Annotated in this window: 60 protein-coding genes and 3 pseudogenes (1 of these 63 running past the window's edge); 14 read left to right on the forward strand and 49 right to left on the reverse strand. The window is 51.6% G+C overall.

Annotated features, from left to right (window positions below):
* The 3 genes in view from HV314_RS14835 to yoaJ are tightly spaced (at most 47 nt apart) and all read left to right on the forward strand, a layout consistent with a single transcriptional unit that may run on beyond the window.
* Positions 1-99 carry the final stretch of a sensor domain-containing diguanylate cyclase gene (locus tag HV314_RS14835; RefSeq protein ID WP_181545992.1) on the forward strand. 927 nt of this gene lie to the left of the window's left edge, so 99 of the gene's 1026 nt are visible here — the last part of the coding sequence; the start codon falls outside the window, past its left edge; it ends in the stop codon at positions 97-99.
* 47 nt (positions 100-146) lie between these two features.
* Entirely contained in the window at positions 147-245 is a 99-nt protein-coding gene (locus tag HV314_RS14840; protein WP_032941789.1) for a YoaK family small membrane protein, read from the forward strand.
* 2 nt (positions 246-247) lie between these two features.
* Positions 248-322: a protein YoaJ gene (yoaJ, locus tag HV314_RS14845; protein WP_101700011.1), complete on the forward strand. Its 75-nt coding sequence runs from the start codon at positions 248-250 to the stop codon at positions 320-322.
* A 49-nt stretch (positions 323-371) separates the two neighbouring features.
* On the opposite strand, the gene HV314_RS14850 is transcribed toward yoaJ, so the two are convergent.
* Positions 372-620, reverse strand: a complete 249-nt coding sequence (locus tag HV314_RS14850; RefSeq protein WP_016152796.1) for a GlsB/YeaQ/YmgE family stress response membrane protein — start codon at positions 618-620, stop codon at positions 372-374.
* A 359-nt stretch (positions 621-979) separates the two neighbouring features.
* On the opposite strand from HV314_RS14850, the gene fdhF reads away from it, so the two are divergent.
* A complete protein-coding gene (gene fdhF, locus HV314_RS14855) occupies positions 980-3127 on the forward strand; it encodes a formate dehydrogenase subunit alpha (RefSeq protein WP_019076601.1) in 2148 nt (715 codons plus the stop codon).
* A gap of 49 nt (positions 3128-3176) precedes the next feature.
* Here the strand turns inward: fdhF and HV314_RS14860 are convergent, their stop codons facing one another.
* The 10 genes from HV314_RS14860 to HV314_RS14905 form a co-directional block, all read right to left on the reverse strand.
* Complete coding sequence (locus HV314_RS14860) at positions 3177-3824, reverse strand: hypothetical protein (protein WP_115190671.1); 648 nt, start codon at positions 3822-3824, stop codon at positions 3177-3179.
* 215 nt (positions 3825-4039) lie between these two features.
* Positions 4040-4222 carry a DUF1869 domain-containing protein gene (locus tag HV314_RS14865; protein ID WP_003832433.1) on the reverse strand — a complete coding sequence of 61 codons (183 nt, stop codon included), beginning with the start codon at positions 4220-4222 and terminating at the stop codon, positions 4040-4042.
* Between the two features lie 3 nt (positions 4223-4225).
* Entirely contained in the window at positions 4226-4588 is a 363-nt protein-coding gene (gene yeaR, locus HV314_RS14870) for a DUF1971 domain-containing protein YeaR (protein WP_181545994.1), read from the reverse strand.
* Between the two features lie 173 nt (positions 4589-4761).
* Entirely contained in the window at positions 4762-5400 is a 639-nt protein-coding gene (gene leuE / locus HV314_RS14875; protein ID WP_016152793.1) for a leucine efflux protein LeuE, read from the reverse strand.
* Positions 5401-5540: 140 nt separating this feature from the next.
* Positions 5541-6152 carry a metal-binding protein ZinT gene (zinT, locus tag HV314_RS14880; protein WP_230330239.1) on the reverse strand — a complete coding sequence of 204 codons (612 nt, stop codon included), beginning with the start codon at positions 6150-6152 and terminating at the stop codon, positions 5541-5543.
* Between the two features lie 124 nt (positions 6153-6276).
* The gene (locus HV314_RS14885) at positions 6277-6867 is read right to left on the reverse strand and encodes an ATP-binding cassette domain-containing protein (protein WP_181545996.1); all 591 of its coding nucleotides are present in this window, start codon (positions 6865-6867) and stop codon (positions 6277-6279) included.
* A complete protein-coding gene (locus HV314_RS14890; RefSeq protein ID WP_016152790.1) occupies positions 6851-7645 on the reverse strand; it encodes an ATP-binding cassette domain-containing protein in 795 nt (264 codons plus the stop codon). Before HV314_RS14890 ends, HV314_RS14885 begins: the two co-directional genes overlap by 17 nt.
* Positions 7639-8451 carry an ABC transporter permease gene (locus HV314_RS14895; protein ID WP_019076597.1) on the reverse strand — a complete coding sequence of 271 codons (813 nt, stop codon included), beginning with the start codon at positions 8449-8451 and terminating at the stop codon, positions 7639-7641. Before HV314_RS14895 ends, HV314_RS14890 begins: the two co-directional genes overlap by 7 nt.
* Complete coding sequence (locus tag HV314_RS14900) at positions 8441-9415, reverse strand: ABC transporter permease (RefSeq protein WP_016156289.1); 975 nt, start codon at positions 9413-9415, stop codon at positions 8441-8443. Before HV314_RS14900 ends, HV314_RS14895 begins: the two co-directional genes overlap by 11 nt.
* Positions 9415-11001, reverse strand: a complete 1587-nt coding sequence (locus tag HV314_RS14905; protein ID WP_181545998.1) for an ABC transporter substrate-binding protein — start codon at positions 10999-11001, stop codon at positions 9415-9417. Before HV314_RS14905 ends, HV314_RS14900 begins: the two co-directional genes overlap by 1 nt.
* Positions 11002-11433: 432 nt before the next feature.
* On the opposite strand from HV314_RS14905, the gene HV314_RS14910 reads away from it, so the two are divergent.
* Positions 11434-13521, forward strand: a complete 2088-nt coding sequence (locus HV314_RS14910; RefSeq protein ID WP_181546000.1) for a TonB-dependent receptor — start codon at positions 11434-11436, stop codon at positions 13519-13521.
* Between the two features lie 284 nt (positions 13522-13805).
* Here the strand turns inward: HV314_RS14910 and htpX are convergent, their stop codons facing one another.
* The 4 genes from htpX to HV314_RS14930 all read right to left on the reverse strand — a co-directional run bounded on the left by htpX (position 13806) and on the right by HV314_RS14930 (position 18228).
* On the reverse strand, positions 13806-14687 hold the full coding sequence (htpX, locus tag HV314_RS14915) for a protease HtpX (protein ID WP_003034964.1): 882 nt from the start codon (positions 14685-14687) through the stop codon (positions 13806-13808).
* A 192-nt stretch (positions 14688-14879) separates the two neighbouring features.
* Positions 14880-16928, reverse strand: a complete 2049-nt coding sequence (gene prc, locus HV314_RS14920; RefSeq protein ID WP_046276431.1) for a carboxy terminal-processing peptidase — start codon at positions 16926-16928, stop codon at positions 14880-14882.
* A 19-nt stretch (positions 16929-16947) separates the two neighbouring features.
* Positions 16948-17634, reverse strand: coding sequence for an RNA chaperone ProQ (gene proQ, locus HV314_RS14925; RefSeq protein WP_003833781.1), 687 nt, complete (start codon positions 17632-17634; stop codon positions 16948-16950).
* A 96-nt stretch (positions 17635-17730) separates the two neighbouring features.
* Positions 17731-18228, reverse strand: a complete 498-nt coding sequence (locus HV314_RS14930; RefSeq protein ID WP_016152783.1) for a GAF domain-containing protein — start codon at positions 18226-18228, stop codon at positions 17731-17733.
* A 128-nt stretch (positions 18229-18356) separates the two neighbouring features.
* Between HV314_RS14930 and yebS the strand changes: the two genes are divergently transcribed.
* The 5 genes from yebS to HV314_RS14955 all read left to right on the forward strand — a co-directional run bounded on the left by yebS (position 18357) and on the right by HV314_RS14955 (position 24378).
* Complete coding sequence (gene yebS, locus HV314_RS14935; RefSeq protein WP_016152782.1) at positions 18357-19640, forward strand: membrane integrity lipid transport subunit YebS; 1284 nt, start codon at positions 18357-18359, stop codon at positions 19638-19640.
* Entirely contained in the window at positions 19609-22242 is a 2634-nt protein-coding gene (locus HV314_RS14940) for a PqiB family protein (protein WP_181546002.1), read from the forward strand. Before yebS ends, HV314_RS14940 begins: the two co-directional genes overlap by 32 nt.
* 83 nt (positions 22243-22325) lie before the next feature.
* On the forward strand, positions 22326-23747 hold the full coding sequence (gene rsmF / locus HV314_RS14945; protein ID WP_284201946.1) for a 16S rRNA (cytosine(1407)-C(5))-methyltransferase RsmF: 1422 nt from the start codon (positions 22326-22328) through the stop codon (positions 23745-23747).
* A 100-nt stretch (positions 23748-23847) separates the two neighbouring features.
* Entirely contained in the window at positions 23848-24084 is a 237-nt protein-coding gene (locus HV314_RS14950; RefSeq protein WP_029139506.1) for a YebV family protein, read from the forward strand.
* A 102-nt stretch (positions 24085-24186) separates the two neighbouring features.
* Positions 24187-24378, forward strand: a complete 192-nt coding sequence (locus tag HV314_RS14955; RefSeq protein ID WP_016152779.1) for a YebW family protein — start codon at positions 24187-24189, stop codon at positions 24376-24378.
* Here the strand turns inward: HV314_RS14955 and pphA are convergent, their stop codons facing one another.
* The 3 genes from pphA to HV314_RS14970 all read right to left on the reverse strand — a co-directional run bounded on the left by pphA (position 24379) and on the right by HV314_RS14970 (position 27164).
* A complete protein-coding gene (pphA, locus tag HV314_RS14960) occupies positions 24379-25020 on the reverse strand; it encodes a protein-serine/threonine phosphatase (protein WP_181546004.1) in 642 nt (213 codons plus the stop codon).
* Positions 25021-25089: 69 nt separating this feature from the next.
* Positions 25090-26241 (reverse strand): IS30-like element IS30 family transposase, encoded by a 1152-nt coding sequence (locus HV314_RS14965; protein ID WP_001254932.1) that lies wholly within the window; start codon positions 26239-26241, stop codon positions 25090-25092.
* Between the two features lie 92 nt (positions 26242-26333).
* Positions 26334-27164 (reverse strand): GIY-YIG nuclease family protein, encoded by an 831-nt coding sequence (locus tag HV314_RS14970; protein WP_016152777.1) that lies wholly within the window; start codon positions 27162-27164, stop codon positions 26334-26336.
* A gap of 684 nt (positions 27165-27848) precedes the next feature.
* On the opposite strand from HV314_RS14970, the pseudogene HV314_RS14975 reads away from it, so the two are divergent.
* The 3 pseudogenes from HV314_RS14975 to HV314_RS14985 all read left to right on the forward strand — a co-directional run.
* Positions 27849-28307 (forward strand): annotated as a pseudogene (locus HV314_RS14975) (SOS response-associated peptidase family protein); the annotation flags it as partial.
* A pseudogene (tnpC, locus tag HV314_RS14980) lies at positions 28294-29496 on the forward strand (IS66 family transposase); the annotation flags it as partial. The pseudogenes HV314_RS14975 and tnpC, both read left to right, overlap by 14 nt.
* 40 nt (positions 29497-29536) lie before the next feature.
* Positions 29537-29707, forward strand: a pseudogene (locus HV314_RS14985) (DinI-like family protein); the annotation flags it as partial.
* Positions 29708-29777: 70 nt separating this feature from the next.
* Here HV314_RS14985 and HV314_RS14990 read toward each other — a convergent pair.
* The 28 genes from HV314_RS14990 to HV314_RS15120 all read right to left on the reverse strand — a co-directional run bounded on the left by HV314_RS14990 (position 29778) and on the right by HV314_RS15120 (position 54924).
* Positions 29778-30887, reverse strand: coding sequence for a tail fiber domain-containing protein (locus tag HV314_RS14990; protein ID WP_181546008.1), 1110 nt, complete (start codon positions 30885-30887; stop codon positions 29778-29780).
* 58 nt (positions 30888-30945) lie between these two features.
* On the reverse strand, positions 30946-31185 hold the full coding sequence (gene cor / locus HV314_RS27630) for a phage exclusion lipoprotein Cor (protein WP_442778810.1): 240 nt from the start codon (positions 31183-31185) through the stop codon (positions 30946-30948).
* 108 nt (positions 31186-31293) lie between these two features.
* A complete protein-coding gene (locus tag HV314_RS14995) occupies positions 31294-31968 on the reverse strand; it encodes a hypothetical protein (protein WP_181546010.1) in 675 nt (224 codons plus the stop codon).
* Complete coding sequence (locus tag HV314_RS15000; protein WP_048220767.1) at positions 31969-32286, reverse strand: hypothetical protein; 318 nt, start codon at positions 32284-32286, stop codon at positions 31969-31971.
* Entirely contained in the window at positions 32279-35479 is a 3201-nt protein-coding gene (locus HV314_RS15005) for a host specificity protein J (protein ID WP_326928830.1), read from the reverse strand. The genes HV314_RS15000 and HV314_RS15005 overlap by 8 nt, the downstream gene beginning before the upstream one ends.
* A 48-nt stretch (positions 35480-35527) precedes the next feature.
* Positions 35528-36325, reverse strand: a complete 798-nt coding sequence (locus HV314_RS15010) for a hypothetical protein (protein ID WP_032943626.1) — start codon at positions 36323-36325, stop codon at positions 35528-35530.
* A gap of 98 nt (positions 36326-36423) precedes the next feature.
* The gene (locus tag HV314_RS15015) at positions 36424-37017 is read right to left on the reverse strand and encodes a tail assembly protein (protein WP_032943627.1); all 594 of its coding nucleotides are present in this window, start codon (positions 37015-37017) and stop codon (positions 36424-36426) included.
* Entirely contained in the window at positions 37005-37736 is a 732-nt protein-coding gene (locus HV314_RS15020) for a C40 family peptidase (RefSeq protein WP_181546012.1), read from the reverse strand. The genes HV314_RS15015 and HV314_RS15020 overlap by 13 nt, the downstream gene beginning before the upstream one ends.
* A gap of 42 nt (positions 37737-37778) precedes the next feature.
* On the reverse strand, positions 37779-38528 hold the full coding sequence (locus HV314_RS15025; protein WP_125391974.1) for a hypothetical protein: 750 nt from the start codon (positions 38526-38528) through the stop codon (positions 37779-37781).
* Between the two features lie 99 nt (positions 38529-38627).
* Positions 38628-39398: a phage minor tail protein L gene (locus HV314_RS15030; RefSeq protein WP_181546014.1), complete on the reverse strand. Its 771-nt coding sequence runs from the start codon at positions 39396-39398 to the stop codon at positions 38628-38630.
* A complete protein-coding gene (locus HV314_RS15035; RefSeq protein WP_058659081.1) occupies positions 39398-39748 on the reverse strand; it encodes a phage tail protein in 351 nt (116 codons plus the stop codon). Before HV314_RS15035 ends, HV314_RS15030 begins: the two co-directional genes overlap by 1 nt.
* 87 nt (positions 39749-39835) lie before the next feature.
* A complete protein-coding gene (locus HV314_RS15040) occupies positions 39836-40222 on the reverse strand; it encodes a hypothetical protein (RefSeq protein ID WP_128317018.1) in 387 nt (128 codons plus the stop codon).
* Positions 40223-40278: 56 nt separating this feature from the next.
* Positions 40279-43434 carry a phage tail tape measure protein gene (locus HV314_RS15045; protein ID WP_181546016.1) on the reverse strand — a complete coding sequence of 1052 codons (3156 nt, stop codon included), beginning with the start codon at positions 43432-43434 and terminating at the stop codon, positions 40279-40281.
* Positions 43434-43676, reverse strand: coding sequence for a DUF1799 domain-containing protein (locus tag HV314_RS15050; protein WP_250192541.1), 243 nt, complete (start codon positions 43674-43676; stop codon positions 43434-43436). Before HV314_RS15050 ends, HV314_RS15045 begins: the two co-directional genes overlap by 1 nt.
* A gap of 62 nt (positions 43677-43738) precedes the next feature.
* Positions 43739-44077, reverse strand: a complete 339-nt coding sequence (locus HV314_RS15055) for a phage tail assembly chaperone (RefSeq protein ID WP_134393364.1) — start codon at positions 44075-44077, stop codon at positions 43739-43741.
* A gap of 39 nt (positions 44078-44116) precedes the next feature.
* The gene (locus tag HV314_RS15060) at positions 44117-44647 is read right to left on the reverse strand and encodes a KilA-N domain-containing protein (protein ID WP_054623475.1); all 531 of its coding nucleotides are present in this window, start codon (positions 44645-44647) and stop codon (positions 44117-44119) included.
* A gap of 216 nt (positions 44648-44863) precedes the next feature.
* Positions 44864-45796 carry a phage tail tube protein gene (locus HV314_RS15065; RefSeq protein WP_181546018.1) on the reverse strand — a complete coding sequence of 311 codons (933 nt, stop codon included), beginning with the start codon at positions 45794-45796 and terminating at the stop codon, positions 44864-44866.
* A gap of 46 nt (positions 45797-45842) precedes the next feature.
* A complete protein-coding gene (locus HV314_RS15070; RefSeq protein WP_181546020.1) occupies positions 45843-46292 on the reverse strand; it encodes a DUF4128 domain-containing protein in 450 nt (149 codons plus the stop codon).
* Positions 46282-46881, reverse strand: coding sequence for a hypothetical protein (locus tag HV314_RS15075; RefSeq protein WP_181546022.1), 600 nt, complete (start codon positions 46879-46881; stop codon positions 46282-46284). Before HV314_RS15075 ends, HV314_RS15070 begins: the two co-directional genes overlap by 11 nt.
* 1 nt (position 46882) lies before the next feature.
* A complete protein-coding gene (locus HV314_RS15080) occupies positions 46883-47236 on the reverse strand; it encodes a hypothetical protein (RefSeq protein ID WP_181546024.1) in 354 nt (117 codons plus the stop codon).
* A gap of 1 nt (position 47237) precedes the next feature.
* Positions 47238-47720 carry a DnaT-like ssDNA-binding protein gene (locus tag HV314_RS15085; RefSeq protein ID WP_047416523.1) on the reverse strand — a complete coding sequence of 161 codons (483 nt, stop codon included), beginning with the start codon at positions 47718-47720 and terminating at the stop codon, positions 47238-47240.
* A 2-nt stretch (positions 47721-47722) separates the two neighbouring features.
* Positions 47723-47998: a hypothetical protein gene (locus HV314_RS15090; RefSeq protein ID WP_181546026.1), complete on the reverse strand. Its 276-nt coding sequence runs from the start codon at positions 47996-47998 to the stop codon at positions 47723-47725.
* Between the two features lie 39 nt (positions 47999-48037).
* Positions 48038-49177 (reverse strand): P22 phage major capsid protein family protein, encoded by a 1140-nt coding sequence (locus HV314_RS15095; RefSeq protein ID WP_016156686.1) that lies wholly within the window; start codon positions 49175-49177, stop codon positions 48038-48040.
* Between the two features lie 17 nt (positions 49178-49194).
* The gene (locus tag HV314_RS15100) at positions 49195-49947 is read right to left on the reverse strand and encodes a DUF6651 domain-containing protein (RefSeq protein WP_016156687.1); all 753 of its coding nucleotides are present in this window, start codon (positions 49945-49947) and stop codon (positions 49195-49197) included.
* A 320-nt stretch (positions 49948-50267) separates the two neighbouring features.
* Positions 50268-51374 carry a hypothetical protein gene (locus HV314_RS15105; protein WP_181546028.1) on the reverse strand — a complete coding sequence of 369 codons (1107 nt, stop codon included), beginning with the start codon at positions 51372-51374 and terminating at the stop codon, positions 50268-50270.
* A 1-nt stretch (position 51375) separates the two neighbouring features.
* Positions 51376-52779, reverse strand: a complete 1404-nt coding sequence (locus tag HV314_RS15110) for a DUF4055 domain-containing protein (RefSeq protein WP_086539039.1) — start codon at positions 52777-52779, stop codon at positions 51376-51378.
* Positions 52780-52783: 4 nt separating this feature from the next.
* Entirely contained in the window at positions 52784-54355 is a 1572-nt protein-coding gene (locus tag HV314_RS15115; RefSeq protein ID WP_047416709.1) for a terminase, read from the reverse strand.
* Complete coding sequence (locus tag HV314_RS15120; protein WP_047498158.1) at positions 54352-54924, reverse strand: terminase small subunit; 573 nt, start codon at positions 54922-54924, stop codon at positions 54352-54354. Before HV314_RS15120 ends, HV314_RS15115 begins: the two co-directional genes overlap by 4 nt.
* A gap of 361 nt (positions 54925-55285) precedes the next feature.
* Here HV314_RS15120 and HV314_RS15125 point away from each other — a divergent pair, with 361 nt between their 5' ends.
* The gene (locus tag HV314_RS15125; RefSeq protein WP_001767237.1) at positions 55286-55846 is read left to right on the forward strand and encodes a YfbU family protein; all 561 of its coding nucleotides are present in this window, start codon (positions 55286-55288) and stop codon (positions 55844-55846) included.
* A gap of 25 nt (positions 55847-55871) precedes the next feature.
* Here the strand turns inward: HV314_RS15125 and HV314_RS15130 are convergent, their stop codons facing one another.
* From HV314_RS15130 to HV314_RS15140, 3 genes are read right to left on the reverse strand one after another with little or no spacing between them, the layout of a single operon-like run.
* Positions 55872-56399, reverse strand: a complete 528-nt coding sequence (locus tag HV314_RS15130; RefSeq protein ID WP_047498152.1) for a DUF2514 family protein — start codon at positions 56397-56399, stop codon at positions 55872-55874.
* Entirely contained in the window at positions 56396-56944 is a 549-nt protein-coding gene (locus HV314_RS15135) for a lysozyme (protein ID WP_057064560.1), read from the reverse strand. The genes HV314_RS15130 and HV314_RS15135 overlap by 4 nt, the downstream gene beginning before the upstream one ends.
* Positions 56916-57194 (reverse strand): phage holin, encoded by a 279-nt coding sequence (locus HV314_RS15140; RefSeq protein WP_016150496.1) that lies wholly within the window; start codon positions 57192-57194, stop codon positions 56916-56918. The genes HV314_RS15135 and HV314_RS15140 overlap by 29 nt, the downstream gene beginning before the upstream one ends.
* Positions 57195-57348 lie beyond the last annotated feature (154 nt).

A 57348-nucleotide genomic window follows, 5' to 3' on the forward strand; every position in this document is an offset into this window, starting at 1 on the left:
CCGTTGGAGACTGATGTAAACTGCGCGCTTCACCTCGCAGACAGCGCAATGTACAAGGATAAAAAGCGTCAGGATAAAACCACTTTTGTCGTACATTAAGCCCTGCTATGCTAACCCGTCTTTAAATAACTCTGGCAGATAATCGTATGCGACTCGGTATTATTTTCCCCGTCATCATTTTCATTTCCGCTGTCGTTTTCTTATCCTGGTTTTTTATTGGCGGCTACGCTGCGCCGGGAGCATAACGATGAAAAAAACAACGCTTATTATGATTGGCGTGGCTATCATCGTCGTTCTGGGAACAGAATTCGGCTGGTGGTGACCTAAGAAAAAGGCCACATATTAGTGGCCTCTATTGTCTGTATGTTTACTTAGCTTTTGATTTTTCTGTAGATAAACAACACCACAATCGCACCGATCACCGCCACGGCGAAACTGCCGAAGTTGAAACCATCGACTTTACCAAAACCAAAGAAGGTGCTGATCCAGCCACCCACTACCGCACCGACAACCCCTAAGATAATGGTCATAAAGAATCCGCCGCCATCTTTACCCGGCATAATCCATTTTGCCAAAATCCCAGCAATAAGACCGAAAACCACCCATGAAATAATGCCCATAATTTCCCTCACTTATGTTTTTAAATTAACGATTCACTCGTCGTATAAAAGCATAGCATAGCGCTGAAAAATTAAAATTTGTGATCGCTATCACTTCTGTTTTTCATCTTTTTCCGATGTTTCATAAGGTTACACCGCTGACTAGCAGACCAATTTTGTCGCACCTCGTCATTAATGTCGAATCGTCAGTCATTCTGCTTAACGCTTAGGCCGTCAGCCCCTGCTATTGCTGGGTTTTCACTTCTGGCACACTTTATGCTTAAACAGCCCGTCACTACGACACATCGTAGTCCGCGATGCGTATCGCGTGACTGCGTCTACAATTCGCGCTATTTCAGCATTTAACAGGTCTGTTATTGATGAAAAAAATCACCAGTGTATGCCCATACTGTGGGGCCGGGTGCAAGCTCAAGCTTGTTGTTGAGAATAACAAAATCATCCGCGCTGAGGCCGCAGAGGGTGTAACGAACCAAAATCAGTTATGCCTGAAAGGCTATTATGGTTGGGACTTTCTTAACGACACTCGCCTTCTGACTCCCCGTCTGACCCGCCCGATGATCCGTTATGAAAAAGGTGGAAAATTCACTCCCGTTAGCTGGGATGAAGCCATTCGTTACACCGCAAAACGCTTAACTGAAATCAAAAATACCTATGGCCCTCGTGCCATCATGACCACCGGATCTTCCCGTGGAACAGGGAATGAGACCAACTACGTGATGCAAAAATTCGCACGTGGCGTGCTCCATACCAACAATGTCGATTGCTGTGCCCGCGTCTGTCACGGCCCTTCCGTGGCCGGGTTACAGGAAACGTTAGGCAATGGCGCCATGAGCAATTCCATCAGCGACATTGAAAACTCAAAATGCCTGCTGATCTTTGGTTATAACTGTGCCGATTCACACCCAATTGTGGCCCGCCGGGTAATTAAAGCTCGCCAGAACGGCGCAAAAATCATTGTTTGCGACCCACGCCGTATTGAAACTGCCCGTATCGCTGACCAACATTTGCAGTTGAAAAACGGTTGCAATATGGCGCTGGTCAACGCGTTTGGCCATGTTCTCATCGAGGAGCAACTCTACGATCGCGAGTATGTACAAAAGCATGCGGAAGGACTGGAAACATACTGGGAAACCGTTAAGGAGTATGCGCCTGAAGACGTTGAACATTTAACCGGTGTTCCTGCACAGCAGGTTCGTCAGGCGATGCGTACATTTGCTGCGGCGCCATCGGCCACCGTGATGTGGGGGATGGGCGTCACCCAGTTTGGTCAGGCCGTTGACGTGGTTCGTGGTTTGTCGAGCCTGGCCTTGCTGACCGGAAATCTGGGACGCCCTAACGTCGGTGTTGGCCCGGTGCGCGGGCAAAATAACGTGCAGGGCGCGTGCGATATGGGGGTGCTACCTAACCAGTTTCCAGGGTATCAGGACGTAACCGATTTCGCCGTCAGGGAGAAATTTGCCACCGCATGGGGCATTGACGTTAATCAGATGGACGACAAGGTTGGGACCCGCATCACCGAAGTTCCGCATCTGGCTATCGAAGGCAAAATCAAAGCCTACTACATCATGGGAGAAGATCCGCTGCAAACCGAGGCCGATTTGGGTCTGGTCCGCGAAGGATTTAACGCGCTCGATTTTATCGTCGTGCAGGATATCTTCATGACCAAGACGGCGGAAATGGCCGATGTCCTCCTGCCTGCCACCTCATGGGGCGAACACGGTGGCGTCTTTACCTGCGCCGATCGCGGTTTCCAGCGTTTTGAGAAAGCGATTGAACCCACTGGTGATGTAAAGCGTGACTGGGAGATTATCAGCCTGCTGGCCAGCGAAATGGGCTATCCAATGCAGTATCAAAATAACCAGCAAATCTGGGATGAGATGCGCGAGCTGTGTCCACTGTTCTACGGCGTGACCTATGAGAAAATGGGTGAGATGGGTCATGTTCAGTGGCCATGTCCGGATCTCGATAGTCCTGGTACACCCTACCTTTACGCGCACAGCCAGTTTGATACCGCCAATGGCAAAGGCAAACTGTTTGCCGCACCGTGGCGAGCGCCAGCAGAAGTTCCTGATGAACAATATCCGCTGGTTCTGTGTACCGTGCGTGAGGTTGGGCACTACTCCTGCCGTTCGATGACCGGTAACTGCGCAGCGTTGCAAGCACTGGCAGACGAGCCTGGGTATGTGCAAATCAATACCCATGATGCTGAAAAATTGGGTATTCGTCATCGCGATCTGGTATGGGTCAGCTCGCGCCGCGGTAAGGTCATCAGCCGTGCGGATGTCTCCGAGCGCATCAATGCCGGAACGGTCTATATGACCTATCAATGGTGGATTGGCGCGTGTAACGAGTTAACCCAGGACAATCTCGATCCTATTTCGAAAACGCCGGAAACCAAATATTGCGCCGTAAATATTGAACACATTACCGATCAGGGTTGGGCAGAAAAATATGCCGCACAAACGTATAGCGATATGAAGTCACGTCTATGTGAGGCTATTGCGTAAGTCACCGCCATCATCGCCTGAGTCTGGCTTTCCAGACTCAGGCCTTATCTCATGACTTCGCCAACTGTGGTTCACTGAAGCGGATGGATGCAGCTTCCTCCTGCTTATCCCGCCGCATAAAGCCAAGGTTCATCAGAAACAATCCCGCCATAAACGGTAGTTCGTACAGTTCTTCAATCAGATCGCCATACTGAGCATTGTGCAGAAAGATGGGAGCCAGCAGACGATGATGCTCTACAGTATCGGAGATCAAAAATGCACAGGTGGTGATCGCTAACAGCCACAGAGGTAGCGGTTCATTGCGAAAGCGACGGGCAATATCCTGGCGTAAGCGCTTCGAAATCAGCACTGGCAGAATAATCATGGCAATCAATCCCACTGAGATAGCCCGGAACAGGAGTTTAGGATGCTCAGGAAAATAATCGCGGCCCCAACTTGTGCTTCGGCCCAGTAATACCAGCCACCACGCTGCCGCCCAAAGCCAAAATTGCTTCTCGCCTTCGGGACGTGATAAGGGCCTGATGTAGCTGAGTGTAAATATGGCACCAAACAGCAGCCATAGCGCCTGGCCATTTTCAATCCAGCTGACGACAGTACCGTTGAGTAGCGGGAGATGCCAGTTCGCGGCGAACGGGATCGCCACGATGGCTAATCCGAGAATGATTGTGGGTAATGTAAGTCGGGTATTGAGTTTCATAAGCGCGATGTTCTGTTTTATATCTGTTTCGCGATCATAACCCCTGTGAATGATCAACTATTAGCAATCAATGCGAATCTCTTAAGGTATTCTTAAGGAATCCTTTCAGGATATTTCCCTGTTTCGCCCAGAAAAAAAACGCACTGCGCCGTCAAAGCGCAGTGCAGTTTTTAGATTAAAAACTAATATACTCAATCAGTAGCAGTGAATAATGCCTACCACCCGCAGACTTCGTGCTCATTTTCGGTATCGTACGAACGCACGGTATTGACCAGATCTTTGACCACTTCAGCTGCCACATCCGGCACCAGTAATGTCATTGGCGCCTCTGTTTCATAATCAACAGAAACACCGTTGCTGTTATTGGTCACGGTTACGGTATAGGTTGCTTTACCCATGATTTACTCCTTGCCGGTGCGCACGACTTTTCGTTGATTTGCACTCTCCATCAGAACTTCCGGGGCGACGAAAAAATCGATATTAAAGTAAGTGTCGTCGGTCATCACTTCGATGTTATGCCATTGTTCCGGTGGAAAAACGCCAAACTGACCGGCTTCAATAATCATCACCTCTACTGGCTCCGGACTGTGTTCGTCTGCGTATCCGAGATATTTGACCGCCCCCTGCATAACCGAAAGTCGAGGATAAACCCCGGCTCGGGTCCCTTTATCAAGGTGGCGTTCGAAAATTCCGGCAGGCGCCGTTTCTTTGTTCCAGAATGGCGTAGAGCGTGTATGGATATGATTCTGTGGAATTTGAAGCATTTTTCTTCCCTTTTCCAGTCGACAACCAGCGAGTCATATTGAACCGCTGCTGTACACAGGGTACGCCTCAAAATATACATTTAAAATACCATTTATTGGTTATAACCCTACGATTATAAATGAAAAGCAGAGCGCAATATTAAAGGCCCGCCGCACTCAGCGGGCCGATGGCATCACGATTGAAGCGTGGCCAGACGGGCGGCAAAACCAACGAAAATCAGGCCGATAAGGGAATTCCCCACTTTAGCCAGTTTCTTCTTCGTACGGATATATTGCGTCACAAACGCGCCGGAGAAAATAAGGAAGCTCAAATAGAAAAAGCTCACTATCTCAAGCGTAATAGCCAGAATAAAGAATGACAGCCCTGAATGCGGCGCATTGACATCAATAAACTGCACGAAAAACGACACATAAAACAGAATAGCTTTGGGATTGGTCAGGCTCAGGATTAATGCGCGCTTAAAAATAGCGCCAAACGGGACTTCCTCAGGCGCGGCGTCGCTTGCTTTCGATTTCAGTGTTGCATACAGGATCTTCGCGCCAAGATACAGTAAATAGAAAGCGCCAAGATAACGAACGATATTGAACAAAACGGGCGTTGTTTTAATCAATGCGGCAACACCGGCATAGGCCAAAAACATCAACACGGCATCACCAATAAACACACCGCTGGCGGCGAGATACCCCCCCTTTACTCCCCTACCGACGCTGTTTTTCAGCACAAATATCGTATTTGGCCCCGGTACCAGCACGATAAAAATAGCCCCCACCAGATACGTCCAGTAATTCAGAACTCCATACTCTGCGAACACGTTAACCTCTTCCTGAAAAAACACATGCACTTGCTGCGATACAATATGCTAACGAATGCGACAGGTGATGGAAAGAGCAGGTTATTAATTAAAAAAACCCGCCACTGGTGGCGGGTGTGTACAGATAAGGTTAGCCCAGATTAATGGTGCAGCATCTCATCCACTACTTCTTCGCCCTTCAGCTGATAAGGGTAGTAGGTAGGCCAGTTTTCCATCTCCTCAAGCAAGGCAGCCTGCGAGGTATTTCCCATAAAGATATGGAAGTGGCTCGATTTACGCGGCGCGATAATATGATCGCTGAATTGCACGTATTTAGGCGCTTTGCTGTCAGCGGCTTTACACTCAAACAGATACCGTACACCTTTCTTGCCTGATTTATAGTGCAAGATTTTATACCCGGCATAATCGTATTTGCACGATGCGACCTGATTACCGGTGTGAAATTCCATCACGCCATCTTCGATGCCGATGGTGTCTACATTGGTTGCATAGCCTGTACGGTAATAAGCTTTAATTTGTTCTGCCGTTTTGCTTTTATCTTTCTCCGCTTTCTTTTTGAAAACCGGATCAAGTTCGCCACTGACCAGATACGGATAGACAGATTGCCACATGCCATCCCAGTCGGACAGCGCCCGGTTCTGCACCTGGTTATCATCAAATACCCCTTCCGACGCCTTTTGTTCTGCTTCACTCATCGGCGCACCATGGGAATGATGACCATGCGCCAAAACCTGCCCACTGACTAAAAGCATCCCCAGAGCGATTGTCAGTTTGTTAAAACGAATAGCCAAAATTTCACCCTCAAATCGTTTGCGAGTGAATTGTTATAATATAACGTAACAATTTAATCAATAGACATTACTGCACGTTATTGCCTCACGCTTCAATGAGTTTTCTGAAGCAGATCTGATCAAGCAGAGCCTGCTGATGGCTGATAATGAGCATACCTAATGGCCGACGCTGGCACTCTTCAAGCAGCAATACCCAGATATCTTTTTGAATGGAAGGATCGAGCTGGGCGGTAATTTCATCGGCAATAAGAAAACGTGTCCGCGGATCCAGCGCGCGAAGTAAAGCAATTCGCGCCAGTTCACCGCCAGAAAGCTGTCCGGGACGGCGGGTTAACCACTCAGGATTGATGTGAAGACGGGTAAGCAGTTCAGCATCAGGTCGCCAGGCATCATAAACCGCATCGCCAGTGCTACGCCGGGGGTTAAAGGTTAATTCCGGATGCTGTGGCACCAGTTGCACCGGGCAATACTGGTGCATTGGCAGCGGTTGGTCATCAACCAGAATGTCACCCGAGGTCGGTTTTTGCCAGCCCGCCAGTACGCGTCCCAGCGTTGTTTTGCCGGTTCCGCTGGGTGCACAAACCCCAATGCGTTCTCCGGGGCGCAGAGAGAAGTTCAGATTTTGCCATAGCACCTTTCCTCCCTGACAAATCGTCACTTCACGACAGCACAGCATCGCGCTCTCCAAAAAGTTGATTTCTTTCAGGCAGCGCCCGCCATTGGCGTTGCAGATGCTCGCTGATCTCTCCGCGTAACAGCTGTTCCCGGCTGACGTTATCCGACACCCTTCCCTGATGCAGCGCGACAATGCGGTCCGCGTGGCGAGCGGCCAGCGTAAGGTCGTGCGTTACCCATAAAACGCCAGCCCCTTGCTCACATTGCTCACGTAGCTGTTCAAGCAGTTGATTAGCCAGCGGTGCATCAAGCCAGGCGGTAATTTCATCCGCCAGAATATAGCGGGCCTGACTCAGCGACGCGTGACAGGCCAGAACACGTTTCGCCATCCCCCCTGAAAGCTGGCGTGGGAAGGCATCTAATACGCGACTTTCCAGTTGGCTACGCTGGAGCAATCGTTCAATTTTTCCGGCATTCCAGGCCTGGCCGGAGAGCTGACTTGCCCTGCGCAGATGCTTTTCAATCGAGAGCAGCGGGTTAAGCGCCTGAACACCTTGCGGGACATAGCTGAAAGTATTGCCACGACATTTGCGAATATCATCACTGTCCAGCGTTTTCCCCTCCAGGGTGATGGAGCCGTTGAAACGCAAATTGTCCGGTAAGAGATCAAGCAGACATTGCAGCAACAGGCTTTTACCTTCCCCACTTCCCCCGACTAACGCCACCATCTGACCTGGCGCTACGTCGAAAGAGATATCCTGCAACAGCGAAGACCAGTTTCTCGCGCCGTACCAGCGATAACGCGCCACGTCCAGCGAGACCTGTCTTAAACTCAACATGCGTCACCTCGTAACCATAAACGATGCACTGCCCTTGCGAGCTGATCGAATAACATAACCAGACTGAATAGCATCAGCCCGGGAAACAGCACTAACCACCAGTCGCCATGACTGATAAACCTCAGCGCATCAGCCAGCAACAGGCCCAGCGATGGTTCATGCGGCGCCAGCCCAAAACCGAGGAAGCTCAACGCCGCGCTGTGCAACACCGCGTGGGGAAACATCAGCAAGGTTCCCGTTAACCACTGGGGTAACAATGCCGGGAGATAGTGATGCCGCCAGCAGTAAAAATGTCCGTGTCCCAGACGCCAGGTTAACGTCAGATAGTCACTGTGGGCCACGCGCTGCGCTTCGGCACGCAGGATTAGCGCCAGACGCGGCCAGTGGGTCAACGCAACCGCCATAATCACCCCATTTTTTCCGCCGCCCAGCGTGAAACAGATCAATATGAGCAACAGCAGATGCGGCATTGACAGCATGGCATCGGTAATCAGACGCATTAGTACATCCAGACGCGGATGTATACGTGAAACCGCCGCCATCATTAATGCGATGAAGCCGCTGCACAACGCCGCGCCAATACCAATTTGCAGACTGGTTAACGCGCCCTGAAAGCAACGAATCCACAGATCACGACCGAGGTTATCGGTGCCAAACCAATACAGCGCATCAGGCGGTAAATGACGGGCAAGCAGATTAACGCTCAATGGGTTATCTAGCGTCGCTGCGCCATACACCGCAATGCCTAGCAGGCAGCTAAAAGAGAGCAGAAGACGAATCAGCGTCGGCGTCGGATTATAGAGCATCAGGTCGCTCCAGAGCACGGTTCAACACATGGACAAGCCAGGTAGACAACGAGTTGCCAATGAACACCAGTACGGTACTGAACAACACAATCCCCATCAGTAACGGCAGATCGCCGCGCAATCCGGCATCAATAGTGGCCTGTCCCAGTCCCGGATAAGCAAAAACTTTTTCCGCCAGCAGTGCGCCGCCCAGCAGTTCTCCCAGCGAGGCGAACTGCAGGCACAGCGCGGGCGTGATAGCGTGGCGCAGAACCTGATGACGCAACAGCGACCAGCCTTTATCACCCTGAGAACGCGCAAAACGGACAAAATCGCTTTTCATCACGCTGGCGATACTTTCCCGTGTATGAAGTGTAATTTGGCCAAGTCCCAATAAACTAAGCGCGCAAACGGGCAGCACTAAATGGCGCAGACGCTCAGCCAGCGTGGCCATATCGCCACTGTTGCCCGGCTCCCACGCGCAGCAGACCGGAAATACCGGCCAGCGCACGGCAAATAACGCCAGCAGCAGCATGCCAATCCAGAAGGTCGGCAACGACGAAAGCAGATAGCTGAGTCGACAAATTGCTTTATCCGGCCAGCGATTCAGATAACGACCCGCGACAAATCCCATTGCCGTTCCCAGTATGCCGGAGAGCAGCCACGCGCCGCCAAGCAAGGCAAACGAAGTTGCAAAGCGCTCCTTGATTACGCTGGCAACCGGTGCATTAAACAACATTGAGTAGCCGAGATCGCCCTGCAATACACGTATAAACCAGTGACCAAAACGCTCCCATAACGGCTGGTCTAATCCCCAGCGAGCAGCGATACGCGCATATTGTTCCGGCGGCACGTGCAGGAGATCGTTGCCGATATACGCGCGAATCGGATCGACAGGAGAAAAGCTGAGCAGCATAAAAGTGCCAGCCGCAACCAGCACTAATAACACTATCAGCCGTAGAAAATGGCCTACAACAGACTTCATCAACGGCAGGTCCAGGTCCATTCATCCAGATTATTGAGCAGGGACCAGCTACCGTGGATCTCCGGCGCGCCTTTGCCCAGGTCAATACACGGATTTGCCAGATAAGTGTGCTGAATGTTCAGCAGCCATGCCCAGGCGGCATCGCCCTGCACCCCAGCCCCTTGCTTGCCATCCCACTCCACCTGTTGCCAGAAAGGCAACGCTTTTTGCCAGTCCGGAGCATCAATGGCCTGTTTAAGATGTTGTTCAACGACGGGATTGCTGTAATAGCCTGGATTGTAGTATTCCACGCCCGCGGCCTGATTGCTGTAGTGATGGAAAAGCTCCATCGGATCCAGGCTTCCCCAGCCAAACAGCGTCGGATTCGCATGCATATGCCGCTCAACGGTTTCCCAGCTTCCGGATTGCAGCGAGACCTGAATACCCACGGGCTCCAGCATCGCACGTACGGCCTCGGCTATATCCCGGCGCGTACTGTCACCGCTGGCGTACCATAGAGTCAGGCGAGCCTCTTTACCGTCTTTCACGCGTACGCCGTCTTTCCCCACCTTCCAGCCGGCTTCTTCCAGAATCATCCGCGCTTTTTCGCTGTCGCCATCTTTGAACGCAACTGACTGTCCCTGCCATGGCAGGCCCTGAACCGCGCTATACGCCGGAATCGCATGACCTTCCATGACCTGATCGGCAAGTTGTTTACGATCGATGGCGTAGTTGATGGCGCGTCTGATGGCGATATCAGCCGTAATATCGTTACCGATCGGATAACCATTGGCGTCTTTTTTACCCGCTGGAACCATCGGGAACACAATGCCACGATTTTCCACGCTGTCGCGTACCCAAAGCTTCAAATTCTGCTGTTGAGGGGCAACCGCCATCGAAGGCGCGATACGCACGAGTCCCAGTTGACCACTGCGCGCTGCGGCATAAGCGTTATCTTCATCAAGGAAGACAAACACCAGCTTACTGAAATCATTTTTCTTACCGGCATACCAGGAGTTCGCCTCCACGATCAGCTGCTGCCCCGGCTGAAAACTCACCAACCGATAAGGGCCCGCGCCAATCGGATTTTTGGCGAATGTTTTTTCGTCATACCGTTTTTCGGGAACAATACCCAAAGAGCCCAGCACGTTCACAAAGGTGCTCTGCGGGCTGCGCAGCGTGATTTCTACCGTGCGGTTATCTTTCAGGCTGGCATGAGTAAAGTTTCCCATGTCGATTTTGCCGCCGCTCTTTGCGGCTTTATTATAGGTGAACACCACATCTTCAGCGGTTAGCGGGGAACCATCGGAGAATTTAAGGTCGGGTTTTAACGTCAACGTCCAGGTTTTGCCGTCAGCGCTGGTTTCAACTTTTTCCGTCAGCAGGTTACCCCAGCTCATATCTGCGTTTTGTTTTAATAATGGTGCATGCAAAAGCAAATAGCTGCCATGACTCCAGCCCAGCATCGGGTCAAACCCTTCCGTTGGCTCAGGTCCAATTGCCAGCTTCAACGTCTGCCCCTCGCTCACATTTTGCGCGGCGAGAAGTGGTGAGGTTAATGCGAGAGTCAATGCGCACGTAAGCAGTGCCAGCTTGCCTTTAATCATTATGTTATCCAGATTTGCGTTATTTTTATGCCGCTCAACGATTCAATGCCGTTAAACGGTCTCCTGGGGAAGGGATTATGGCGGACTGAAATGACGAAAAAAATGATGCGGCGCAGAAAAGTATGACGATTCTCTAAAATTATCATACTTTTTTCTGATACTCCTAATTGAGTACCTTCTGAATCGCAGAAAATAGATTAAATGTTAGTCATTCAATTAATGGCAAATTATTTACAAACTAATGATTACAAATACTAATTATTGGTCATTTCCGCTATTTACTTAGCTAAAACTAATGACAATTTATGTATATTTATTCAAGAAAAACACCAGAAGTGATAAGTTATGTAAACATATAATGATAATTATTTTTATTATCATTCCCATCAATTATCTTACTTCCTTTGAATTTTTAACAAAGGAAGTTTGACTATGCGTTTAAAACCTGTTGCTTCTGTTGTTCTGTCCTGTTTAGGATTTTCCAGTCCCCTGGCCTTCGCTGAAGATGTTATGGTGGTAACCGCTTCCGGTTACGAAAAGAAAATCACCAACGCTGCCGCCAGCGTCTCCGTTATTTCACAGCAAGAGTTACAAACCAATAAATATAATGATTTAGGCGAAGCCCTGCGTTCTGTTGAAGGGGTGGATGTCGAAAGCAGCACCGGTAAAACCGGTGGCCTGGAGATCAGCATCCGTGGCATGCCCGCCAGTTATACTCTGATCCTGATTGACGGTATTCGTCAAAACGGCAGCAGCGATGTGACGCCAAACGGCTTCTCAGCTATGAATACCAGCTTTATGCCTCCACTGGCAGCAATCGATCATATTGAGGTGATCCGGGGCCCGATGTCGACGCTTTATGGCTCCGACGCAATCGGTGGCGTGGTGAATATCATCACCAAAAAAAGCACCGATAAATGGAGCACCTCCATCAATACCGGCGTTAACCTGCAAGAGAGTAATAAATGGGGTAACAGCACGGTCGCCAACTTCTGGTCAAGCGGCCCGTTAATCGCTGGCGTACTGGATATGCAGGTTCGGGGTAGCACCACCCAACGTCAGGGTTCCAGCGTCACCTCCCTGAGCGATACCTCCTCCACCCGCGTACCTTATCCTACCGAGTCAGAAAACTATAATATCGGCACGCGACTCGACTGGAAAACGAATGAAAGCAATACGCTATGGTTAGATCTCGACTCCGCCAGACAGCGCTATGATAACGATGACGGTCAGTTGGGTAACCTGACGGGGGGTTACGATAAAACGCTGCGCTATGAGCGTAACAAAGTCACCCTCGGCCACGATACCGCCTTAACGTTCGGCACATGGAAATCCTCCCTCGGCTGGAATGAAACTGAGAACAAAGGACGACAATTGGTCTCCTCCGCACTCGCGCCAGAGAACGCAGGCCGGGCCGGTGACGCACGTGAACTGAAGAACACCAACGTCATTCTGGACTCAGTACTGCTGACGCCATTAGGTGATTCGCACCTCTTAACCCTCGGCGGGGAATATTGGGATGCGCGGATGAAAGACGGTGTGGTGCTGGCCAATACCGGCGAAACGTTCCATCAAAAAACGTGGGCAGCCTATGTAGAAGATGAATGGCATATTCTCGACTCGTTGGCCTTAACCGCAGGGACACGCTACGAGCATAACGATGTCTTTGGCGGTCATCTCAGCCCACGCGCGTATATGGTTTGGGACGTATCCGACGAATGGACGCTCAAAGGCGGCGTGACGACAGGTTATAAAGCGCCATCACTGAGCCAGTTACATAACGGGATCAGCGGCGTAACCGCGCAAGGAACCGTGAATACGGTCGGTAATCCGGACCTAAAACCTGAGGAAAGTATCAGCTACGAAACCGGGCTGTATTACGAGAACGACACCGGACTGAACGCCAACATTACCGGCTTCTATACCGAATACAAAAATAAAATTGTCTCGTATTCTATCGATGATAATACCAACAGCTATACCAACAGCGGCAAGGCAAGGACCGATGGCGTTGAATTTGCCAGCACCTTCCCTCTGTGGTCGGATGTGCTGACTTTATCCCTCAACTACACCTACACCCAGAGCAAGCAAAAAGATGGTGACAATAAAGGCGCGCCGTTAAGCTACACGCCAAAACATATGGCTAACGCTCGCCTGAACTGGCAGGCAACGGAAGATATGAATGCCTGGCTGAGCGCACGTTATCGCGGTAAAGCCCCACGCTTTACCGAAAATTACAACAACCTCAGCGCAGTACAAAAGGCCGTCTATGACGATAAAGGCGCTGATTTAAAAGCCTGGACCGTTCTCGACATGGGAATGTCTTATAAGCTGACCAAAGATCTGACGCTGAATACGGCGGTCAATAACGTGCTGGATAAAGACTTTAGCGAGGTTAAACTTTATCAGGTAGGCCGTAATACCACCTACGCAGGAGATTACTATCAGACTGCGCAATCCACTACCGGATATGTAAACCCGGGCCGTAACTATTGGGTATCATTAAACTACCAGTTCTGATTTAGTTTTTTCCTACCAGACGGGCTGTCAATGATAGCCCGTCTACCACTGGGTTTCATCAAATGCCCGGCACTGTTCTTTTTGCCAGCCAGCGGGGCTCCAATGTTTTTACCAGAGATAAAGCGGCAAGGAATATTTTCGTCCCCGGCAGATAAAAATGACGGAATGAGAGGTAAAGCTGAACTGGGACAGAATATGCTGGGTGAGGCTTTAATCGATAGCTTTAAATAGCCATTATATTTTATGAGTCACGGAGCAACGAGTGCCCCGTGACAGTCATTAACTTACTTCAAATACTCTCCGCTGCGCAGCGCTTCAATACGTTTATCCAACGGCGGGTGAGTCATAAACAGCTCACTCAACGACTTGGATTTACCGTTGATGCAGAACGCCATCATGCTGGTCGCTTCCTGCGGCTCATAGCTGGTTTTCAGACGCTGCAGCGCGGCGATCATTTTCTCACGCCCCACCAGTTTTGCTGAACCGGCATCCGCATGGAATTCACGATGACGTGAGAACCACATGGTAATAATGCTCGCCAGAATACCAAACACCAGTTCCAGCACCGTCGCCACTGCAAAGTAGATCAATGGATTGCCATTACTGCCCTCACCCTCATCGCGGTTTCCGCCCATAAAGCCAGCGGCAATTTGCGCCAGAATACGTGAGATAAAGATAACGAAGGTGTTCACCACACCCTGAATGAGCGTCATGGTAACCATATCGCCATTGGCAATGTGGCTGATTTCATGCGCGATAACGGCTTCGGCTTCGTCCGGGCTCATGTTTTGCAACAGGCCTGTACTCACAGCCACCAGCGAAGCATCCCGGCGCGCACCGGTAGCAAACGCGTTAATATCTGGCGCATGGTAGATTGCAACCTGCGGCATAGCGATCCCAGCCTGGCGAGCCTGATTCGCTACCGTATTCATCAGCCAGCGTTCTCTTTCATTGCGAGGCTGTTCGATCACTTCCCCACCAACGGATTTTAACGCCATCCATTTGGACATCAGCAGCGAAATGAAGGAACCACCAAAACCAAACAGCAGTGCCATGATCAACAAGCCTTGAACGCTGCTTGACTGAATCCCTGTCAGGCTCAATACCAGCCCGAAAACGACCATCACAGCCAGGTTCGTCAGCAGGAAGAGCGCGATTCGCATCATAATTTTCTTTTAACCTCAATTTAACAAAACGCACTATGCGATTACCCATATCGTATGGGTCTTATGGCTATTTTCAAGCATCCATAGGTGCTAAGTCACCAGAAAGACACAACTTTACATTTTATCGTATCACACTGACGTCTTCATGCGTTTGTTAAAAAAACAGGCACAATTTCTTGTGCCTGTTGGAGGTTATTTACTGGTTGCGGGCTGTTCCGCTGGCTTTTCTTTTTCAAGATGCGCCAGGTCAAGCGCAATTTTTACCGTTTCATCCAGGTAGGGATCTGGTTCCTGGTAATCCTTCGGTAAATCGTCCAGTTTTTTCAGCGGCGGCTTACCTTCTCGCTTAAACCGATCGTTGATACGCGCCAGACGCATTGCGTCATCTTCGTTATTCTCTTTCTCACGCTGAGCATAATTGAGAGAAGCGATGTTGCGTTTATCCTTCATCGCATTGAAACGCGCAATATCCTTCATGATGTACTGGAACTCAGGATCGTTGGCAATACGTGCATTGTGCTCTTTTAACAATTCAGGTCCGAACGGCGTCAGATTCTCTGATTTGGTGTAGGTCGCAGCATCAATGCTATCCCACGGCAGCGCGTTATCTTCAAACTTCTCACCGGTTTCCGTTTCTTCATTACCTGTCGGCATGATGATGTCCGGCGTAACGCCCTTACGCTGCGTACTGCCACCGTTTACACGGTAGAATTTCTGGATCGTATACTGAACAGAACCCAGCGCCGGCCATTCCGGACGCAGCATCTGATCATAAATACGGTTCAGAGAGCGATACTGCTGTACAGTGCCTTTCCCGAAAGTCGGTTCACCAACGATCAGCGCACGACCATAATCCTGCATTGCCGCAGCAAAAATCTCTGATGCCGAAGCACTGAAGCGATCGACTAACACTACCAGCGGGCCTTTGTAGTACACAACGCCGTCGGTATCGCTGTCTTCACGCACTTTACCGTTATTGTCACGAACCTGAACCACCGGGCCGGAAGGAATGAACAGACCTGAGAGCGAAACGGCTTCGGTCAGCGCGCCGCCACCGTTAGTGCGCAGATCGATAATGACGCTGCTGACGTTCTGTTTTTCCAGCTTCTGCAACTGAACTTTGACATCATCCGTCAGGCCAACATAGAAGCCAGGGATATCCAGTACGCCGACTTTTTCTTTGCCAACGGTTTTCACGGACATTTTCACGGCGCGGTCTTCGAGACGAATACGTTCACGCGTTAACGTGACGGTACGCGTCTTAGTACCTTTACCGGCAGGCAGGATTTCAAGGCGAACTTTGCTGCCTTTGGGTCCTTTGATCAGCGCAACAACGTCATCCAGACGCCAGCCAATCACGTCGACCATTCCCTTACCGGTCTGACCCACGCCGACAATACGGTCGCCAACGCTTATTGCTTTGCTCTTGGCTGCCGGGCCGCCCGCCACCATGGAGTTAATGACGGTGTAGTCATCATCCATTTGCAAAACCGCGCCAATACCTTCCAGAGACAGGCTCATTTCAGTATTGAACTGTTCGGTATTGCGTGGAGAGAGATAGTTAGTATGCGGGTCGATCTCACGGGCGAAAGCCGTCATCGCCAGAGAGAACACATCTTCGCTGTTGGTCTGCGCCAGACGGCGAATCGCAAACTTGTAGCGACGCGTCAGCGTTTCACGAATTTCCGCATCGGTTTTGCCGGTCAGCTTCAGGCTGAGTTCGTCAAATTTAACCTTGCCGTCCCACAGCGCGTTAAGCTCTGCTTCGCTCTTCGGCCATGGCGCTTTGCTCCGGTCGAGGTTAAAGGTGTCGGTACCGGTGAAATCCATTGGACGAGCCAGTACGCTTAAAGCGTACTGATAACGTTCAAATCGGCGTTTTTGCGCCAGATTATAGAGATCGTAAAAGACATCCAGCTTGCCGGTACGCAGTTCATCGCCAAGGACCGTTTTCTTTTTTGCATACTGTTCGATATCGCTCGCCAACAGCACGTTGTGGCTGTAGTCGAGCAGATTCAAATAGCGGTCAAAAATTTTTGCCGAAAACGCCTGATCCAGATCGAACTGGCGATAGTGCGAACGCGTAAAACGCGATGTCACACGTTCACTTACCGTCGCATGCTGGGTTTCTTCCTTTAAAACGGGGATTTGATCGGCACGCGTGATATCTTCCACAGCAAGTGCCTGGCCTGCTAATGCAAGCAGACCAGCTAACGCAGTAAGCCTAAAAAAAGTGTTCATGCCAGGCCTGGCCTCCGTTTCAGAACACCAGGTGTTCTGCGCGTACAATCAAAGACATACCCGAATTCAGCTGTACACGGACGCCATCTTTGGTGATTTCTAATACGGTGGCATCCATCGCATTATTACCTGCTTTCACCTTCAGAGACTGCCCTACCGTCAGTACTGAAATATCAGATACCGGGGTATGCTGTTCTTCACGAGGAGCACGCGGTGCTTTTGCTGCTGGTTTCTCAGCGCGAGGTTTACGCTCAGCGCCTTCTTTACGACGCGGTGCAGGACGCGGCTTACGCTCGCGACGCGGTGCGTCTTCTTTTTCACCGGCAGCAGCGGCTGCTTCGCGTTTTTTCGCCTGTTGCTCTGCACGTTGCGCCTGAACGCGGGCTTTAGCTTCTTCCAGCTGTTTGCGAGCATGTTCAACGTGCTGCTCATCCAGCTCACCACAAGGGTTGCCGTCGAGATCAACACGCGTTGCGCCCAATTTAACGCCATACAGATAGCGCCAGCTTGAAGTATAGAGACGTAAGGCAGAGCGGAGCTGCGTCTTGCTGAGGTTCATTTCGCCCTCAACACGCTCTACCAGATCCTGAAAAATGCCAATTTTCAGTGGGCGCGCTTCGCCTTCCGCACTAAAACACTGCGGGAAGCGTTCGGCCAGAAACGCGATGACTTCTTTACTGCTATTCAACTTAGGTTGATTTTCCATGAAATTTCCTGATTACAACGGACGTAGCCAACAAGCGCAGGCATGAACAGGCGACATTATAATGACGTCATCAGTAATTGCTACGTTATCCGTTGATTATCCTGCGACGCGCGCAAAGAATTTTTTGTAATCCGTCGTTGCAAGCACGGTTTCAAGTTGTGCCACCAGCGTTCGCAGCCCCTGTTCATCCTCGTCAGTAAAGCGGCCAAACGCCGTGCTATCGATATCCAGCACGCCGATTATCTGATTTTCGACGGTGATTGGCAGGACGATTTCAGCGTTGCTGGCGGCATCACATGCGATGTGTCCGTCAAAAGCATGAACGTCCTCAATGCGCTGAACCTGGTTCTGCGCAACTGCGGTCCCACACACCCCGCGTCCTACCGGGATCCGCACGCAGGCGATTTTTCCCTGGAAAGGCCCCAGCACCAGCGTATCGTTTTCGAGCAGATAAAAACCGGCCCAGTTTACTTCTGCAAGACGTTCGTACAACAACGCGCTAGTATTTGCCAGCGTTGCCAGAAAACTGGTTTCACCTGCCATTAATGCCTGAAAGTCACGGTTCAGATCCGTGTATAGCTCTGTTTTGTTCATTATGTAATCACTTAGTTGTCTTACTTAAAGCTGCAGCCTACTAAAATAAACATTAAATGCGTTAATGCTCAAGATCATTCCCGTCATGAGTTAAGATAACATTACTTCAACAATTTGATTCGCGATACATGGCCTTAACGACACCACGCATCACGCCGACTAAAAAAATAGCCATCAGGTCCATTGGTGATGCACTCCCTCGTGCGCATTACCATCGCTGCCCTGAATGTGACCTGATCTTTAGCTTGCCTAAAATGCGTTCGCATCAAAGTGCATTTTGCCCACGCTGTCAGGCAAAAATTCGTGACGGACGCGACTGGTCATTAACACGACTGGCGGCTATGGCTTTCACCATGCTGCTGCTGATGCCCTTTGCCTGGGGAGAACCGCTCCTGCACATCTATTTATTAGGTGTGCGCATTGACGCCAATGTGCTGCAAGGCATCTGGCAAATGACCCGACAAGGCGACCCACTCACCGCATCCTTCGTACTCTTTTGCGTTGCCGGCGCGCCCATCATTCTCGTGACCTCAATCGCTTATCTGTGGTTTGGCAATATTCTTGGGATGAACCTGCGCCCTGTGCTGCTGATGCTGGAAAGGCTCAAAGAGTGGGTGATGCTTGATATCTATCTGGTGGGCATTGGCGTCGCATCAATCAAAGTTCAGGACTATGCTTTTTTGCAACCCGGTGTGGGTCTGTTTGCTTTTATTGCGCTGGTGATCCTCAGTGTTTTGACGCTGTCGCACCTTAACGTTGAGCAGCTTTGGGACCGTTTCTACCCGCAAAGACCAGCCCGTCGGCCCGATGAAAAACTCCGCGTCTGCCTCGGCTGCCACTTTACAGGTTATCCGGACGCCCGAGGTCGCTGCCCTCGCTGTCATATCCCGTTACGCTGGCGCAGGAATCAAAGTATCCAAAAGTGTTGGGCTGCTCTGCTGGCCTCGATCGTCCTGCTTTTGCCTGCTAATCTGCTGCCCATCTCGGTAATTTATGTCAATGGCGGCCGCCAGGAAGACACGATCCTGTCTGGCATAATGTCCCTGGCGAACAGCAACGTCGGCGTTGCGGCGATTGTTTTTATCGCCAGTATTCTGGTGCCATTCACCAAAGTGATTGTGATGTTTACGTTGCTCATCAGCATCCATTTTAGATGTGAGCAAGGATTGCGTACCCGCATCAAACTGCTGCGTATGGTGACCTGGATTGGTCGCTGGTCAATGCTGGATCTCTTTGTTATCGCTTTAACCATGTCGCTGATTAATCGCGATCAGATACTTGCTTTTACTATGGGGCCAGCTGCGTTTTATTTCGGTGCAGCGGTAATATTGACTATTCTTGCTGTGGAATGGCTGGACAGCCGCTTACTTTGGGATGCACATGAGTCAGGAAACGCCCGCTTCGCAGACTGAAGCGCAGATTAAAACTAAACGCCGTATCTCTCCGTTCTGGCTGCTGCCGTTCATCGCACTGATGATTGCAGGATGGCTTATCTGGGGAAGCTATGAAGATCGCGGCAATACCGTAACCATTGACTTTATGTCTGCTGACGGCATTGTACCGGGCCGTACTCCCGTTCGTTATCAGGGCGTTGAAGTGGGCACCGTGCAGGATATCAACCTCAGCGAAGATCTACGCAAAATTGAAGTGCGCGTCAGCATCAAATCGACCATGAAAGATGCTCTGCGCAAAGATACCCAGTTCTGGTTGGTCACGCCGAAAGCATCGCTGGCGGGGGTTTCTGGTCTGGATGCGTTGGTTGGCGGCAACTATATCGGCATGATGCCCGGAACCGGCGAGCCGGAAGATCATTTCGTCGCCCTCGATACGCAGCCCAAATATCGTCTGGATAATGGCGATTTGATGCTGCACCTGCGGGCCCCTGACCTCGGGTCGCTCAATAGCGGTTCGCTGGTTTATTTCCGCAAGATTCCGGTGGGCCGGGTATATGACTACACCATCAACCCAAATCATCAGGGCGTAACCATCGACGTGCTGATCGAACGTCGCTTTACCAACCTGGTGAAAAAAGGCAGCCGTTTCTGGAACGTGTCCGGTGTGAATGCGGATGTCAGCCTCAGCGGAGCGAAGATCAAGCTGGAGAGTCTGGCGGCGCTGGTCAATGGCGCCATTGCTTTTGATTCGCCCGAAGACTCTAAACCCGCGGTGGCCGATGACACGTTTGGTTTGTATCAGGATCTCGCGCACAGCCAGCGGGGAGTGATCGTCAAGCTTGATTTACCCAGCGGCGATGGACTCAAGGCCGGCTCAACGTCGCTGATGTATCAAGGATTAGAAGTCGGGCAACTGACCAAACTGGATTTAAATCCAGGCGGTAAAGTGACCGGCGAAATGACGGTCGATCCCAGCGTCGTAACGCTGCTGCGCGACAATACGCGGATTGAATTACACAGCCCTAAATTATCGTTAAACGATGCAAATATCAGTTCGCTACTGACGGGCAAAACTTTCGAGCTGGTACCTGGCGAGGGCGAGCCGCGTAACCAGTTTGCGGTTATTCCTGCAGAGAAGTCGTTGTTACACGATCCGGGCGTCATGACGCTTACGCTGACCGCGCCGGAGAGTTACGGTATTGATGCCGGTCAGCCACTGATTCTTCACGGCGTACAGATCGGTCAGGTGATTGATCGCACGCTCTCTGGCAAAGGTGTTTCATTTACCGTTGCCATCGAACCACAGCATCGCGCCCTGGTGCAAGGTGACAGTAAGTTTGTGGTCAACAGCCGCGTTGACGTCAAGGTCGGGCTTGATGGCGTGGAATTCCTTGGCGCCAGCGCCAGCGAATGGCTCAGCGGCGGCATTCGTATTTTGCCCGGTACCAAGGGTGAAATGAAAAAAAGCTACCCGTTGTATGCCAACCTGGAAAAAGCGATTGAAAACAGCCTGAGCGATCTGCCAACTACCACGCTCAGCCTGAGCGCCGAAACGCTGCCTGATGTGCAGGCCGGTTCGGTGGTCTTATACCGCAAATTCGAGGTCGGTGAAGTGATTAGCGTTCGCCCACGCGCCGATGCGTTTGATATCGATCTGCATATCAAACCGGAATATCGCAACCTGCTGACCAGCAACAGCGTATTCTGGGCCGAAGGCGGGGCAAAGGTTCAGCTTAACGGTAGCGGATTGACCGTACAGGCATCTCCCCTGTCGCGAGCGCTCAAAGGGGCGATTAGCTTCGATAACCTCAGCGGCGCCAGCGCCAGCCAACGCAAAGGCGACAAGCGTATTCTGTATGCTTCCGAAACCGCTGCACGTGCAGTGGGCGGGCAGATAACCCTGCACGCGTTCGATGCCGGTAAACTCGCGGCCGGCATGCCAATTCGCTACCTGGGGATCGATATCGGCCAGATCCAGACGCTTGAGCTAATCACCGCCCGTAACGAAGTTCAGGCAAAAGCGGTTCTGTATCCGGAATACGTGCAGACTTTTGCCCGTAGCGGTACCCGCTTCTCCGTGATCACACCGCAAATCTCAGCGGCAGGCGTCGAGCATCTGGATACGATCTTACAGCCGTATATTAACGTTGAACCAGGACGCGGTAACCCGCGCCGTGATTTTGAACTGCAGGAAGCCACCATTACCGACTCTCGATACCTCGATGGTCTGAGTATTGTGGTAGAAGCGCCGGAAGCAGGTTCGCTGAATATCGGTACGCCAGTCCTGTTCAGAGGCATTGAAGTGGGGACCGTCACCGGGCTGACGCTGGGCTCGCTTTCTGACCGCGTGATGGTGGCGATGCGCATTAGCCAGCGTTATCAGCATCTGGTGCGGAACAACTCCGTGTTCTGGCTGGCATCCGGATACAATCTCGACTTTGGTTTGACCGGCGGCGTCGTGAAGACCGGTACCTTCAATCAGTTCATTCGCGGCGGAATCGCCTTCGCTACGCCACCGGGTACGCCGCTGGCCCCGAAAGCGCAGGCAGGTAAACACTTCCTGCTGCTCGAAAGCGAACCAAAAGAGTGGCGTGAATGGGGAACCGCCCTGCCACGTTAATCTCTCCCCTTGCTCCGGCGTACATACTCGCGCCGGAGCACTTATGCTACACTGCGCACCTGTTTTTTTGCCGGTGGTACCAAGTGGCTTATTTTCCCGACGCCTTTCTAAACCAAATGCGTGAAGCAATGCCTTCCACGCTCTCATTTGATGATTTTCTCGCTGCCTGCCAGCGTCCGCTTCGTCGCAGCATCCGCGTCAATACGCTGAAAATCTCCGTTGCCGACTTCCTCACTCTGACTGCACCTTACAACTGGTCGCTCACTCCGATACCCTGGTGCGCTGAAGGTTTCTGGATCGAACGCGATGATGAAAAGTCAGTACCGCTCGGCAGTACCGCGGAACATTTAAGCGGCCTGTTTTATATTCAGGAAGCCAGCTCAATGCTGCCGGTCGCCGCGCTGTTTGCCGATGGTAACACCCCGGATCGCGTGATGGATGTCGCAGCAGCCCCCGGCTCCAAAACCACGCAAATTGCCGCAAAAATGAAAAATCAGGGCGCGATTCTGGCAAATGAGTTTTCCGCCAGTCGCGTCAAAGTCCTGCATGCCAATATCAGCCGATGCGGGATAGCCAATGTCGCGCTAACCCATTTTGACGGGCGGGTATTTGGCGCAGCGTTGCCAGAAGCCTTCGATGCCATTTTGCTGGACGCGCCGTGTTCCGGTGAAGGCGTGGTGCGTAAAGATCCCGATGCGCTAAAAAACTGGTCGCCAGAAAGTAATCTGGAAATTGCCGCAACCCAGCGCGAACTTCTCGACAGCGCCTTTCATGCCTTGCGTCCCGGCGGCACGTTGGTTTACTCGACCTGCACGCTGAACCGTGACGAAAATGAAGACATTATGCAGTGGTTGATTGAGACCTACCCGGACGCCGTCGAGTTTTTACCACTGGGCGATTTATTCCCGCAGGCTGAACGCGCCCTGACCCCGGAAGGATTCCTGCATGTGTTCCCGCAGATCTACGATTGTGAAGGTTTTTTCGTCGCGCGTCTGCGCAAAACCGCCGCGATCCCTGCACTACCGACGCCAAAATACAAAGTCGGTAACTTCCCGTTCAGCCCGCTTAAAGGACGTGAATCCGCGCTTGTCACTCAGGCCGCTAACGCCTGTGGATTGCAGTGGGAAGACACTCTGCGCCTGTGGCAGCGTGATAAAGAGATTTGGCTGTTCCCAACCGAGATTGAAACCCTGATCGGCAAAGTCCGCTTTTCCCGACTCGGCATCAAACTCGCTGAAACGCACAATAAAGGGTACCGCTGGCAGCATGAAGCCATCATTGCTCTCGCCAGCACAAATCACAGCCATGCGTTCGAACTGACCCTTGCCGAAGCCGAAGAGTGGTACCGCGGACGGGATGTCTACCCGCAGACCGCACCGACCACCGACGATGTGCTGGTTACGTTCCAGCATCAGCCGATTGGCCTGGCGAAACGTATTGGATCGCGATTAAAGAATAGCTACCCGCGCGATCTTGTCCGGGATGGCAAACTCTTTACAGGATAACGCACGTTTTTACTGGCGCTTTTGCTAACGTTGACTACGCTGAAAAATGGACGGCCTAACTGGTCGTACCACAACCAGCAAATAAACGGAGAGCACGATGATGAAAACCAGTGTGCGCATTGGCGCTTTTGAAATCGACGACGCCGAGTTACATGGCGAATCGCCAGGGGACCGAACGTTAACCATTCCGTGTAAATCCGATCCGGATTTATGCATGCAACTTGATGCCTGGGATGCCGACACCAGCGTCCCGGCCCTTCTTAACGGAGAACATTCAGTTCTATTTCGCGAGCACTACGATCGTAAGTCAGATGCCTGGATCATGCGCCTTGCCTGATTCAAAAAGAACCCGTCGCCAGACGGGTTATTTCTTGGTTAATTTCCCTCATCTATCAACATCTTCTACACTACAGGTATGGCTTTACCATTTGAGGATGGAATGTTCACGCTGGTTCTTTTTGTGTGCTACCTGGGTGGCGGTTGTGAAGATATCGTTGTTGATGTCTACAAAACTGAGCAGCAGTGCCTGATATCGATGGACGATCAGCGTATTCGTAACGGCGGATGTTTACCCGCGGATGACTACATCGACAGCTTCTGGCGTCCGGCCCAGGAATACAGCGATTTTTGATTATTGCAGTTGCACCAGCGTCAACTCGCCACCAAACACCGCACCAGTATCAATATAGTGCAGATTCTCGTGATCCACCCGCTGACGCAGAGGCGTATGGCCAAACCAAAAGTGATCCGCGCCGCGAATGCCATTGCCTTTATTCATCAGCCTTGTGCGATCCCACAGTACCCGCTGTAAATCGACCTCTTTTTGCCACTGATAATTATCATCAGGGTAATCTGCGTGAGCAATAACGTGTATGCCGTTCTGGCAACGCAGCTCCAGAATCCAGGGTAATTGCCGACACGTTTCAAGAGCGGTTGTCGCCGCTGGCTGCTCCGCCTGCGCAAACCACGAACCGCCATTCATAAACCACAGGAATTGCTCCCCGGTTGCCAGCGCGTCCAGCCCCATCTGTTCATGATTCCCTCTGACCGCGATAATCCAGCGTTTACGCAGTAGCTTCAGGCAACGCAGACTGTCTGGTCCGCGGTCGATAACATCCCCCACTGAAACCAGCAGGTCCTGCCACGGATCAAAATGACACAGGCGCAATTTCGCCATCAATAATGAGAAGCAACCGTGGATATCCCCGACCACCCAAACATGTCGCCAGCGCGTCGCTTCCACTCTTTGATAAGCATTGTCAGGCAGTCCCATTTGACCTCCTGTACACAGTTCTCATGCAACTTTAATTTTAGCAAATACATCAGAAAGGCGGGTGTAGATTCAATCTGTCAATGCAACACCCCTTTCAATTATCTCTTTCGGTGTTTTGAACTTCAGTGTCTTTCTCGGTCTGTTGTTTAGCTGAGCAGCAACCAGATCTAGTTCATGTTGAGTATATTGGGCAAGACATGTCTTTTTAGGAAAGTACTGCCGAATTAGCCCATTTGTGTTCTCATTTGTTCCCCGCTGCCAAGGACTCTGAGGATCGCAGAAGTAAACTTTAACGCCGGTGCTGACAGTAAATTCTAGATGTCTGGCCAGTTCCATTCCTCTGTCCCATGTCAGTGATTTTCTGAGTTCTGACGGTAAACTCAGGAATTTGTCGGTAAGAGCCTGATTTACTGAGACAGAATCTTTGCCCCTGAGTCTGAGGATGATCGTATAACGTGATTTTCGGTCTACAAGTGTGGCTATATGAGAGTTTTTTGTACCTGAGACTAAATCGCCCTCCCAATGCCCCAGAGAGCGTCTGTTATCGATATTTCGGGAACGTTCGTGAATTGGTGTTCCGTTCACTATGTTAATCGTACCTCTTTCGCCTTTGCGGGTATGACGCCTGCCATGGCGAAGGCTATGCGACCGTCGCAGATGCTGTATATTCAGGTGGTGTAGCGCTTCACGGCTACGAAAGTACAGCGTTTTATAAATTGTCTCAGGTGATATTCGCAGCGTTTTTTGACGTGGTTTTGTTCGCCTTAACCATCCTGATATTTGCTCTGGAGACCATTTCATCTCCAGCTTTTCCAGAACAAGCTTTCGCAATGGTAAATTTTGATCCAGTAAGCACGGTTTTGGCCTTTTCGCCATTCTGTTGGCTCGGTTATTAGCATCAACAGCTTTGTAATAGCGTCTGCCCCGATTACGCTGAACTTCACGTGAGATCGTCGAAGGACTGCGATTCAGCGCAGTAGCTATCGCACGAATGCTCATTTTGGCTGACAAACCAGCTCGTATCTCCTCGCGCTCAGACAGTGTCAGGTGAGCTACAGCCCGCTTACGCTCATGGGGTTTTATGCCGCCAGTATCCCTTAACATAGTGAAGATCGTTCCGGGTTTTGAACCCAGGATATTCGCTATTTCACTGAAGCCTGTTCCGTTCTTCCATAGTTCAAAAACAGAGGCTTTTTCCTCTGCTGTAAATGTTCGTCTCATTCAAAAAACCTCCGCAACCCCATGTTTTCACATAACTGTTGCGTTGACCAATTGAATCTACAGGGACGTTTCTATTTATATCCGAGACATAATTATTTATGGATATGTAATCGGGCATCCATTTTAATCCCATTCGCTGTAATAACGACAAGTGGTGTTGGCTTTAAATCGTAACAGTCAAGTATTCGTGAAAGTAAGTCATGAGGAACCTCCGATGAAGCCATAGCTTTCATGACAAACGATTTATCATTAATGGTCCGTAGAAGCAGGCTATTAAAAACTTCTTGTTTATATGCATTGAATTCATAATAACGCTTGGCTTTACAAAAAGCCTTAACTAACGATTCCCAAATTTGTATTTCTTTTTCCGGATCATGGTCTTTCATAAATCCATCATACCAACCCACAAGATCGTTAGGGAACACCTCAGCTAATACAAGCATCAATATTTCGATTCTATCTTTTTGCTCGCTATTTAATTTAGAATTATATTTTTCTTGCATAAGTATATCTTTCATAGATATCAAAAAGTTAGACTCATGATACTTTTCAATTTCAATAGCGATCTCTTTCTTTTCCACCAATATTATAGGATTAATACAATTGAAATTAAGTCGTGCATTTATTTTATTACATTCATCTAGAACTACCTTACTGCAAATTTCTATTGGTAGTTCAAAAAACTCTCTTCTATGGTTTACTCTATAAGGTTTTAAGCGAAGATGAATATTCTTTTCTGCTTCCCGATAATTTCCTACTTTACATGCCATAACAACATCGAATGGTAGTGGAACACCGGTCACTCCATTAAACAATTGCTTAGCCCGATGCTCAGGCATGTTCTTTGTAAACCCTATCTTAAAAAGATTATCCTGATAGGCATCATTCTTTAAAATATAAACATAACCATCTGAGTCATTCATATATCCATTCCATCTTTAATAATTTTATCGCTATAACCCGTTCATAATAAATCATAATCCTTAGATTATTACCAATTAACTTTATCCGATATCCCCATGGCTATGAAAAAATTAATATACTGTCATTTTCAATAGTACAACATTTAAATCATATCCATCTGCCACGTTACGAGAACATTTGCATAAAGGGATGCAGATAGCACCGAGTCCAAGACCAAAGTGAAAAATGACAGAAAAGTACTTGGATATGGGGGCAAAAATGTTTAGATTGTTGTAGCAGGCATAAAATGCCGCACAAAGAATTTCGTGTGTTTTGGCACCGTGCATTCTAACCTTTTGGTTTATAAAGTACACAAAAAGAGACCGAATACGATTCCTGTTTACAACTCAAAACGCAACAACCTATAAAATTCAATAAGTTAACATCAAAAACCCACTAAAAAACACCTCCTGATACTTACTATTGCACCCGTTCAAGATCAATCAGTTGCTATTGGTTTCGTGGCGTCGTCGGGAAAAATTCGGGATCGCTTTCAACGAGCGCCCATCCATTTTTAATGGATTCATCAATTCACAAAACCATCATTCCGATTTACCTTACAAATTCCTTTTAAATCATTACCGGTGCGCACCTCTTTTTTCTCTGCCCTATACTTTCAGTCTGACATCTGGCTGGAGGTTTCTATGTGTGGACGTTTTTCACAGTCAATGACACGAGAGGACTATCTCGCCCTGCTCGCCGAAGAAGCCGAACGCGACATTCCATACGATCCCGAACCGATTGGACGATTCAACGTCGCTCCAGGCACCAGAGTTCTGCTGCTGAGCGAACGTGACGAGCAGTTGCATCTTGACCCTGTCATTTGGGGATACGACCCGGGATGGTGGGATAAACCGCCATTGATTAACGCACGATCTGAAACTGCGGCCACCAGCAGAATGTTGAAACCACTCTGGCAGCATGGTCGTGCAATTTGTTTTGCTGATGGCTGGTATGAATGGAAAAAAGAAGCAGACAAAAAGCAGCCCTACTTCATTCATCGAGCCGATGGCCAGCCGATATTCATGGCGGCGATCGGCAGCACACCATTCGAACGTGGAGATGAAGCGGAAGGTTTCCTGATAGTGACAGCTGCTGCCGACTGAGCCGTGTTGCCCGGAGTGCGGTGGTTCGCTGAGTTACCTGGGTGAGGATGCCGCCGAACAGCTGGAGCTGATGCGCAGCGCCTTCCGGGTTATCCGGACAGTCCGTGAAAAGCATGCCTGCCGTCGGTGCGATCGCATCGTTCAGGCCCCGGCTCCTTCGCGCCCCATCGAACGGGGGATCGCCGGACCGGGGCTGCTGGCCCGAGTGCTGACCTCAAAGTATGCAGAGCACACACCGCTGTATCGCCAGTCGGAGATCTATGCCCGCCAGGGTGTAGTGTTGAGTCGTTCTGTACTGTCGGGCTGGGTGGATGCGTGTTGTCGTCTGCTGGCACCGCTGGATGAAGCCCTTCAGCACTATGTCCTGACCGACGGCAAACTCCATGCTGACGATACGCCTGTCCCGGTGCTGTTGCCGGGCAATAAGAAGACGAAGACCGGGCGCTTATGGACGTACGTTCGAGACGACCGCAACGCCGGATCAGCGCTGGCCCCCGCAGTGTGGTTCGCTTACAGCCCGGACAGAAAAGGTATCCACCCTCAGACCCATCTTGCAGGCTTCAGTGGCGTACTGCAGGCTGATGCCTACGCCGGGTTCAACGAGCTCTACCGCGACGGCCATATAAAGGAAGCCGCGTGCTGGGCCCATGCCCGCCGAAAAATCCACGATGTTCACGTCCGTACCCCGTCAGTCCTGACGGAGGAGGCGCTGAAACGGATCGGCGAGCTGTATGCCATCGAGTCGGAGATCAGAGGTAAAAGAGCAGAGGAACGGCAGGCAGTCCGGCACCAAAAAGTGCTGCCGCTGCTGGCGTCACTGGAGGGGTGGCTGCGGGAGAAACAGAAAACCCTCTCAAGGCACTCAGAACTGGCGAAGGCGTTCGGGTATGCGCTGAACCAGTGGCCGGCGCTGATCCGCTATGCAGAAGATGGCTGGGTGGAGGTGGATAATAACATTGCCGAAAACGCCCTACGACGGGTCAGTCTGGGGAGAAAAAACTGGCTGTTCTTCGGCTCGGATCATGGTGGTGAGCGCGGTGCGTCACTGTACAGTCTTATCGGGACGTGCAAATTAAACGGCGTGGATCCGGAACGCTATCTGCATTATGTACTTGATGTCATCGCCGACTGGCCTGTGAACCGGGTGGGTGCTCTGCTCCCGTGGCGGGTTACTCTGCCTGCCTGACCAGCTTCACTTCGTCAATACGGTTCTCACTGCACGCTTACAGTTAACTAAGAGGGTTCACCGGATCTTCCCCGATGCTGATGTTCGGGTAAAACCGATGATAACACTGCCGGCGATCAACACTGACGCCAGCAAGCATGAGAAGGAACAGATAAGCCGTAATGTTCAGGAAATGTTTGAAGAGTCTGATATGTGGCTGGTTTCAGATTAATTCCTAATTCCACGATAGTCTGCGAAGATTAATATTATGCTCATTAATGAGCATGCCTGGCTTAGTCTTATCAGATCAAGCTTATTGCATCTCTCAGATTTTTAATTTCATTTTCTCTCTGTATATCTTTATCAATCAGCATCTTCAGCACAACCAGCGCATCCATAAGAAGTGGATTTGTATCCAGCGTAAGAACCTCTCTCAGGGTTCCATCCTCATCCACAGCTCCGTTAACGCGCCTGATATATTGTGGATCTATTTTTTCCAAATCCTGTGCAATAAATCCGCGGCGCAAATGACCAGCCTTATCGAGATTATACCGGAAAGTAACTGGTTTCATTGCGGAAACATTCGCCCATGATAAAGAGCCGTCACCGTACACAACGTCTGATTTGAGTGTCAGACATGATATTGCGGTAGTTGTGAGCTCACGCCAGCCTTCTGCGATACCACTTTCATGGGTCTGGATGAATGCCCGACCTGCACGTCCCACCAAAGAGAACTGGACACCATCCCTGATGCGTGCTTTAAACCCAGAATAGGTTGTTGCCGTAGGAGCAAAAGAGTCACTCTGATAAAAACCACACGCTTCGGTTGATTTCCAGCCTCCGGTAGTGAATGCTGAACCACCAACACCAAAATCCCCCTCTGATAGCATACTTCCTGTGAGACTATAGGCATCCCTCGTCGCACTACTACCTAATCCGATATTTTTACGTGACTCCGCTTTATCATGGATATCATTCAGATTCTGGCTTTTATCCATCTTTCCAGTAATAGTCATGGCAATACCATTCCATGCTGGCCCAGTCCAGGTTGAACCATCTGGCAGTTTAACTGTGACACTACCTGTACCACTGAATATGTTTTGCCAGTTCTGCTTGTCGTAGTTCAGTCCGCGCAGGGCTTCTGCGCTTTGTGCCACCAGCGCCGCGGTGACCATATTCAGCGCCATGCGGGGAACAGCTGACCAGGCCGCGCCAGCCTGTGTTGGCCCGGTGAAGTTACTCACCAGTGTCAGTGATGTATTGCTATTGACGGTCTTAACCGGGAGGGTGTAAGGAATACCGCCCACTGTAACAACAGCGAAATCACCGGCTGCCAGTTCTGTAGTAAATGCAGTTCCGCTGCCGGAAACAGCAGCAGATTTATTCGTCAGGGTGAGTGTTCCTGCTGACATGGATATCTCCTGAATTCAGATAATAAAAAACCCGCCGGAGCGGGTTATTTTTGGTATTTCATTGAGGGCAATTCGAATTGGTGAAGTTACTTTTATTCACCCATCGCCAGTTAAAGGGATAACCGGCCCTGTACTCAGTCTGATTAGCAACTTTTCGCACACCGTAAATGTGTACCGACTGGGGCAGCCCGCCAGACACAAACTCTGCCTGACAAACCGGTTTCTGTTTGTCCAGAACAGGTCCTGAACACGCTGAAAGCACCAGGCAGACAATAACTGGAATGATTGTATTTTTCATTTCGACACCAGAACTAATTATTTAAACAAAAAATAACCAATAGCATTCAATAATAAAAATAGTTTCAATAGATCAATATTCTAAAATTGATCGTTTAAATCGATCAGTTTAATCATATGCGGCTGTGTTTATCGCCGTTATCACAATTCCGCTATTCGTTGATCCGACAGAGGAACCACTTGCAGTGGTTGAACTTTGCCCCCTAATTCTTGTACCACCAGTGTCGTCATGGCAACCCGTCCCCACATCAACAGACTGAAATATTGGCTGTCCACCTGGTGCAGAACCCGCATGGAGGATGACAGAGCCCAGCCCCATCGGATTTACGGCCCATTTGCCTGCCATGTATGTATCAATGTTAAGCCCACCACTTACAGCACCTGGTGAACCAATAGTTGTAAGGTCGCTTAATACCCGGGACTCATTCGTAAGTACCAGTGTCCCTTCGGCATCCCATATAGCCACCCCCCGGGCAGGAAGCGTAAGCGGATATATGGCAAAAAAATAGGCCTCAAGGACAAAAGCCGATCCCCTGTAATTAGACGCATCAACACTGAACGTATTGCCACTTTTTGAAGCTGATATCTTCGCCGGGGCGCTGGTTCTTGCAAATGCAATCCCTCCCTTCTGACCGTCGATAGTCACGGACGCCGAAGCACTGTTAAAATTCCCCCCAAAAGTTGAGTTTACAGTGACTTTCCGGTAAAGCGTCATTGGTGTGGAATCAGGCGTGATAAAAGGGTTCCCGTTAGGTAATGAAATCAATGCGCCATATTTAGCCATCTACGCAGTCTCCGCAAAAACGATTAACTGCACTTTGACTGCCGGGTAATCATTAATCCCATCACTACCTGAAGGCTGTATTGTTATGGTGTTTCCAGATGCAATAATATTTCTTTTATCTGTGTAACTTATTGTCCCTTTATCCTCCAGAGTACCAACCGCAAAACCGACCTTTAAACCGGGCTCGAGGTTGAACTGGTAGCTTCCCGTTTTCTGACCTAAAGCAAGATCGATGATGCCCACCACGGTTACAGGTTTAATGCCATAGTTATTCGGGACGCCGTTAGCGTCCCATGAGGCAAATCCAAAATCAGACATTGGGAGCCACCCCTGTTAGTTTACCAATCTGCACAAACAAACGACCTTCCGGCCCCGTAAAGGAAAGATTGTTGTCGGCTTTAGAAAGACACCACCCCCCCTGATTTGCAACTTTGTAACCTTCTGACCAGATAGAACCTGAGATTTTCGCATTGTTGATTGCGGCGTTAGCAATTTTGGCGCTTGTTATACTTCCATTCTGAATAAACGCATCGCTGATAAACACCTGACCATTAACAACAGCAAAGGGTGAATATTGCGTATCACCGCTACCACTCATCAGGACGAACTGGTTGGCGTTAAACCCGACGCGGGTGACTACCGGCTTACCCGCTTCCGCCAGCACCGCAATCGACATTCCGGCGTTATACATCACACCGTTAATCCGGACCCCAGTTTTGAGGGTGTAAATCGCAGAGGCTCCGGTAGCATCAACCACGGCGGTAAGCTTATCCTCCAGCGCAGCAGTTACATCATTGAACTGCGCCTGCACCTGCGTCGACATTTCAGCCATGGCCTTATCGACCTGTGCAATGGTCGTTTTAACCACCAGAATATCCGCGCGTACTTCGCCGTACTGCGCCCACTGATGTTCCACGGTTCCATGGTTGGCCAGCGCATTCTGCAACGCAGCTTCCAGATTAGTATCAATGTCACTTGTCAGGCGATCACCGTCGGCAGACGTCAGAAAATCATCGGCAATATCGCCCAGGTAGTCGTCAGCATTCGCGTTGGATTGGCCACGAATCCAGTTGGTCCAGTCACTCTGATTACCAATGCGATCGACCAGACGAGCCCGGTACCAGAACTCCTGACCAGCCTTCAAACCCAGTTGGGTATATGTGTGTTGAGGATACGGAACTCCTGCAAGCAGCAGAGGATTATCCCCATTTCCGTTTGCTGAATACTGCAGTTCGGTCTGGAGGGTATCACCTGTATCTGCCGGAAAGGACCAGTCAACCTGTATACCCCAGTTGATTGCTGTGGTGCGCAGACCAACCGGCTTGGGAACATCCCCAGTACGTCCAGTGAGATGAGTCAGCACAGAAGAGGTCCACAAACTGGACGCTCCACCAGAGTTAATGGCGCGGACTCTCACGAGGTAATCACCGGAGAAAATTCCGGAGACCTCTATATTGCGCAGGCCTGTTTCGGGAATGTTGATCCACTCATTATCACCACGTTTCCACTGTGCCTGATACGCTACGATATCTGCCTGGGTTTTCCCGTTTTTATCTACTGGCGTATCCCAACTCGCAACCATAGTGGCGATACGCTGTCCCTGGCGGACCGAATCGTAGCTGCTAATTGCGATGTTCGACGGTTGCCCTACCAGGCCTGTCGGTATCAGACTGATCGGTGGCGTATCCAGTCGGGCATTGTTATCAACGGCATCGTATTTTGCGCTGTTGTACTCTGCACCGGTGATACTGTAGGTGTTATCTTCATCGTTAAATGTCAGATTGGTTACGCGGAAATACTGGAGACGCAACTGGCCCGCATCGATAACAAAAATGGCATTAGGTTGTGGCTCAGCGGTAAAGGCAGTTGCCAGTATCAGTTGCTGGCCGTTAACCGCCTGAATGGTTCTGCTCTCAACGGTACCGCCCTGGGTACGAATCATCAGCGTATCACCCGTCACCGCACTCGTGCCGCGATCGGTAGTTACTGACTTCAACCCTGCATCGTAATCAGTAATACGTCCACCATAGACACGCCCAGACAGCCGCTCATCTGCAAACGCAAATACAGTCCCCGGCACATAAGCGAAGCCATCAAGTCCCGTCTGGACAGTGATAATACGGTCCAGAGAATTGGAGTACACAGCCCAACCACCCCGGCGCTGAGCTTCGCTTTCACGTGTGCAGCCAATCGCGGTTAGCTGAGTCTGCTTAAACTTGAACTGCTTAACCAGATCGGGAAACATCACTGCAGTAGTGCGATCCTGATAGTGGTTATCCGGGTCACTAAAGTTAATCAGCGCTGAGCTATAGCGGTTCTTTTCACTGCCGCTGGAATAGGTTGGTTTCCCGACCACAGAGGCACGGGTGAGGATCTGAAGTTTTGACGTATCTGCTGGCATATCAGAGACAACATTGAACATGTTGTTGCCCCAGAACGTCATGCCGTTAAAACCTGCCGCAATATCCTTAATCACCTGCCAGGCATCAGCCTGAGCCTGGATATAAACGTCAAACATAAAGCGAGGCTCGGTACCGCTACCACCCTTACCATCCGGCACCTTCTGGTCGCAGCGCTGGGCAATGCGGTACAGCTCCCATTTATCGAGCATCGCTGGCGTAACCCTGCGACCCAGTCCGAAGCGCGGCTCAGTAAGAATGTCGAACCAAATCCATGCAGGATTATTCGTCCATCCCCATTTGAATGTACCGTCCCATGTTCCGCCATAAGTACGTGTAATCGGATCGTAGTTCTGAGGGATGCGGATTACCCGACCTTTCGGCTTGCAGGATATCTTCGGGATATTGCTGAATGACTTAGCATTGAATGACACATACAGTAGTGCGGTATGCGGATAACGGAGACGCGCGTCAATCACCTCGGTGATCGCCTGTACCTGCGTTTTGTTCTGGAGCATTTGGCTGGTACTGTCAGCAGTATCCCGGACAACCCGAATCTGCCAGCCGGTTCTGGCTTTGGGAAGAGTAATACGGTGGGTTAGTTCGTAGAGCGAACTGAGCTTTTCTGTGACGGTTTTAGTCATGACTGTCGAGTAAGCCCCACCGTCCACAGCAAGGTCGATATGGTACTGAACCGTTGTGCCGACAATATCCCCATCGTTTTCCTGCTGCTGTAATCCAGGGATACCAATACGTACCAGCACCGCGTCAATCTGGGTGTTACTGATCGCACGAGTCCATGGGGTAACTTTCGTCAGCGACACGCCAATACTGGTTTCATTTTCAACTGCCGGGAAGCCGGGGATTGGTGTCTGAACCTGAGTGCCGGGACGGAAGTCCCAGGTAACGTTCTCAAAGTTCATTGAACCGTCTGCATTGCCCAGCGGGGTTCCGTCAAGGAAGATGCGCGTAGCATCCAGCCCACCAGCAAACTCACCTTCACCCAGAGCCAGCAACATACGACAACGCGCCATAGATTGGGCTGAATCAGGCTGTTCTACGGGCGTGTGCTGCTTCTGGCTGCCACCCTTTGCACCAGTAATCGTTGCCATATTGCGTCCATAAAAAAAGCACCCTATTGGGTGCTTGATATATTCGTCTTACCCGTTAATTCCGGGTCCATTTAATCGGTGCCAGTTTTTGTGGCATTGTGGGCATAACCAACGCACGCTGAGCGGTTTTGCGTAGTCGTCGTGATGCCCGTGAACACCGCCAACTGAATAGCAAGACTCGCAAGCTATCGGGCGCAAAATTCGCCCCATATCCACTTCCGTACGCAGTAACCTGCGCGCCTTCACCTTGATCTGGTTAGAAAGATAGCTCTTTTTATTAATGCGCCGCCGAACGCCTCGCCCTATATCACTTTCTTGGTAAGCTCTTTTTACTGCCTTATTGCTCTCCAATCTTGAAAGTTCTCGCGCACGCGCGAGTCGCGCCTCTCGCAATTCAGGGTTAGCCCTTCGGTCACGGTCATAAATAGCTTTTTTGGATCTTACATCGCTACGCGAGTTATATTCACGCATGTAATCCTTGCCATCCCCGTTGTGATAATGACGCCGTTGAGCTTCTCGCTGTCGCTCCTTCACGTCAGGGCGGGAGTGGTATTCCTCATTCCATTTCTTCCGTGCATCGCCTTTCAAAAAGCGCTGGCGCCTTGCCAAGCCTTTTTCACTATGATCCTTTCTGTACTGGTTTGCCTTTCCCTTTTCAGTCGTTGCAAATTTTTGCTGGGCTTTTTTGACAACGGCCTGACCAGCCTCAGTTTGCTGGTACCGCTTTATTCCCTCATTTCTGCATAACTTACAGCTGCCTTCGACGCCATATTTTCCAGAGGATTTCTTATAAAATTCGGATATTGGTTTTTCTACACTACATTTAGTGCATATTTTGGACTGCATAAAACCTCACAGTAGGCTTTCACAGATGATGGGGCGCGGCAGCGGGGTCTGTGTTCCCCGTTTTCGACTGGCCGGTCTAGCCGCGCAACTCAATGGTATCAAATATCCTCACTGATCACACCGGCTGATATGATGGCGCCGCCGATTTCTCTTTCTCCGTAAAGAATGGCGACCGGGTTGCCCATTGCCAGGGTGTTTACTGAACCGCCGAACGCATAAGAGGGCTTGTTGTCAGGGTCATCGCGACCCTGTAGTCCTTTGGGTTGGGGTGACAGCATCTGGTAGATACCTCCGGCCATCATCCCGATACCAGCGGATATCATGGCACCACCTACAGGGGAAGCCCAACCATACGAAAGACCAGTAACCACGATACCAGCTACCACCATCACGGCTCCGAGAATGGTTTGAAATATGCCGGCCTTCTTTGCACCTTCCATAACCGGTGCAATGCGAATATCGCTATTCCCAGCAAGGTTCTGGTAGTCCTCAATCCCGATGTTTCTTTTTCCACGAAACACAGCGAACGTCATTCCGTTTTTCTTCGCGTTCATCAGATAACTTTCCAATCCGTCCAGGTTGATACATAACGCCTTCACGGCTTCAGCTGTCGTCTGCACCGCCAGCTTATGCACGCGCCCAAATCTCGCACCCAGCGCACCGTACAGGCGAATTGTCGTTAGCCGCGCCATGGCTGAATCTCCTGCGGTAGCTCTTTGTGACGGACGCAGATCATCGTCCTGTCTTTGAAATAACCTCGTGCATACGGCGTGATGCAGGATGGTTGCCCGTACAGATGGTGAAGCAGCTCACCTTCCTCGGTAATGATCCCCGCGTGGTTCCACTTGCTGGATTCAACCTGCATGATGACCATACAGCCTGGCGACGGGTCGCATTCGACAAACCCTTCCCGCTCCCAGTTGTCGAAATACAGGTTGTCCGGGTACTGGCTTTCCCACCATGGGTAATCGACGCGGAAATCGTTAAGCTTCACGCCTTGAGTGGCATGCCAATCCATTACCAGTCCCCAGCAGTCATTTGAGCCCAGGATAAACGGACGCCCGATAAGGGGTACCGCCTCCGGCATTATCTCAGCGTATTCGTCGCTATCCGGCGCGTAAATACCCCAGACCACGCCGGAGTTGTTGCATTGCTGGCGGTCCAGATCGGACGGAATGGGCCTTGCTCCATCGCCAGGATGGGAATGGATGACGCGCACTATCGTCCCGATATCTTCGGCGTTCGCCCAATGCTCGCCATCGATGCGGAAATGCTCTGTTGGATTTTCGTGCGTATTCGGCACAGGAATGTAGCGCTGGCGACGGCCTGACTGAATAACGAAGCCACAGCACTCACGCGGGGATTCCTCCAGTGCATGCGCCCGGATAGCTGCCATTATGGTTTTATTCATTGGTACGTCCGTAAAAAAACCCGCCGAAGCGGGTTTGGTTATCTAGATGGTTATGGAGAGGTCGGGCCTAACCTTTTTCCTGAGAATGTATTTGCTAATGCCAGTCCGTAACGCGGCCTCTTTAAGTTGCATTTTTTCGCCATTCAAAATTACGTAAGGGATTCGGTTTCGTACAGGTTTCGCTAACGCATCTTCGGCATTCATACCGGCGTTTAGTCTGTTGTAAAAAGTTGACTCTTTCATGCCATTTGTTTGCCATGCTGCGCTCATAGTTACCGACTCTCCGCTCACGACAACTTTATGATTATTGCGCTTGTTGCGACCTTGCTCTGTAGCATTTGCCCATCGACAATTGTCTGGAGAATAGCCTTTATTGTTATCTATGCGTTCAATTGAGAACCCTTTAGGCTTCTCACCCATGTCATGAGCAAAATTCACGGGGTTGCTCCATTCATCGCAGACTGTTATACCCCGCCCGCCATAGTGGGGAAAGTCCTTGCAAGCAGGATTTCGACAGCGATCAAGCATAGATGTCCAAGACGAATATCCTGAATAAGCTGTGATTGGCTTGCCATTATGCAGTTTTGTTATTTTTTTCTTATGATAACAGCCGCAAGAAACAACAGCGCCACTACGGAGTGACCCCATGGAAATGCTCTTAACAACACCACATTCACAAGAGCACAAAAAGTATCTGAGGCCTTTTGTTTTTATATGGCTAGGGGCTTTGGTTTCTTTAATAATTGTAAGATAGCCGTACTTTTCACCCGGAAAAATAGTAATGCGTGACATATAAACCTCGTAGCAGGTTGCGTAGATGATGGTGCGCGGCAGGAGTGTCTACGTTCACTCTCTTCGACTGGCCAGTCTAGCCGCGCTGACAGATTATAATTACCTGCTCAGTAAAGTGGTAGCAGGAAATCCACCGTAGTCGAGGATGGCCGCGTTCGGCTCCGCTAGGCCAGCGCCGAACCGTTTACGGCAATCACTGAGGCAGCCCCCACACGCATCCAGCGCCGGATCAGCCACCGCGTTACCCTTAGCATCGAAATACGCAGTGCCGTTATAGGTGCATCCATCGCCGCTACGATACTGACCGCGCAGCGCCCATTCACAAAGCGATGTGATCTGTCGGGTGGGGATCACAAGGCTCTGCAAATCGGCCGGGCTGCTGAGTGCCCAGGTAACCACCTCATCATCTTCGGAGGTTTTGGTGTCAAGCCAGAAGGTCTGAAGTGTGAACATTGACGAATCAGCTGTCGGGTTTACGCCACCAGGGTAATTTACGGCATCGAGATAGACCGCATAGGTATCGATAATGCTCACTTTTGCGTTAACCATGTCCTTAAATTGCAGGCACAGCGCAGTGATATGACCGTCGAGGTTGGAAACGCTAAGAGACGGCTCTGCCGCCTGGTCTGTTGATAGCTCCAGGCCTGAAACCTGAAACGGCCAAAAATCGTAGATATTGCCACCGAAGACAATTGGCTTGGGTCCAAGCTTTTCTTCATCTCCATTGGCAGCATCAATTTCTTCCGGCGTATGGGGGAAAGGTGCGTAGTGGAATCGGTGGATTCCGCCACTGAACTCTGAGGCGTCAACTTCAACCAGGCGTACCCTGCCACCCGGCGCCAGCATAGCCGCCTGATCGACTAATGCCATTATGCGTACACTCCGTAAGCCCGTTTGATGGTGAACGTCAACTCAGCATATTTGCTGCTGATCTGATTTTTCCGTACGGAATCGGCGACTACCCGATAAAGCCCCTTCGCTTCGCCGGGCGGCGTGATGATAAAAGCTTTAACGGTATGAGCCAGGAGGAAATCACGAATACTGTTCACCTCCGTCTCGGTGCCGGTATGCTTCATTGGCACCTGAATAGCAGTAGAGTTAATGCCATTATCAGCAACCTGCTCATAGCCATCACCGAACTGCGCCGCGCGCACCGTTTGACTATATTCAATCGCCCCAGCACCGAGCTGCGAGCGCCAGCTGTATGTTTCAACTGCCATATTTACTCCATAAAAAAAGCCCCGCGTATGCGAGGCTCTGTGTCGGTTCAAAGTATGGGCGATACTTTGTAATAAACTGAGAACGGTTTAACTTCCATTCATTTCGACAAGCCGGTAATCAGTTTTCCCATCCTTGTCTTCAATGCATTCAGCTCTGAATTTCTGCTCAAGACCAAATTTGTTTTTAGCGCTAAATTCCTGCGTCGCGTAGAACTTACCGTCATTGCCGAGCCATCTGTTAGAGCCAAACGCCGACATATCCAGGGTGCTTTTATTGATCACTGACTTTCTAACGTAAGCTTCACAGGCATTACGAAGTTCATCTAATTTTTTATCTGCAAGTTCCTTGGCTTCTTTTTGCTTTTTTTCTTGCTCGGTTGGTTTATTAACCACCGCTGCAACAAAAATCACAACAAGAAGAAGCAGCAACAGCCCAATGGTTCTTAGGATCTTCTTGATTATTTTATTTAACACAATCACCCCCTGATCATTATGGTTTTCAACATATTAACCAGGGGGTGACGTAAACACTACCTGCCTTTGCTGAAGTTGTAGATCATGCCACCCGGTTTAAGCTGTTTCTGAACTACCTGCAGTGCGGCATTCTGCATTTCCTCGGCAAGCGCGCGCCCCATGGCATCACCAGAACTGGAAGTTTGCGTTGTAACCGAACCACCAGCATCTACGTTAACAGTGGTATTGATAATCGGGGCCATCCCGCCGCCACCCTGGGCACGTACACCCAATCGCCCGGCGGAATCCCGAGTAAGTGGCATGATGGCTTCAGCTCCGGCCTCTGCGAATACACCGCCCTTCGCAAACTTGGACGCCCCCTGGAAAGTAAAATACTGGGGAGAGTCGTATACCCCATTAACGTACTTACTGAGCCCTGGGGAGTCATAAACCCCGCCTTTAGCGTTAAAAGTTAGGCCAGCGGCAGCGTTCGCGTAAGATCCCCCTGGTGTGCTCCCGCCTTTGCTGCCACCGCTTATCCAGCCCATCGCTGCCTGTACTGTATAGGCCACTATAAGTTGGTTGGTTATCTCGAGGATCATCTTGAGCATAGATTTGCCGAACTCTTTAACTGACGCGGTGCCAGTTGTCATAAGCTCAGTCAGCATGTTGCTCAAGCCGGTCAGCGTGGAGCTGGCGACGTTCTTCACGGCATCATAGGTATTCGTGGCGGCGTCAAGATATTCATTCCAGCCAGCAACAGCCCCTGCCTTCCAGTCGCCCCGTAATTTGTCCTCTTCGGCATAATATTTCCTGAGAGCTGCCAGTTCTTTTTCATACCCGGCATCCTCAAGCTTACCGCCACCGTTGAGCCAGCCCTGGCGAAGCTGCGCCTCTTCCATCATGCGCTGCGTTTGCCGACTGCTGAGGCCTGCACTATCACGCAATGCATCGGTTTTTTCCGACATCTGCGTGACGTATTTATTCGCCTGCTGCGCCAGGCCGTTAATCTTCTGCTGCGCCTCTACTTCCTTGTTCTTCTGATCAACCACCTTGGCGGCGTTCAGAATCGCCTCACGGCTCGACAGTAAAGATTTTTCCTGAGCAGTCAGCGCGCGGGTTTTGGCTGCCTCATCCAATTCAGCAAACCGAGATTGCTGCTTACTGAACTCAGTGTTTATGACGTGAATATCCCCGGTCAGACGCAGGGTTTCGAGCGTTTCCGTTAGGGTTCTGGCCTGGGCGCGGTAGTTCTCCAGGGTTCGGTCGCCAGCCTCAAGAGTGGCTTTAGCCTCCTTTGTCTTTTTGGCAGAATCTTCAGCTAACTTGGATACCGCGTTCTTCGACTCACGACTGGTGCTGCCGTCGCCAGATACTCCAGCCCCTCTTGCCTCAGCCTCGTAGTTTGCCTGTGCGTTAGGCGCAGTGACGCGCTTCCAAAGCTCGTTATAGCGTTTTTTGTTCGCCTCAATCTCTTTGTCAGCTTCAGCCCCAGCCTTTTTCATTGCCTCGACATCCATGCCGAGGAAATTTGCCAGCGCACCACCACCAGGAATTTTTTCAGCCCATCCGGCAACTGTTCCGGTGAATTTAGCGTCAAGCGAGGTGAGATTCAGAAACAAATCATTGATGGATGCCTTCAGCAATTTGAAGATATCAATGATTTGATTGCCCCAGGCCCGAACTGTAATCCCGATTTGGCCGAAAATGTCGGAAGAGGAGGCTTTTAGTCCGTTCCAGGCTTGCCCGATATTATCGGTGGCCTCTACAATTTTATTACTGCGATCCTCCATGGTGTCGGCAAAAAGCGTTATAGCTTCGTTTGCCGCTGCTGTTTTCCCCTTCGTTTTCTCCAGGGTAATGAGGTGCTTCATCATGGCTTCATCAACAAAGCCATATTGCTGGTTCAAGCTCGCCAGGGCTTTAATAGGATCGTTTGCCAGTCGTGAATAATCCGCCAGCGCAGCCTTCGTATCCAGCCCTGCATCACCCATAGCCAGAATGGATTTGGCAATTTTGGTCATCTGGTCGGCGGTATACTTCCCGGTGTCGTTTAGTTGGACCAGGGTATCAACAGACTCAGCCAAAGAAGCACCAGCGTTATCAGCAACATCCTTTGCCGCGTCGTTCAGTTGCTGCATGGAGGAAAAGCCAGCCCCGCCCATCAAAATGAGCGATCTGGCAACATTGTCGAACTGCTGGGATGAACTGTAGGCAGCCCCAGCCAGAAGAGCCAGCAAACCCACCGAGCCAGCAATCGCAAGGTTAAAGGTATTTAACAGGCCACCCGCCCGCCCCAGCTTCTCCGCTGCCTCACTGGTGTTGTTAAGTCCTTCAGCAGCGTCACTTATGCCTGCTGCCGACTCGGATGTTTCTCTGCTCTCTTCGTTAAACCCAAACAATGCGTCCCGCAAAGCCTGGAGCATTGGGCCTAATCCACCAAAAGAATCCTTAATTTGCCCGCCTTGCTGGAGCAAGATCAGGAAAGGGGATTGGCCTCCAGCCAACTGTGTAGCGATATCGGTGAACTGCGCCGGCAGAGTGCGCAGCGCGGCGCTGTACTGGCCAACGGAAATTCCAGCACGCCGGGCAGCAGCTTCCTGCCGGGATAGCGCCTCTGGTAGTACGTCAGCGACACCAGAGAGGCGCTCACGCGTCTGGTTAAGGATTGTGTTGAAGTGCTCGAACTGAGCACCGTTAATGCGCCCAGCTTCGAAATGTGCCACCAGCTGTGCGTGCTGTTCATCCAACGAATTGAACGCGCGGATAGTCGGGTCGATGGATCCAAGAAGGTTCTTTAACGCTGCGGACTGCTTTTCTGCCGCCTGGGTAGCGGCTAATTCAGCCTGAGCGCGCGCCGCGGCTTCTCCGGTGTCGGTCAGCTTGAGGCGGGTATCGTCCAGGATTTTTTGATAATGAGTAAACTCCTCAGTATCGAGTAACCCCTTGCTATGAATTGTCCGCAGTTTTTGCTGCTGATCATCAAGCTTACCTAAGGCTGCGAGAGTTGGATCTATGCTTTCAAGCAGCCCCTTGAAGGATTTTTGTTGCTCCCATAAAGCCGCTGCGCTCTGCTTGCCGGCATCGGCCCCAGCGCGAAACACGCTATTCAGATCATCTGCTTTATCTACAGCACCGGCCGCCGCCTGGCCGAGTTTATCCAGTTCGTTGCTGGCTGTTTTCAGGTCAGAAACATCGGCCCGCAAAGTAATCGAGGCGATCTGGTCTGTCATTATTTCGTCTCCTTGTGCATTACCTTGAGAGCCTCGCTTTCCATAATTTGAAGGTCAGCCATGCAGGCCGCCGCATCCTCAACCCCGTGTAACTCGAACATCCAGGGGAGAACGTTGTAATCAAGGCCGGTCGCCCCGCTTGCGCCGACTCGCCACTGGGTCGCCAGGGAAGAGAAGATGGTGAAAGACTTCCACACAGAGGGCAGGATCCCCACCTCTTCCTCCACGTCCTCAGGCGTCAAACCAAAAGCGCTCAGCTCCGCGAGAGTCGGCCCCGGCGTATACAACGCTGCGGCGACCTGCCTCAGTTTTTTTCGCGGATACCCATCAGCTCTTTGGTGTATGCCAGACCGATGCTGTCAAAAGCACGCGGATAGTTTTGCAGGAGAACAATAACGTTTTCGCGGTTGAACTCGTCCGGCAGAGCCCATCCTTCGACAATTTCCATGAGGTAGTCGGCCTGCGGCTCGATAGCAGCCTTTTTACCTTCAGCGGACTTTTGCAGCTTTTCATCCATAGAGCGCAGCTCTTCCAGTGTCTTATGGCGGAAGGTAAAGGTCAGCTTGCCGTCTTCAGCACCAGCGCGCGGGATGCTGGCGGTAACGGAGAAGGTCGGGTTCGGGATCAGGGAGAATTTGGTCATTTCGGTTCCTTAGAAAAACGAAACCCGCCGTAGCGGGTATTAGTTAATGCCGGGCAGATACATCTGGACTTCGTCGGCGACGCGATCCCGGGCTGCATGTAATAGCTGCTTGCGACCACCAACACCCCACTTGGCCATTTGGCTGGCACACTGGCTAATTGCCTTGGTTTCAGTGTTGATGATGTGGTCGATTTTGTTCAGGCGGGACATGGCACTGATACCAAGACGCACCACTGTTCTAAATACTTCGTACACTTCAATCTCAAACTCTGGCTTTATCCAGGCGGCATAGCGGATTGCCAGAAGTTCAATGCCCCATGCACCACTTTGATCACCGCCTTTTATAACCTTAAGTGGTTGATTTTGTTCCGAAGCACTTTTTAGTGCTTTGGATTTTAGCGCTTTAACGAAGCGTTTGATCTGCGCGCTACGCAGGAAGACGCTGGGCCTTTGTGACTCAGTAGCCTCTCCGTTAGCTACCGCTGCCGCATGAAGATCGTTAAGACTGTACCGGCCTTCGTCATCAACGCGGACGGAGACCCCATTCACTGAGACGGTTGGGTGATTCATGGTGTGTACCTTTTAAAAAGCGAACCTGTTCACACAGAAAAGCCGCCCCAAGAGGCCCACCGGCACTAACGGCAGTTCTCAGGAACGCTTTCTGAAAGGTTCTTGGTTAGAGAGCGCGTGTGAAGGCGCAGTTTGAAAAGATGGGTAATGCGAATACAGAAAATTCGCCAGCGGTACTCATTGCGAAATAAAGCCCGGCGAACCGGGCCTGATTGGTTAGCTGACAGTAACGGTGCACGCCGCCGAGGTAAGGGTCTTGCCTGCAGCATCGGTAACTTCGCAGGTGTAGGAGCCTGCGTCGCCGGATGCCACCGATGGGATATTGAACGTTGAAGCAGTCTTGCCCGGGATAGCCGTGCCGCCCTTCTTCCACACGTAGGTGTAAGGCGCTGAACCACCCTGCATGACCACGGCAAGATCCAACGCTGCACCAGTGGCAACAGTTTTGGTTGCCGGCAAGTCGGTCAGGAACGCCAGCGGGACAGCAGAAGCGTCGGCGATCGGGTAAATCTGCATATCCGATTCGAAGTTCATGCGCGCTTCGTTGCTTTCAACGGCGTTGATTTCGGTACGCGGTACCTTCTGGAAGGAAACCTTCGCCGAGTAGTAACGATCCGCTTTGCCGCGCGGGTTGTGGAACCAGACAGCGGTCGTGTCGCTCGATTCATCCAGCTCAATCAGGCGATTATAGATAGCCAACTGAGGGTCATGCGCGAAGGTGTAGACCTGCACAACGGCGTTTTTGAACGTCGGGATGGTGCGGGCCTTATCATCCTCCAGGAACTGGACACTGATAGTCTGCTGGTCGCCGCCTTCGGTGGACAGCGTCATAACCTGAGGCATGGTGATCCACGTGTCGATTTTACGCAGCGTGCCCGCGCCAGTGCCTGCCGGGAATTTGGTGGTGTCAGAGGTATCGAACGAATCCAGCACGATTTTGGTACCGGCTACGGATTTAACGCGCAGCACCATATTATCGAGTTTTAGCCAGCCGGAGCTCACCTGCACTACATCGCCCGCCAGGATGCCAGCGGCAGATGCAACAGTCAGTTCGCATTCAGTAGCGTTAGAGGCAGCGGTAAAGGTGATGGGAGCCTGATAGGCCTTGGCCACGTTCACACGCGAGCCGTTAGGGATTGCGAATGCCATTGCATTCTCCTGAATTTAGGTAATAAAAAACCCGCCGAGCGGCGGGTCAGTAGTCAGCGCGATACTGCATGCTGACGGGAATGGTGTAGGTTATGGAGCCACTGGACCCGTTGGGCGCCGAGGTTGGCCGGTCCTGGATGGGTTGTCTCACCTGCGGCGGTCCGTTGATATAAACCGTCAGGTCGCCATCCACCAGCGCAAGCCCTTCAGGAAACGCATCAGCGACAGATTTAGCCAGCCCTCTGGCCTGCGTCACGCCGCTGCCTGCTGGCGCAATGATGTTGAGCTGCAGGATGCCCTGATAGGTTCGCAATTGACCTTCCAGGTCTTGCCCCACCGTCTGTGCCGGCAGAACATAAACACGCCCGTATGGTGAGCTATCCGGGGGAGTAAACGGTATGTTCGGCCAGGCTACGGGCAGCCCAAGCGATGAGCAGATAACCGCGACCCGACTCTCCAGCAACCCAGCAATCCGCATTGACTGATCAGCGGCCATTGCGCACCTCGCTCATTGCCTCACGGAACAGCTGCGCGGCATCCAGCGCAGTGATGCCCACCATGCCGCCTGGCGCCTGGCCGGAATGCCCGCTCTCCAGTGCTGCCGCATATGGCAGGTTATTGGTGAAGAAAATCGAATTGACCTGTCCGACCCTGAACACCTCAAGCACCGCCAGTCCACGGGAGTTCGAACCCTGCCCGGAGGCGTCTGGCGTGTCGTTGGATTCAGTCGGCTGACTATCAAATCCCACGTACCAGTTATTTTTGAAACGGCCTCCAACATACCCATCAGGCTTTTTGATGTCCATCGAGTCGTTTACACGCAAACCGCGCTTTAGTCGTCCCGATTTGGTCAGGTTGGCAGGATCAACGCGAAGGGCAGCATTATGTTCACGCACTGCAGTATTATAAGCAGAGGCCGTTTGGTTCACTTGCCAGGTCTCCGGCTGCCCGACTGGTGACATCTCCACCAATCTACCCAGGATTTTGATACCCGTCCGGCGCGCCGCCTCGTCAATCTCCTGCTTTGAGCCATCAACGAACAGCTGAATAGCAGCCAGGAACGGCTGATTTACGGAACTGGACATATCAGGTCCTTAGCTGGATGTTATAGGAGATCAACACGTCTGCCGGCTTAACCGGATTCGGCTGTACCACGCGCAACTTTTGGCCGTCGATATCAATGATGTCACCGATGCGCACCTCAGTTTCAAACGTGGCTGCCAGTTTCTTATCGCCAGTAGCAATCAGAGAACCGTCGATTTCGCGAGCAGAATACTCTGTGATCACGCCTGTTACAGTGGCAGTAACAGCAGGGGTAACAACTTCTTTCCCGTACTGATCGCGGGTGGTAGTACCTCCGCGAGTCAGTTGGTAGGCTTTGCCGTTCTCCGTCAGCAGCCGCGTTGCCGTAGCACGCATGCGGCGATAGTCGATTGCCATGCTACCCCCTTTCGACCCGGACCTGGTTGCCGCCCACTACAAGCCCGCGCAGTGCGGAATAGAACCATGGGAATGACGGAGAAGCTTTATTCGTTCCCGGCTCATACTGGACTGTTACCGCACCCTCAACGCGCTCCATCGTCACCGCCCCACCGCCAGCGACCGACGGGGTGAGGTCAATCTCCTGCGATTCGATAGCCAGGCGACATTGAGCATCAATCAGACGCTGTGGAATAGCATCATTCGGCAGGTCAACACCATCGAAGCGCACGCCGGAACGCGGCCAGGATAGAGGCTGTGATGCGCTGGAACGCTGACCGCGCCAGGCCTTCCCTTCCAGAAAGTCCATTGCCTGCATCAGCATCTGGCCGCACTCATCATCATCTGCAGGAATGCTATATCCGCGCCCGGCGGCAAATGCCCGCAGGTCTGACACGCTGGCGTAGCTGTTGAAGTCTGGAGAGTGGGGATCGGCAACCAGCATGTTTATTCCTCCAGACGCCAGTCCAGCGCCAGCCAGTTATCCACTTCATCAGGATGAACATCTGTGCGCAGCGGGCCGCCAGGGAATTCTGGGGTGTCACGTACCATGACCACCAGCTCAATACCCTGCTGTTCCTGCTGTTCCTGCTGTTCCTGCTGCTGTTCCTGCTGCTGTTCCTGCTGCTGTTCCTGCTGGGCAGGATTTTTATCAGCGGCCTGCTGAGCTGCAAGCTTTTCCGCTTCACGCTGAGAGCGCTGCTCTTTGGTTAATCCGGCCATTGGGCCTCCTGAAAAACAAAGGGGCCGAAGCCCCCTGAGTTAACCCATGATGATGGCGGAATGACGTGGCGCCACAGCAGCCACACCCCATGCCAGCCCCACTTCATAACGCACCTGACGGTACTGGCGGTACAGCGCCACCTGGAAAGTGATGCCAGATACCGGGTCGGTCACATTCATGACGTCATCAGCAGTATCGCCACCTTCAGGCATCGCCGGGGTACGGCTGGCCAGCAGGAATGCCCCGCGGTCAAACGCCATGTTCGGTACGAATTCGCTCAACACGGTGACATCAGCCTGATCTGCCAGATCCTGACGGAGGCCCGGCGCGCTAATAGTGATAGTGGAAGACGTAGCCGCAACGACCAGATACTGATTGTCATCACCGGCGAACTTCACCGCAGTACCTGCAGCGATACCGCCGGTACCGGCAGAGATAGCGATGATGATATCGCCCTCTTTCTTCGCGCCATTGACCTTATAGCCAGCAGCAGCGCTTTTCGCGGTACGCTTGATGCTGAAGGATTCGTGGAGGTTGAAGCCCATGATGCGACCGATAACACCTTCACGCAGCAGCTGGTCGGTTCCCGCTTCGTTCGCTTTGAAAAGGACAGCCTGTTTACCACGGATGGATGCCATCGCTTCGCCACCAAGCACCATACGCAAATCGGTAGTCGGCGCACCGTTATCGGTCAGGATTTGACGCGCCAACGCAGCATCAGTCAGATCGTCTTTGATGCTGAACGGGGTATTCTTCGGCGCGCCAACAGCGCGGGAGGAGTTGAGGTACAGCGCAGCGAGGTCTGCATCCACTTCGTTCGCCAGCGCTCGGAAAGCCTGCTTGAACTGGTCAGCCAGGATGGTGTTGTAGGTGCCAGCCGGGCCCAAAGCCAATTGCTCTTCACCATTCCATTTGACCGGGGCCATCTTGGATTTGGTGATTTTGACATCCACACCACCGATGGTCTGGTCGCCAGAATTAGGTGCTGACGGACCAGGGACAATATCTTCAGTGGTGGCTGCAGGTGCGACTGGCGCACGTACGGTCTGGTCTTTTGCAGCAGCATCCGCTTTCGCGTCACGCGCCACCGCAGGAATAAAACCAGTTTGCTCGCGGGACACTACGTCCAGCGCGGTATAGATGGTCGGGATCAGACCAGTAAGGGTATTGCCTGCCATTTATGGCTCCTTTCGATTTAATCGACGATGCTGACGCCGTCTTTCAGCGCTGCTTGTTTGCCAGCGTTATCCAGGGAATCAAACGCACCGCGCTTCATGGTTTTTTGCCCGGCCTGGTGCTGCGACTGGTGAGAGCCGCCGCCGCTGTTACCGGACGCTTTGAGGATGTAATCTTTCTGCGGATGCGACTCGACCAGAGACTCCAGGGCCTCATCAAAGCTGGCTAACTCGCCGGGCTTGGTGCGAGAGAACACCTTATTGCCCTGGCCGTCGTAGGCGACAACCTTCCCTTCTTCGATTTTGAAGTTCTGACCGAAGTAGGAACGCACGAACTCCGTCGGGATCGCCATCTTCTCGGAGATGAACTTAGAGCCACCGAAACGGCCGCCGATCATCTCGTCGTAGAGTTGAGTTTCCAGCTGTTTGGTCTTACCGTTCGCCTCGTCCAGCTGCTGCTGGAAAACTTTGGTGATCTCCGCCTTTACCTGGTCAACGGCACCAGCATCAATCAGTTTTTTCTGGTCGATTTTGGTCATCATTTCCAGGGCCTCGAGCGCCTTGGCCGGGTCGGTGATGCCAGAGAATTTCGCGAGATTGGCTTCCGCCACTTCCTTCGCTTCACGGTGAGTTTTCGCCTCGCCATTCAGAGAGGTGATTTTGGTCATCGCTGCGACCGCATCGAACGGGATTTCTTTGCCGTCATCATGGATGTACACAGGCATACCGTTTTCAACGACCACATTTCCGTTAGCATCAAGTTTCAGTTTCATTGTTTTTGCTCCAGCCTTCCGGCCATACGTAATGGGTCATCCGACCCGAGCACCGCGTCGCATCCGCTCAGCGGCAGGCATAAAAAAAGCTGCCCGGAGGCAGCCTGTTAGATAAATTCGATTGTAATTTCGCCGCGTAGCTTGCGGGAGTAAACCTCACTCCGCTTTCGTTTATTGATCCGCAGCGGGTGTGGATGAATGCAAGCGACACCTCGCTTAACGTCCGCCCAAACGCAGCTCTTTACCTCATTACCATTTACAAACACCCTTCGTCTGCCACGGCCATCGCCCACGCAGTGAAAATCATCATTACGCATACCCTATCCCTCAAATGCCGACGCATCCACGCGGCGCAGTTCGTCCAGGGTCAGGTACTCCCCGGCATCGTTGAACATCTCCGGTACGGTGATTTTGCCGTCACGCAGCATCTGCGCGCGAGTAACGCCCAGCACCTGCTCCTGCCGCGCGTAAGGCTGCCTCGCAAGCCACTCGGCATAGCTGGTATGAGCTGGCACCTGTCCGTCCATTGAGGCTCGCGTGACGCTGCTCAGCTCGCCTGATGCTATTTGCATTTCCTCCCACGATTTAGTGATCAGGATTTCACAGGAGCGACAGCAAAAGTGGATTTTGCCGGGTCCGCGCAGATACGGAATTGCATGGCCCAGCGGCTTGCCATCGAGTGTGTAGAGTTTACGGTCGCGGATGATGCACCACTGGCTGGTGTGGGTGTCCAGAGTCGAAGACCACTGTTTGGCCTTCACGATATCGCTGTTGGTCTGGGCGAACTCCTGACGCGCTGAAGCAGCCATATGGTTCACCGCCGTGCGCGTGACTACGGCCAGGTCGCGCCGGGATGTGTTGATCACCCCGTCCTCGCGATTACGCTGTGGCGTACCAGCAATGCGTCTGACAATCTGCTCTACCGTTTCACCCTGGAGGAAACCGGAGCGCACAGCGTTAGTGATTTTGTCCAGTCGATCCGATTCGAGTTTCTGCCCCCACTCCTTGAGCAATCGTCCCTGGAATGGCTGCGCCACGGCAGCAGCGTAAACCTGCTCGGGCGCGATGCTCTGAAGCGGGACATGTTTCAGTATTTGCTGAGGTATTACGCTGCTGAACAGGTCCAGCTGATACACGGCCTCATACTCAACGTAGCGCGTCAGTTCGCGTGCCAGCGCAGTATTAACTGGCTCATAGGCCTGCTGGTTGAGGTCCCGCACACCCGCCAGCAACGAAGCCAGGCGGCGGGCGCTGTATGTATCAGCGCGCTTACCGTCCAGCAGCACCAGCAGTTTGAAAGCTAGGTCAGTATCCATTCTGTTCAGCAACGCGACCATTCGCCGGGCAACGCCAGTACCGTAGCGCGTCACATAAAGGCCATGCGCTATGGTCTCGTCCTGAAGGCGGTCATTGACAGAGCGGACCATGCTATACCTCGTCTAACGTTCTGGTATCCAGAGACGATGATTCAGCCAGCAATTCGTCCAGGACCTTCTCCGGATCTGCATCGGCATCAATCAGGTTGAGTTTTTGCAGGGATTTAATCGCATCTATGCGGCGAAGGTCACCGCCCTGACGTAGCGACTGAATGGCCAGTGCAGCAGGAGGATTGAACTCTTTCGACTCGACATCCAGCTCGGTGCGGACATCAACGTTACCACCTTCGGATTCACCGATGTACTCAGCCATAATCTGCAGGATATTGTCGATCGCATCCTCTAGGCTGGTTGCCATGGTGTAGAGCGGTGACTGCTCCTGCATCTTCTCTTCTGAGGTCTGGTCAACAGACTTGGTTGAGGTGTTGTCAGTGCGCAGCAGTTTCGCGCCTGCCTGGCGCATCTGCTCCACCAGGTCGGTTAGCGACTCTTTACCGGCACTAATTGAGGTTCCAGTATGCTCGACATATTCCAATCCCTGTTTCTGTCGATCGGAGAACTGAGTTGCAGACGAAGAGCCAATTACCAGTTCCTGCCCATCCTCTAGCCCGAATACCGTGAGCAGAGGGACGCGCGCGACGTGCAGAATGTTGTCCTGCTCGCTCTGGCTCTGCCAGTGCTTCACATTCAACAGCGCCATGTTCAACAGCGGCGGAGAACCGCACATAAACCCAGTGCGCTTGGTGTAGAGCGTAACCAGGGTAATATCCCTGCGGGATGTTTGCCATTCCTCGTGCAGCGTCCAGTTCGCCTGGCCGTCGGCACCAGTGGCCTTGCGGTAAATCTGCACCTGCCCGGGCGTCAGCAGTCGAATCTGCTCGACCTTTGTTTGCCCGAAATCATCGCCGTCTTCGACTACCACCTCTTTGATGCGCAGTTCGGTGAGCACCACCTTGCCGCCGGTTATCTTTGACTTCCAGCCGATCACCTGACGGGGATTTAGCATGGTGACGTACGGCCGCGCGCCGATAGCCTTTTCATCCGCCTTGGTCTTCACCTTTTCGGCGTCCACCCGGGGATAATCCACCAGAGCGTGCGAAAGGCCATACTGCATTGCCAGGCTGAAGAACGCCTGCGACCAGACATCGAGGCGACTGCCTTCCAGGTCAACGTTCTTCGAGAACTCGCGCAGCGCATCCGGGACGTTCTCGCCCAGTTGGATCGGCTCAGCGAATACGCGGCCAACGTTCTGGTTGATGGTCTCTTCGTAGGCAGGAAGAAGCGTGGCCACAGCCAGGCGCTTTTTGTAATCCTCTTTGTCCTCTTTTGGCCAGCGCGGCAGATAAGCCTCACCAAGCTGGCGCATGTACAGCGTGCCGCCCATCAGGGCGTCGTTGATGTCCCACGCCTGCACCATGTTCCCATAGTCCAGATTGGGGGTTGAAATATCAGGCATGGGTTTAGAGCCTCAGGCTGGTGACTTTGCCGACTTTCTTCGGCGGTGAGTGTAGGACGGCATAGCGCGTGCCATCCCAATCGTGATCTTCCTGCTGTGTGTCTACATCGTCAGGGTTCTTACTGTCGCGAACGAGAACCGGAACACGGCTAATCCAGCCCCGGCAGTAGTCAAACACGTAGAATGCTGGTTTCTCTGGCATACCTGATTCCAGCTTCTTGCCCTCAATGACGGCCTCCAGCATGTCAGCAAACAGTGCCGCGCCGTTCACGCGTGAACCCGGCTTCTTGTTGGATGGCACCCATTTAACGCCCTGGGATTCCATTTTCTGGGCAATAGATAATTCGTCATCACCGGTGTTGTAGATAGCCCCGTCAGCAGGTCCGGGAACAACCTTCTTGCAGATACCGGGCATGATGTTCAGCTGCCCCTGCGTCACCCCGTTGAGTTTTATCTCCTCAGGCTCAGCAAGCTCCTCTCCCACCAGACGCTTATCAATCCACGCCACGCCCTTAGCAACGTTGGTGGATGACATATTCAGCCCTTTGTTCAGCTCATCAGGCGGGCAGCCGTACCACTCGCCAATGAGGATCAGCGACCCGGCAGGCGGGCAGAACTGGCGACCATCAGGCAGCTCAGCGGTGGTGCCGTCAGCCCGCGCCCACCAGAGGTTGGAGAACGGCTTCGATTCTCCCCAGTCATGAGAGCGGTCAACCGTCCAGCTATCGGGAATGCGGAACGGCTTAATCACGTGATGCGAGGCATTCCACAGATGGTCAAAGCGACCACCGCTGGTGACATCCCATGAACCCTCTACCCAGGCTTTGCGCCGGTTAGGGTCTTTGATTGCCATCAGCGTCGCGATGTACTGCGGATCCAGATACGGGTTCTCTTTGAACGAACCGTGGATAGCGACACGCGTCAGCGTCACGTCCTCTTCTCGCTCGGTCTGAGGGTTAAACACCTTCTGCGTTTCGCGAATGATGGTGCCGCGCGGCGCAGGCTCAATGAAGCGCTTCTTAACCCATGTGTGGCCGATGCCAAACGGGTTTGTGGTGCTGAATGTCTCCAGTGGAATCGGCTTCAGCAGTGAGCCATCATCCCTCGGGTAGTTCTCGGGCCGAAAAGATGATCGCCGGCAGGAGAACATCATCTCGTAGAACTCACCCGACTGCTGCTTGGTCAGCTCGTTAAACCCGATAAACGGGAACTCCTGGCCGTGGTAATCCCAGTAGTCGCCCTCTTCTTTCCCGAAGCGGAACAGCAGCTCCTCACCAGTCGGCCACACCCAGCGCAGCTCAGATGCTGAGGCCAGATATCGGGCACCGTCGTTGAACAGGCGATACATACGCTTTGACTGGGTGATGATGTCGGTGAGGTTTTTATACTCGGTATCGAATATCACGCCGCGCCAAAACGAGCCGTAGCCCAGGCCGACCAGGCGACGAAAGCGCGCCAGCTGCGCGGCAGTTTTACCCGGACCACGCGTACCCTCATAGAGGATTTCGTTGCATGGGCAGCTCAGGGAGAGCGATTGCGATCCCGGCAGAGGTTTCCAGACGGCTTTGTAATTCATCCACCAAGAACCTCACTCTGCTGCTTCTGCGCTGCCGCTTCCCAGTCGTCCACGTTATCGCAGGACGGCACGAGCATAATGCTGTGGGTCGCCGTAACCTTCTGCTCGACCTGCTCTTTAAACGCCTGCACTTTGATGTGCTTGCCGAGCAGCTCGAGGTTCTTGACCTTATCCGGCCACTTAACCTTTTTGAGGATGGTTTCCGCTGTCTCCTCGTCGAAGTTCTGAACCGTGGTGCTGATGTCTAGGCCGGTTAGCGACGTTCGCCAGGCTTTGGGCCAGAGACTGATCTGCTTCAGGCTGCCGTCGTCGTTGAGGATGTCCAGAACGTCCATCTGGTCTATTTCAACCAAGCGCCGCAGCACATAATCAGCATCAACACCCACATCTTCGTTGCGCTTCGCTTTGAGTTCGGCGATTCTGTTTTGGATGTCAACTTTTGACAACAACTTAGCGGCGATTCGGTTTGCAGTTTTGACGCTGTACCCCGCCCGAATAGCCGCTTGCGTGGCGTTTAAATCGATGAGGTACTCGCGACAGAACATTTCTTGTTTGTCGGTGAGTGCCATATTTTTTACCAACACTGAGGTGAAGTTTTTGGACAGTTACTACATAACCATTAACGCAATACAAATCTTGCTTGCGAAAAGTAATGGTTTTTACCTAATTTCTTGGTCTAATCAAAACCGTACTGCCAGTTCAAAAGAAGAACTAGCTCGCATTTTGGCATCAGAATTTAGCATCACCAACCTTGAAGCTACCAATTACGTTGCCGATTTGAACTAACCTTTTCGCCATCGAATCCGCTGTGGGTTTGATGGCCTCCCAGTCCGGTTTTGCCATTTTAACCCTCAGTTTCTTGAAAACTATTTAATCAGATGTATCTTTGATAACGCAGTATCAACGCTCTATTAATTCAAGGAATTTAGAATGAAATACTCACAGCAAGAAAAACTACAGATCATGATGCTCAGTGATATTCACCGAGCATTAGAAATTGAAAACTCATTTGATCCTGACCTCATTGACGAAGCAGTGAGCACGGATAACTACTGGGCTTTATCCTGGGAATACCCAGGCCTTCAAGATGAAGAAGAGGAGACCCCCTGGGAAGTCCAGCTTTTCGTTGATACCTATGATATGTATGACATTCTCCAATACACATACGAACGATTCAGTGCGGAAGACAAAGCAGAGGTTGCCAAATCTATTCGTAATTTCGATGAGAAATTATCACTCACATTCCCCGGATTTGACGGTAACAACGAATCAAAGTTTCTTTTGATTGGTAGTTTATTGAAACGAATGGGACGGTTTAGCGGCAAAGACGATCTCACCCGGAACTCTCACATGCCCTCTGTTGCAATTTACCAACGTATGCTTGAAGTTTTCCTTCCTGCCAGAGCTAAGAATTGGGTTCACAATGTGGGCATTACTAAACATGATTTTATCGATACACTCAACGCGAGAGTGCATCCAGAAAATCGTTAAACGTTAATGCCCGCAAATGCGGGCATTATTCATCATGGCGCCTTATTACTTTGTCGTAGGTGCGCTCACAGGTATTTCCGGCGACATAACGCTCATCAGCCTCTTTTGCGAATTTTCCCGCCAGATCGTCAGCTTCGCTGAGCAACTGGGCGAGCAATATTCCGGCCTCGGCTTTTGCCTGGCTTGTTGCTGCAATTGCGGAAATTCTGCCTGTTTCACTTGTTGCGAGCTGCCGTTGTATTTCGGCGAGCTGCTGTTGCAACCCACTGCGAGCACGCTTAGCAGCGTTAGCATCAGCCTGTACTTTTGCCAGTTCTTCATCGGCTTTCTCTCGTTCTTCATCTACGGCCCGCTGGCGGCGCTGCTCTTCTGCTCTTTCGGTTACTTCACGCTGCAATGCAGTGGTCGCATCAGTAAGGTCACGTTGTGCCCACTGCAATTTCCAGGATGAGTCCGCCTCCTGATACCCGCGTGAATAACACCAGTACGCGACCGCGCATAACAAAAAAGCCACCAGCAGTATTTCTGCCAGCGGCTTCCAGTAAGCCCTCACTGGTCTATCCCCCAGCACGTTAACGCGCTTTCCTGGTCCCGCCGTTCTACCTGCCCATAGCAGCCGTTTTTCTGGCCTTTGGTCAGACGACAGTCGCGGCCACTGTCTTTAACCCACCAGCGAATCGCTTCACAGGCTCCTTTACGGTCACCAGCATTGATGCGCTTATAGAACGTGGACGGGAAGCATTTACCCGGCCCGATGTTATATGGGCAGAAAGAAGCGATACCCGCTTTCTGTGGTTCGGTCAGTGGTACTTTGATATTTCGGTCAACCCACGCCAGCGCCTTATCGCGTTCAATGGCGTTTACCTGGGCGCATTTCTCAGCTGACAGCTTCATGCCCTGTACTACTGGCTTGCCATCAACCATCGTGGCACCACGACAAATCGTCCAGAGTCCGCCGCCGTCGCGATACGCCTGCTCGCTATTACCCTCTTTCTCATCCAGAAACTGATCGAGAATCACGGGCGCGGAAGCCCCGGCAAGAATCAAACCAACGACCGCTGCGCTCAGTTTATTCTTCAGCTTTGGTGACATTGCCATTAAGCCGGTCCTCCCTTTCCTTTTGCCTGTAGTACCAGTTCACTGCACAGGTAATAACGGTGCATGCGATACCGACAATAATTGCCCAGTCGCTCAGGCTTAACCCTGCAATTCTGTCGGCCAACATCCAGGACACCTCTTTTGCTGTTTTAGCTGTTTCGGCATATGCCTTCGCTGATACACCGCAGCCGGTCAGCGTGGTGCCTGTTCCATATGAAAGTCTGCTGTAAATGGTGCTCATTCTGGTCATAGCCTCACCTCCGATTCTTCGGATGGCGCTGTGTGTGTATGAAAAGGGTCAGGCTTCACGGGCTGGATTTATCAACAAAGCACGTAGCGGATGATTCCCGTGAGGCCTGAAATTAAAAAGGCCGCCAATGGGCAGCCCTGTTTTAATGAAAAAA

This window comes from Citrobacter sp. RHBSTW-00887, assembly GCF_013728095.1.
Taxonomy (GTDB): Bacteria; Pseudomonadota; Gammaproteobacteria; order Enterobacterales; family Enterobacteriaceae; genus Citrobacter; species Citrobacter braakii.

Bases quoted from the DNA above. Each gene is read 5' to 3' on its own strand.
- HV314_RS14840 (WP_032941789.1), top strand. From the start codon at position 147: ATGCGACTCGGTATTATTTTCCCCGTCATCATTTTCATTTCCGCTGTC.
- HV314_RS14850 (WP_016152796.1), bottom strand. From the start codon at position 620: ATGGGCATTATTTCATGGGTGGTTTTCGGTCTTATTGCTGGGATTTTG.
- fdhF (WP_019076601.1), top strand. From the start codon at position 980: ATGAAAAAAATCACCAGTGTATGCCCATACTGTGGGGCCGGGTGCAAG.
- HV314_RS14860 (WP_115190671.1), bottom strand. From the start codon at position 3,824: ATGAAACTCAATACCCGACTTACATTACCCACAATCATTCTCGGATTA.
- HV314_RS14865 (WP_003832433.1), bottom strand. From the start codon at position 4,222: ATGGGTAAAGCAACCTATACCGTAACCGTGACCAATAACAGCAACGGT.
- yeaR (WP_181545994.1), bottom strand. From the start codon at position 4,588: ATGCTTCAAATTCCACAGAATCATATCCATACACGCTCTACGCCATTC.
- zinT (WP_230330239.1), bottom strand. From the start codon at position 6,152: ATGCTTTTAGTCAGTGGGCAGGTTTTGGCGCATGGTCATCATTCCCAT.
- HV314_RS14885 (WP_181545996.1), bottom strand. From the start codon at position 6,867: ATGCTGTGCTGTCGTGAAGTGACGATTTGTCAGGGAGGAAAGGTGCTA.
- HV314_RS14890 (WP_016152790.1), bottom strand. From the start codon at position 7,645: ATGTTGAGTTTAAGACAGGTCTCGCTGGACGTGGCGCGTTATCGCTGG.
- HV314_RS14895 (WP_019076597.1), bottom strand. From the start codon at position 8,451: ATGCTCTATAATCCGACGCCGACGCTGATTCGTCTTCTGCTCTCTTTT.
- HV314_RS14900 (WP_016156289.1), bottom strand. From the start codon at position 9,415: ATGAAGTCTGTTGTAGGCCATTTTCTACGGCTGATAGTGTTATTAGTG.
- HV314_RS14905 (WP_181545998.1), bottom strand. From the start codon at position 11,001: ATGATTAAAGGCAAGCTGGCACTGCTTACGTGCGCATTGACTCTCGCA.
- HV314_RS14910 (WP_181546000.1), top strand. From the start codon at position 11,434: ATGCGTTTAAAACCTGTTGCTTCTGTTGTTCTGTCCTGTTTAGGATTT.
- htpX (WP_003034964.1), bottom strand. From the start codon at position 14,687: ATGATGCGAATCGCGCTCTTCCTGCTGACGAACCTGGCTGTGATGGTC.
- prc (WP_046276431.1), bottom strand. From the start codon at position 16,928: ATGAACACTTTTTTTAGGCTTACTGCGTTAGCTGGTCTGCTTGCATTA.
- proQ (WP_003833781.1), bottom strand. From the start codon at position 17,634: ATGGAAAATCAACCTAAGTTGAATAGCAGTAAAGAAGTCATCGCGTTT.
- HV314_RS14930 (WP_016152783.1), bottom strand. From the start codon at position 18,228: ATGAACAAAACAGAGCTATACACGGATCTGAACCGTGACTTTCAGGCA.
- yebS (WP_016152782.1), top strand. From the start codon at position 18,357: ATGGCCTTAACGACACCACGCATCACGCCGACTAAAAAAATAGCCATC.
- HV314_RS14940 (WP_181546002.1), top strand. From the start codon at position 19,609: ATGAGTCAGGAAACGCCCGCTTCGCAGACTGAAGCGCAGATTAAAACT.
- HV314_RS14950 (WP_029139506.1), top strand. From the start codon at position 23,848: ATGAAAACCAGTGTGCGCATTGGCGCTTTTGAAATCGACGACGCCGAG.
- HV314_RS14955 (WP_016152779.1), top strand. From the start codon at position 24,187: ATGTTCACGCTGGTTCTTTTTGTGTGCTACCTGGGTGGCGGTTGTGAA.
- pphA (WP_181546004.1), bottom strand. From the start codon at position 25,020: ATGGGACTGCCTGACAATGCTTATCAAAGAGTGGAAGCGACGCGCTGG.
- HV314_RS14965 (WP_001254932.1), bottom strand. From the start codon at position 26,241: ATGAGACGAACATTTACAGCAGAGGAAAAAGCCTCTGTTTTTGAACTA.
- HV314_RS14970 (WP_016152777.1), bottom strand. From the start codon at position 27,164: ATGAATGACTCAGATGGTTATGTTTATATTTTAAAGAATGATGCCTAT.
- HV314_RS14990 (WP_181546008.1), bottom strand. From the start codon at position 30,887: ATGTCAGCAGGAACACTCACCCTGACGAATAAATCTGCTGCTGTTTCC.
- cor (WP_442778810.1), bottom strand. From the start codon at position 31,185: ATGAAAAATACAATCATTCCAGTTATTGTCTGCCTGGTGCTTTCAGCG.
- HV314_RS14995 (WP_181546010.1), bottom strand. From the start codon at position 31,968: ATGGCTAAATATGGCGCATTGATTTCATTACCTAACGGGAACCCTTTT.
- HV314_RS15000 (WP_048220767.1), bottom strand. From the start codon at position 32,286: ATGTCTGATTTTGGATTTGCCTCATGGGACGCTAACGGCGTCCCGAAT.
- HV314_RS15005 (WP_326928830.1), bottom strand. From the start codon at position 35,479: ATGGCAACGATTACTGGTGCAAAGGGTGGCAGCCAGAAGCAGCACACG.
- HV314_RS15010 (WP_032943626.1), bottom strand. From the start codon at position 36,325: ATGCAGTCCAAAATATGCACTAAATGTAGTGTAGAAAAACCAATATCC.
- HV314_RS15015 (WP_032943627.1), bottom strand. From the start codon at position 37,017: ATGGCGCGGCTAACGACAATTCGCCTGTACGGTGCGCTGGGTGCGAGA.
- HV314_RS15020 (WP_181546012.1), bottom strand. From the start codon at position 37,736: ATGAATAAAACCATAATGGCAGCTATCCGGGCGCATGCACTGGAGGAA.
- HV314_RS15025 (WP_125391974.1), bottom strand. From the start codon at position 38,528: ATGTCACGCATTACTATTTTTCCGGGTGAAAAGTACGGCTATCTTACA.
- HV314_RS15030 (WP_181546014.1), bottom strand. From the start codon at position 39,398: ATGGCATTAGTCGATCAGGCGGCTATGCTGGCGCCGGGTGGCAGGGTA.
- HV314_RS15035 (WP_058659081.1), bottom strand. From the start codon at position 39,748: ATGGCAGTTGAAACATACAGCTGGCGCTCGCAGCTCGGTGCTGGGGCG.
- HV314_RS15045 (WP_181546016.1), bottom strand. From the start codon at position 43,434: ATGACAGACCAGATCGCCTCGATTACTTTGCGGGCCGATGTTTCTGAC.
- HV314_RS15055 (WP_134393364.1), bottom strand. From the start codon at position 44,077: ATGACCAAATTCTCCCTGATCCCGAACCCGACCTTCTCCGTTACCGCC.
- HV314_RS15060 (WP_054623475.1), bottom strand. From the start codon at position 44,647: ATGAATCACCCAACCGTCTCAGTGAATGGGGTCTCCGTCCGCGTTGAT.
- HV314_RS15065 (WP_181546018.1), bottom strand. From the start codon at position 45,796: ATGGCATTCGCAATCCCTAACGGCTCGCGTGTGAACGTGGCCAAGGCC.
- HV314_RS15070 (WP_181546020.1), bottom strand. From the start codon at position 46,292: ATGGCCGCTGATCAGTCAATGCGGATTGCTGGGTTGCTGGAGAGTCGG.
- HV314_RS15075 (WP_181546022.1), bottom strand. From the start codon at position 46,881: ATGTCCAGTTCCGTAAATCAGCCGTTCCTGGCTGCTATTCAGCTGTTC.
- HV314_RS15080 (WP_181546024.1), bottom strand. From the start codon at position 47,236: ATGGCAATCGACTATCGCCGCATGCGTGCTACGGCAACGCGGCTGCTG.
- HV314_RS15085 (WP_047416523.1), bottom strand. From the start codon at position 47,720: ATGCTGGTTGCCGATCCCCACTCTCCAGACTTCAACAGCTACGCCAGC.
- HV314_RS15090 (WP_181546026.1), bottom strand. From the start codon at position 47,998: ATGGCCGGATTAACCAAAGAGCAGCGCTCTCAGCGTGAAGCGGAAAAG.
- HV314_RS15095 (WP_016156686.1), bottom strand. From the start codon at position 49,177: ATGGCAGGCAATACCCTTACTGGTCTGATCCCGACCATCTATACCGCG.
- HV314_RS15100 (WP_016156687.1), bottom strand. From the start codon at position 49,947: ATGAAACTGAAACTTGATGCTAACGGAAATGTGGTCGTTGAAAACGGT.
- HV314_RS15105 (WP_181546028.1), bottom strand. From the start codon at position 51,374: ATGGTCCGCTCTGTCAATGACCGCCTTCAGGACGAGACCATAGCGCAT.
- HV314_RS15110 (WP_086539039.1), bottom strand. From the start codon at position 52,779: ATGCCTGATATTTCAACCCCCAATCTGGACTATGGGAACATGGTGCAG.
- HV314_RS15115 (WP_047416709.1), bottom strand. From the start codon at position 54,355: ATGAATTACAAAGCCGTCTGGAAACCTCTGCCGGGATCGCAATCGCTC.
- HV314_RS15120 (WP_047498158.1), bottom strand. From the start codon at position 54,924: ATGGCACTCACCGACAAACAAGAAATGTTCTGTCGCGAGTACCTCATC.
- HV314_RS15125 (WP_001767237.1), top strand. From the start codon at position 55,286: ATGAAATACTCACAGCAAGAAAAACTACAGATCATGATGCTCAGTGAT.
- HV314_RS15135 (WP_057064560.1), bottom strand. From the start codon at position 56,944: ATGGCAATGTCACCAAAGCTGAAGAATAAACTGAGCGCAGCGGTCGTT.
- HV314_RS15140 (WP_016150496.1), bottom strand. From the start codon at position 57,194: ATGACCAGAATGAGCACCATTTACAGCAGACTTTCATATGGAACAGGC.